The 56,589-nt window shown below is 73.4% G+C and carries 51 protein-coding genes, 1 tRNA gene and 1 other RNA gene (2 of these 53 cut by a window edge); 40 read left to right on the top strand and 13 right to left on the bottom strand.

Annotated elements, in window-relative coordinates; translation table 11 throughout:
- The 4 genes from ftsX to ssrA form a co-directional block, all read left to right on the top strand.
- Nucleotides 1-286, top strand: the final stretch of a protein-coding gene (ftsX, locus tag ACZ6ZN_RS12650; protein WP_369196409.1) for a permease-like cell division protein FtsX. 632 nt of this gene lie to the left of the window's left edge; the window shows 286 of its 918 coding nt (coding positions 633-918); the start codon falls outside the window, past its left edge; its stop codon occupies nt 284-286.
- Nucleotides 287-354: 68 nt separating this feature from the next.
- On the top strand, nt 355-1,527 hold the full coding sequence (locus ACZ6ZN_RS12645; protein ID WP_469645573.1) for a S41 family peptidase: 1,173 nt from the start codon (nt 355-357) through the stop codon (nt 1,525-1,527).
- Nucleotides 1,528-1,573: 46 nt separating this feature from the next.
- A complete protein-coding gene (gene smpB, locus ACZ6ZN_RS12640; protein ID WP_369196411.1) occupies nt 1,574-2,056 on the top strand; it encodes an SsrA-binding protein SmpB in 483 nt (160 codons plus the stop codon).
- A gap of 99 nt (nt 2,057-2,155) precedes the next feature.
- Nucleotides 2,156-2,544, top strand: a transfer-messenger RNA (tmRNA) gene (ssrA, locus tag ACZ6ZN_RS12635).
- A gap of 103 nt (nt 2,545-2,647) precedes the next feature.
- Here the strand turns inward: ssrA and ACZ6ZN_RS12630 are convergent.
- Entirely contained in the window at nt 2,648-3,862 is a 1,215-nt protein-coding gene (locus tag ACZ6ZN_RS12630) for an MFS transporter (protein ID WP_469645570.1), read from the bottom strand.
- A 239-nt stretch (nt 3,863-4,101) separates the two neighbouring features.
- Between ACZ6ZN_RS12630 and ACZ6ZN_RS12625 the strand changes: the two genes are divergently transcribed.
- The 4 genes from ACZ6ZN_RS12625 (at nt 4,102) to ACZ6ZN_RS12610 (ending at nt 7,316) form a co-directional block, all read left to right on the top strand.
- Complete coding sequence (locus ACZ6ZN_RS12625; RefSeq protein ID WP_398109988.1) at nt 4,102-4,347, top strand: hypothetical protein; 246 nt, start codon at nt 4,102-4,104, stop codon at nt 4,345-4,347.
- Nucleotides 4,348-4,359: 12 nt separating this feature from the next.
- Nucleotides 4,360-5,142, top strand: a complete 783-nt coding sequence (locus ACZ6ZN_RS12620; protein ID WP_469645568.1) for a hypothetical protein — start codon at nt 4,360-4,362, stop codon at nt 5,140-5,142.
- A gap of 33 nt (nt 5,143-5,175) precedes the next feature.
- Nucleotides 5,176-6,147, top strand: a complete 972-nt coding sequence (locus tag ACZ6ZN_RS12615) for a LysR family transcriptional regulator (protein ID WP_469645566.1) — start codon at nt 5,176-5,178, stop codon at nt 6,145-6,147.
- 161 nt (nt 6,148-6,308) lie between these two features.
- A complete protein-coding gene (locus tag ACZ6ZN_RS12610; protein WP_469645563.1) occupies nt 6,309-7,316 on the top strand; it encodes a hypothetical protein in 1,008 nt (335 codons plus the stop codon).
- Nucleotides 7,317-7,670: 354 nt separating this feature from the next.
- On the opposite strand, the gene ACZ6ZN_RS12605 is transcribed toward ACZ6ZN_RS12610, so the two are convergent.
- The gene (locus ACZ6ZN_RS12605) at nt 7,671-7,793 is read right to left on the bottom strand and encodes a hypothetical protein (protein WP_451877821.1); all 123 of its coding nucleotides are present in this window, start codon (nt 7,791-7,793) and stop codon (nt 7,671-7,673) included.
- A gap of 443 nt (nt 7,794-8,236) precedes the next feature.
- Here ACZ6ZN_RS12605 and ACZ6ZN_RS12600 point away from each other — a divergent pair, with 443 nt between their 5' ends.
- From ACZ6ZN_RS12600 to ACZ6ZN_RS12550, 11 genes are all read left to right on the top strand, one after another.
- Nucleotides 8,237-10,429 carry a bifunctional polysaccharide deacetylase/glycosyltransferase family 2 protein gene (locus tag ACZ6ZN_RS12600; RefSeq protein ID WP_451877820.1) on the top strand — a complete coding sequence of 731 codons (2,193 nt, stop codon included), beginning with the start codon at nt 8,237-8,239 and terminating at the stop codon, nt 10,427-10,429.
- Nucleotides 10,426-11,649 (top strand): acyltransferase family protein, encoded by a 1,224-nt coding sequence (locus ACZ6ZN_RS12595; protein ID WP_451877819.1) that lies wholly within the window; start codon nt 10,426-10,428, stop codon nt 11,647-11,649. Before ACZ6ZN_RS12600 ends, ACZ6ZN_RS12595 begins: the two co-directional genes overlap by 4 nt.
- A gap of 93 nt (nt 11,650-11,742) precedes the next feature.
- A complete protein-coding gene (locus ACZ6ZN_RS12590; RefSeq protein WP_469645560.1) occupies nt 11,743-12,645 on the top strand; it encodes a hypothetical protein in 903 nt (300 codons plus the stop codon).
- Nucleotides 12,646-12,800: 155 nt separating this feature from the next.
- A complete protein-coding gene (locus ACZ6ZN_RS12585) occupies nt 12,801-14,186 on the top strand; it encodes a nitrate/nitrite transporter (protein WP_469645559.1) in 1,386 nt (461 codons plus the stop codon).
- Nucleotides 14,187-14,330: 144 nt separating this feature from the next.
- On the top strand, nt 14,331-15,482 hold the full coding sequence (locus tag ACZ6ZN_RS12580) for a uroporphyrinogen-III synthase (protein WP_451877816.1): 1,152 nt from the start codon (nt 14,331-14,333) through the stop codon (nt 15,480-15,482).
- Between the two features lie 159 nt (nt 15,483-15,641).
- On the top strand, nt 15,642-16,235 hold the full coding sequence (locus ACZ6ZN_RS12575; protein WP_398109997.1) for a CGNR zinc finger domain-containing protein: 594 nt from the start codon (nt 15,642-15,644) through the stop codon (nt 16,233-16,235).
- 353 nt (nt 16,236-16,588) lie between these two features.
- Complete coding sequence (locus ACZ6ZN_RS12570; RefSeq protein ID WP_010039908.1) at nt 16,589-17,110, top strand: sigma-70 family RNA polymerase sigma factor; 522 nt, start codon at nt 16,589-16,591, stop codon at nt 17,108-17,110.
- A complete protein-coding gene (locus ACZ6ZN_RS12565) occupies nt 17,110-17,940 on the top strand; it encodes an anti-sigma factor family protein (protein ID WP_469645555.1) in 831 nt (276 codons plus the stop codon). Before ACZ6ZN_RS12570 ends, ACZ6ZN_RS12565 begins: the two co-directional genes overlap by 1 nt.
- 60 nt (nt 17,941-18,000) lie before the next feature.
- On the top strand, nt 18,001-20,286 hold the full coding sequence (locus ACZ6ZN_RS12560; protein WP_469645552.1) for a HelD family protein: 2,286 nt from the start codon (nt 18,001-18,003) through the stop codon (nt 20,284-20,286).
- Nucleotides 20,287-20,617: 331 nt separating this feature from the next.
- A complete protein-coding gene (locus ACZ6ZN_RS12555) occupies nt 20,618-22,051 on the top strand; it encodes an NAD-dependent malic enzyme (protein WP_398110000.1) in 1,434 nt (477 codons plus the stop codon).
- Between the two features lie 349 nt (nt 22,052-22,400).
- Complete coding sequence (locus ACZ6ZN_RS12550) at nt 22,401-22,682, top strand: HU family DNA-binding protein (protein ID WP_003990598.1); 282 nt, start codon at nt 22,401-22,403, stop codon at nt 22,680-22,682.
- Nucleotides 22,683-22,848: 166 nt separating this feature from the next.
- Here the strand turns inward: ACZ6ZN_RS12550 and murA are convergent, their stop codons facing one another.
- A complete protein-coding gene (gene murA / locus ACZ6ZN_RS12545) occupies nt 22,849-24,189 on the bottom strand; it encodes a UDP-N-acetylglucosamine 1-carboxyvinyltransferase (RefSeq protein WP_398110001.1) in 1,341 nt (446 codons plus the stop codon).
- A 252-nt stretch (nt 24,190-24,441) separates the two neighbouring features.
- On the opposite strand from murA, the gene ACZ6ZN_RS12540 reads away from it, so the two are divergent.
- The 11 genes from ACZ6ZN_RS12540 to ACZ6ZN_RS12490 all read left to right on the top strand — a co-directional run bounded on the left by ACZ6ZN_RS12540 (nt 24,442) and on the right by ACZ6ZN_RS12490 (nt 38,326).
- Nucleotides 24,442-25,014: a YqgE/AlgH family protein gene (locus ACZ6ZN_RS12540; RefSeq protein WP_469645548.1), complete on the top strand. Its 573-nt coding sequence runs from the start codon at nt 24,442-24,444 to the stop codon at nt 25,012-25,014.
- A gap of 29 nt (nt 25,015-25,043) precedes the next feature.
- The gene (locus ACZ6ZN_RS12535; RefSeq protein WP_369196426.1) at nt 25,044-25,328 is read left to right on the top strand and encodes a DUF3039 domain-containing protein; all 285 of its coding nucleotides are present in this window, start codon (nt 25,044-25,046) and stop codon (nt 25,326-25,328) included.
- A gap of 211 nt (nt 25,329-25,539) precedes the next feature.
- Entirely contained in the window at nt 25,540-26,838 is a 1,299-nt protein-coding gene (locus ACZ6ZN_RS12530; RefSeq protein ID WP_469645545.1) for an extracellular solute-binding protein, read from the top strand.
- A gap of 5 nt (nt 26,839-26,843) precedes the next feature.
- A complete protein-coding gene (locus ACZ6ZN_RS12525; RefSeq protein ID WP_469645542.1) occupies nt 26,844-27,947 on the top strand; it encodes a carbohydrate ABC transporter permease in 1,104 nt (367 codons plus the stop codon).
- Complete coding sequence (locus ACZ6ZN_RS12520) at nt 27,944-28,789, top strand: carbohydrate ABC transporter permease (protein WP_469645539.1); 846 nt, start codon at nt 27,944-27,946, stop codon at nt 28,787-28,789. The genes ACZ6ZN_RS12525 and ACZ6ZN_RS12520 overlap by 4 nt, the downstream gene beginning before the upstream one ends.
- 1 nt (nt 28,790) lies before the next feature.
- On the top strand, nt 28,791-30,413 hold the full coding sequence (locus ACZ6ZN_RS12515; protein ID WP_469645536.1) for a beta-N-acetylhexosaminidase: 1,623 nt from the start codon (nt 28,791-28,793) through the stop codon (nt 30,411-30,413).
- Nucleotides 30,414-30,672: 259 nt separating this feature from the next.
- Nucleotides 30,673-31,566, top strand: a complete 894-nt coding sequence (locus ACZ6ZN_RS12510; RefSeq protein ID WP_398110006.1) for an FAD binding domain-containing protein — start codon at nt 30,673-30,675, stop codon at nt 31,564-31,566.
- On the top strand, nt 31,563-33,947 hold the full coding sequence (locus tag ACZ6ZN_RS12505; protein ID WP_469645533.1) for a 2Fe-2S iron-sulfur cluster-binding protein: 2,385 nt from the start codon (nt 31,563-31,565) through the stop codon (nt 33,945-33,947). The genes ACZ6ZN_RS12510 and ACZ6ZN_RS12505 overlap by 4 nt, the downstream gene beginning before the upstream one ends.
- Nucleotides 33,944-36,253, top strand: a complete 2,310-nt coding sequence (locus ACZ6ZN_RS12500) for a xanthine dehydrogenase family protein molybdopterin-binding subunit (protein WP_451877806.1) — start codon at nt 33,944-33,946, stop codon at nt 36,251-36,253. The genes ACZ6ZN_RS12505 and ACZ6ZN_RS12500 overlap by 4 nt, the downstream gene beginning before the upstream one ends.
- Before the next feature lie 309 nt (nt 36,254-36,562).
- On the top strand, nt 36,563-37,609 hold the full coding sequence (locus tag ACZ6ZN_RS12495) for an SUKH-4 family immunity protein (RefSeq protein ID WP_469645529.1): 1,047 nt from the start codon (nt 36,563-36,565) through the stop codon (nt 37,607-37,609).
- 219 nt (nt 37,610-37,828) lie between these two features.
- A complete protein-coding gene (locus tag ACZ6ZN_RS12490) occupies nt 37,829-38,326 on the top strand; it encodes a DUF6083 domain-containing protein (protein WP_451877804.1) in 498 nt (165 codons plus the stop codon).
- Between the two features lie 25 nt (nt 38,327-38,351).
- Here the strand turns inward: ACZ6ZN_RS12490 and ACZ6ZN_RS12485 are convergent.
- Nucleotides 38,352-38,423, bottom strand: a tRNA-Cys gene (locus ACZ6ZN_RS12485).
- Nucleotides 38,424-38,607: 184 nt separating this feature from the next.
- Between ACZ6ZN_RS12485 and ACZ6ZN_RS12480 the strand changes: the two genes are divergently transcribed.
- The 6 genes from ACZ6ZN_RS12480 (at nt 38,608) to ACZ6ZN_RS12455 (ending at nt 44,577) form a co-directional block, all read left to right on the top strand.
- The gene (locus ACZ6ZN_RS12480) at nt 38,608-40,101 is read left to right on the top strand and encodes an MFS transporter (protein WP_451877803.1); all 1,494 of its coding nucleotides are present in this window, start codon (nt 38,608-38,610) and stop codon (nt 40,099-40,101) included.
- A gap of 107 nt (nt 40,102-40,208) precedes the next feature.
- On the top strand, nt 40,209-40,409 hold the full coding sequence (locus ACZ6ZN_RS12475) for a hypothetical protein (protein WP_469645525.1): 201 nt from the start codon (nt 40,209-40,211) through the stop codon (nt 40,407-40,409).
- Nucleotides 40,406-40,789, top strand: a complete 384-nt coding sequence (locus tag ACZ6ZN_RS12470; RefSeq protein WP_469645522.1) for a type II toxin-antitoxin system death-on-curing family toxin — start codon at nt 40,406-40,408, stop codon at nt 40,787-40,789. Before ACZ6ZN_RS12475 ends, ACZ6ZN_RS12470 begins: the two co-directional genes overlap by 4 nt.
- A 208-nt stretch (nt 40,790-40,997) precedes the next feature.
- Complete coding sequence (locus ACZ6ZN_RS12465; RefSeq protein ID WP_469645520.1) at nt 40,998-42,797, top strand: DEAD/DEAH box helicase; 1,800 nt, start codon at nt 40,998-41,000, stop codon at nt 42,795-42,797.
- A gap of 302 nt (nt 42,798-43,099) precedes the next feature.
- Nucleotides 43,100-43,741 (top strand): IclR family transcriptional regulator, encoded by a 642-nt coding sequence (locus ACZ6ZN_RS12460; protein ID WP_398110018.1) that lies wholly within the window; start codon nt 43,100-43,102, stop codon nt 43,739-43,741.
- Nucleotides 43,742-43,785: 44 nt separating this feature from the next.
- Entirely contained in the window at nt 43,786-44,577 is a 792-nt protein-coding gene (locus tag ACZ6ZN_RS12455; protein ID WP_469645518.1) for a S16 family serine protease, read from the top strand.
- A gap of 31 nt (nt 44,578-44,608) precedes the next feature.
- Here the strand turns inward: ACZ6ZN_RS12455 and ACZ6ZN_RS12450 are convergent, their stop codons facing one another.
- The 7 genes from ACZ6ZN_RS12450 to ACZ6ZN_RS12420 form a co-directional block, all read right to left on the bottom strand.
- Nucleotides 44,609-44,785: a hypothetical protein gene (locus ACZ6ZN_RS12450; RefSeq protein WP_469645515.1), complete on the bottom strand. Its 177-nt coding sequence runs from the start codon at nt 44,783-44,785 to the stop codon at nt 44,609-44,611.
- A 14-nt stretch (nt 44,786-44,799) separates the two neighbouring features.
- Complete coding sequence (locus ACZ6ZN_RS12445; protein WP_469645512.1) at nt 44,800-45,375, bottom strand: ArsR/SmtB family transcription factor; 576 nt, start codon at nt 45,373-45,375, stop codon at nt 44,800-44,802.
- Nucleotides 45,376-45,439: 64 nt separating this feature from the next.
- Nucleotides 45,440-46,405 (bottom strand): glycine betaine ABC transporter substrate-binding protein, encoded by a 966-nt coding sequence (locus tag ACZ6ZN_RS12440; RefSeq protein ID WP_469645509.1) that lies wholly within the window; start codon nt 46,403-46,405, stop codon nt 45,440-45,442.
- Nucleotides 46,402-47,130 carry an ABC transporter permease gene (locus ACZ6ZN_RS12435; RefSeq protein ID WP_398110427.1) on the bottom strand — a complete coding sequence of 243 codons (729 nt, stop codon included), beginning with the start codon at nt 47,128-47,130 and terminating at the stop codon, nt 46,402-46,404. The genes ACZ6ZN_RS12440 and ACZ6ZN_RS12435 overlap by 4 nt, the downstream gene beginning before the upstream one ends.
- A 68-nt stretch (nt 47,131-47,198) precedes the next feature.
- Nucleotides 47,199-48,440, bottom strand: a complete 1,242-nt coding sequence (locus tag ACZ6ZN_RS12430) for a betaine/proline/choline family ABC transporter ATP-binding protein (protein WP_451877796.1) — start codon at nt 48,438-48,440, stop codon at nt 47,199-47,201.
- The gene (locus tag ACZ6ZN_RS12425; RefSeq protein ID WP_376333355.1) at nt 48,433-49,080 is read right to left on the bottom strand and encodes an ABC transporter permease; all 648 of its coding nucleotides are present in this window, start codon (nt 49,078-49,080) and stop codon (nt 48,433-48,435) included. The genes ACZ6ZN_RS12430 and ACZ6ZN_RS12425 overlap by 8 nt, the downstream gene beginning before the upstream one ends.
- A 19-nt stretch (nt 49,081-49,099) precedes the next feature.
- Complete coding sequence (locus ACZ6ZN_RS12420) at nt 49,100-49,570, bottom strand: Lrp/AsnC family transcriptional regulator (protein WP_398110022.1); 471 nt, start codon at nt 49,568-49,570, stop codon at nt 49,100-49,102.
- Between the two features lie 123 nt (nt 49,571-49,693).
- On the opposite strand from ACZ6ZN_RS12420, the gene hppD reads away from it, so the two are divergent.
- A complete protein-coding gene (gene hppD / locus ACZ6ZN_RS12415; protein WP_469645505.1) occupies nt 49,694-50,839 on the top strand; it encodes a 4-hydroxyphenylpyruvate dioxygenase in 1,146 nt (381 codons plus the stop codon).
- Between the two features lie 227 nt (nt 50,840-51,066).
- Here hppD and ACZ6ZN_RS12410 read toward each other — a convergent pair whose 3' ends face one another.
- Nucleotides 51,067-52,494 (bottom strand): tetratricopeptide repeat protein, encoded by a 1,428-nt coding sequence (locus tag ACZ6ZN_RS12410; RefSeq protein WP_469645502.1) that lies wholly within the window; start codon nt 52,492-52,494, stop codon nt 51,067-51,069.
- 92 nt (nt 52,495-52,586) lie between these two features.
- Here ACZ6ZN_RS12410 and ACZ6ZN_RS12405 point away from each other — a divergent pair, with 92 nt between their 5' ends.
- A complete protein-coding gene (locus ACZ6ZN_RS12405; RefSeq protein ID WP_469645499.1) occupies nt 52,587-53,993 on the top strand; it encodes an FAD-binding oxidoreductase in 1,407 nt (468 codons plus the stop codon).
- A gap of 7 nt (nt 53,994-54,000) precedes the next feature.
- Here ACZ6ZN_RS12405 and ACZ6ZN_RS12400 read toward each other — a convergent pair whose 3' ends face one another.
- Nucleotides 54,001-54,411, bottom strand: coding sequence for an SsgA family sporulation/cell division regulator (locus ACZ6ZN_RS12400; RefSeq protein ID WP_398110026.1), 411 nt, complete (start codon nt 54,409-54,411; stop codon nt 54,001-54,003).
- A gap of 245 nt (nt 54,412-54,656) precedes the next feature.
- Between ACZ6ZN_RS12400 and ACZ6ZN_RS12395 the strand changes: the two genes are divergently transcribed.
- Together ACZ6ZN_RS12395 and ACZ6ZN_RS12390 are read left to right on the top strand one after the other, a co-directional pair.
- Nucleotides 54,657-56,342: an RDD family protein gene (locus ACZ6ZN_RS12395; RefSeq protein ID WP_469645494.1), complete on the top strand. Its 1,686-nt coding sequence runs from the start codon at nt 54,657-54,659 to the stop codon at nt 56,340-56,342.
- A gap of 107 nt (nt 56,343-56,449) precedes the next feature.
- A protein-coding gene (locus tag ACZ6ZN_RS12390) for an RDD family protein (protein WP_469645492.1) crosses the window boundary here: on the top strand, nt 56,450-56,589 show its 5' portion. It continues 640 nt past the right edge of the window; only the first 140 of its 780 coding nucleotides appear in the window; the start codon lies at nt 56,450-56,452; the stop codon falls past the right edge of the window.

Genomic DNA, 56,589 nt, shown 5'->3' with positions numbered 1-56,589 from the left:
CGGCATCATGCGCCTGGTCGGCGCCTCCGGCTTCTACATCCAGGCGCCGTTCATCATGGAGGCCGCGGTCGCCGGACTCATCGGCGGCACCCTCGCCTGCGGATTCCTGCTGATCGCCCGGTACTTCCTCATCGACCACGGACTGGCCCTGGCCGACCAGCTGACGCTGATCAACTTCATCGGCTGGGACGCGGTCCTGACGAAGCTGCCGCTCATCCTCGCCACCAGTCTGCTGATGCCCGCTTTGGCCGCGTTCTTCGCGCTGCGCAAGTACTTGAAGGTGTGACGCACGCCAAGAGGGGCCGTACGGTCAACCGGCCGTACGGCCCTTCCCCTTGTCCTAGACTCACCGGCATGTCAGGTCGTGACCCGTTCTGTCAGCCCCGTCGCATCCGCCGCGGGGCCGCCCTGACCTTGGTGTTCACGAGCGTGCTCGTCGCCGGTGCCGCCACCGGGGCGTTGCCCCAGGGGCAGGGGAAGTCCGCGCCGGACGAGGCCCGTTCGGCCGCCGCCCCGCTCGCGCGTCACGCCGAGGTCGCCAGGGCGGCCGAGGAGGCCATGGCCGACGGCAAGTCCCCCCTGGAGGCCGCGCGGCGGGCCGTCAGCCGCAGCGGCGACCGCTGGGCCGCCGTCTACTCCCCGGGCGAGTACGAGGAGTTCGAGGACACCCTCGACGGCCGGTACACCGGGGTCGGGTTGTGGGCCGGCAGCGAGCGGGACGGCCGGGTCGAGGTGACGAAGGTGCGCGCCGGCTCGCCCGCCGCCGACGCCGGGATCCGCCCGGGGGACCTGCTGTGCAGCGTCGACGGGGAGAAGACCGACGGCCGTCCCGTCACGGAGGTCGTCTCCTTACTCCGCGGGGACGCCACCGACGCCCCCGCCGGCACCACCGTCCGCCTGGGCCTGGAGCGCGCGGGCCGCGCCTGGACCGAGACCCTGCGCCGGACCCGGCTGTCCACCGACTCGGTCACCGTCCGCGAGCTCCCGGGCGCCCTCACCCTCATCGACGTGGACACCTTCACCAAGGGGTCCGGCCGCCAGGTGCGCGACGCCGTCCGGCGGGCCCCGCGCGGCGCCGGGGTCGTCCTGGACCTGCGCGGCAACGCGGGAGGCCTCGTCACCGAGGCCGTCACGGCCGCCTCCGCCTTCCTCGACGCCGGCCTCGTGACCACCTATGACGTCGAGGGCGAGCAGCGCGCCCTGCACGCCGAGCCCGGCGGCGACACGACCCGGCCCCTGGTCGCGCTCGTGGACGGCGGCACGATGAGCGCCGCCGAGCTGCTCACCGGCGCCCTTCAGGACCGCGGGCGGGCCCTGGTGGTGGGCTCGCGCACCTTCGGCAAGGGCTCGGTCCAGATGCCGGCCCGGCTGCCCGACGGCTCCGTGGCGGAGCTCACCGTCGGGCACTACCGCACCCCCTCCGGGCGCGCGGTGGACGGCCGGGGCATCACTCCGGACCTGGACGCCGACGAGGGTGCCCTCCAGCGGGCCGAGGCCGTGCTGAGGGGTCTGGCGAGCCCTTCGTAATCCGCTTTCCCCCGGACCCCCGCGTAGTGCGAAAATGGTCGGCACTATGGCTAAGGAAAAAGGGCGCAAGCTGATCGCGCAGAACAAGAAGGCGCGGCACGACTACCTCGTCATCGACACGTACGAGGCCGGCCTGGTCCTCACCGGTACCGAGGTGAAGTCGCTGCGCCAGGGAAGGGCGTCACTGGTCGACGGCTTCGTCCAGCTGACCGACGGCGAGGCGTGGCTGCACAACGTGCACGTGCCGGAGTACAGCCAGGGCACCTGGACCAACCACAGCGCACGGCGCAAGCGCAAGCTGCTGCTGCACCGCTCCGAGATCGACAAGCTGGAGTCGAAGTCGGGGGACACGGGCCACACCATCGTGCCCCTGGCCCTGTACTTCAAGGACGGCCGGGCCAAGGTCGAGATCGCGCTGGCGAAGGGCAAGAAGGAGTACGACAAGCGCCAGGCGCTCCGGGAGAAGCAGGACCGGCGCGAGACCGAGCGGGCGGTCTCCGCGGTGCGGCGCCGGCAGCGCGGGGCGTAGGGAATACGCTGGCACCGACCTGCGTTGGTCACGTACGATGGTGCATGCACCCCACGGCGGGTGCGGGCCCCTCTCCGGAGGGGATTGTCAACACAACATGGGGATGATCGGTTTCGACAGCGGATGTCGAGGCAGGGGAAGCGTGTCGAGGAAGCGGCAATGATCTCGTAAACCATATGTCGCAAAAAATAATCGCCAACACCAAGCGCGATTCCCAGTCCTTCGCCCTCGCTGCCTGATAAGCAGTGACTGAAGGACCCTAAATGGGTGTCAGCCCGGGGACGTTCCCGACCCGGATCCTGGCATAAGCTAGGGAACTAAACCATCGAGCCCGGTCACGGGGTTCGATGGGAAATCACACAGTGACTGGGCCCGTCGGCGACTTGTTCGCGTGATCGCCGGGGCCGAGAAAAGCGCAGCGAACTGCACACGGAGAAGCCCTGGTTCTGCACCGTTGGACGCGGGTTCGATTCCCGCCATCTCCACTCATCCCATGTGGGCGAAGGCCCCGCCACTTCCGAGTGGCGGGGCCTTCGTCATGCGCTGGCGCGGAACCGCCGACGCAGAACCGCCGACGCGGGCCCGCCCCGGTCAGGTCCGGGGGAGAGGGGCCGGCAGGGGGTGGGGGGTCCTGGCCGTGGGGAGGGACAGGACGAGGGCCGTGACGGCGGCCGTCACGGGGATCGTGTAACCCGCGGTCGGTGTCATGTGCTCCACCGTCCAGCCGCCGATCGCGCTGCCGCAGGCGATGCCGCCCAGCAGACCGGTCACGGCCAGGGTCATGCCCTCGTTGAGCCGGCCCTCCGGCGTGCGCTGCTGGACCAGCGTCATGGTGGTCACCATGGCCGGGGCCGTCGCCATCCCGGCGACCAGCAGTGCCACGCCCAGCAGCGGCAGCGAGCCGGTGACCGACGCGGCGAGCAGGGGCAGCGTCAGCAGGGCCGCCATCGCCGCCAGGCACCACGGCAGACGGGAGGAGGCCGGCCCGTCGAGCCGGACCGTCCCGTACAGCAGGCCCGCCGCGCAGGAGCCCGCCGCCTGGAGCCCCAGCACCACGCCCGCCGCCGCCTTGTGTCCCTGCGCGTCGGCGAACGCGAGCGTGACGACCTCCGTCGCGCCGAACACCGCCCCCATCGCCAGGCACACCACGAGCAGCGGGGGAATGCCGGGGGCGCGCAGGGGCGCCCGCGCCGGTACCCGCCCGGCGACCGGCGGCTCCGTCGCGCGCCGGGAGGTGAACAGCGCCATGCCCGCCAGCAGCAGCACCACCGCGGTCAGCGTGCCCGCCTCCGGGAAGAACGTCCCGCACAGGAACGCCGCGAGCACCGGCCCCAGCATGAAGCACAGTTCGTCCGCGGCCTGCTCGAAGGAGTTGGCGGTGTGCAGGGCCTTGGTGTCGCCGGCCAGCAGATGCGCCCAGCGCGCCCGGGACATGCCGCCGGTGTTCGGGGTCGTGGCGGTGGCGGCGTAGGAGGCGAACAGGGTCCAGTCCGGGGCGCCGAGGCGCACGCACAGCAGCAGGGCGACGGAGCCGAGCGCGGCGAACACCGTGGCCGGCAGAGCGACCCGGGCCTGTCCGTACCGGTCCACCAGCCGCGCGGTCCAAGGCGCGGCCACCGCGGTCGCCGCCAGACCCGTCGCCGTGACGGCTCCGGCGAGCGCGTAGGAGTCGCGCGCACCGGCGATCATCACGACCGCGCTGACGCTGAACATGCCCATGGGCAGCCGGGCCAGCAGGTTCCCGGCGGTGAAGGAACGGGTTCCGGGCAGGCCGAACAGGTCGCGGTACGGGGTGAGTCGGGGCATGCGGCCACCGTCCCCCGGCGGTGATCGGCACGTCCAACACCTGTTCCGCCCGGACTCACGCACCCGGGTTGTGAAACGGCCGAACGGGCCGTGGCGAGAAAGAATCGCTCCTTGTTCTTCATACAGCGATATGGAGGGCCCTGATGCTTCTCGTAACGCGCGAATAAGATGCTCATTCACACGGATCCTTCACCCTTTTGCCGCGCATCCGGCGAAGTGAGCCGACGGTTAGTCGGTACATGACCGAGGCGACCAGGAAAGACGGCTGGGCGGTAACGCTCGGGCCGTACACCTACATTCCCGCTCCAGCGCACTCGTCCGCCACCGTCAACGGCACGCTCACCAGAAGCGGTTGCCCGGTCACGTTGCAGGTGACCGAACCGGTGCTGCGCGATTTCATCCGCACCATGAGCACCCTGGAGAAGGATCTCGCCCGCCGCTGGATCAGCGCCACGGAATGGCCCGCCCTGGTTCTCGCGAATTAGCGGGGCCGCGTCATGTACGAGCATGGAATCGAAGGCACCGGCCGGCATCGCGCACCGGCCCGGGATTTCATCACGCCCCTGACGCCCCCGGATCCGACCTGGGATCCGGCCGAGGAACTGGCGTTCATCCTCGAGGAGGCCCTCGGACAGCAGACGAGAATCCCCGCCCCGCGGGACGAACCACCGCGCCCGGCCGCCGGCCCGGCACCCGACACCCACATGCAGCGGCTCCAGGACATCACCGAGGAACTGCCGCCCGTGCGGGAGGTGCCCCGGCGCCACCGCAAGGTCCGCGTGCGCAGGACCCGGGGCCTGTTCCGCACCACCAGCCTGGTCGTCGCCGCGCTCGCGGCCGTCATCGCCGCCGCCGTGGGCCTGCTCGGCGGCATGGTCGCCTACGACCCCCTGCGCCTGGTCGCCGTCTCGCCCGAGACGAGGGGCCTGCGCCACTGGTGGCCGCTGCTGGTGTACGGGCCCTGGCTGGTGGCCTCCCTGTCCGTCCTGCGGGCCGCGCTGCACCAGCGCCGTGCCGCGCACTCCTGGTGCGTGGTGCTGGTCTTCTCGTGCGTCGCCGTACTGCTCTGCGTCGTCCAGGCCCCCAGGACCGTCCTGGGCACCGCCGCGGCCGCCCTGCCCGGCATCGCCGCCCTGGCCTGCTTCCAGCAGGTCGTCCGCCAGATCACCCTGACCCGCCCGCCGCTCCGGTCGGCGCCCAGGCACCGGGGAGGCGCCTCCGCGCCCGCCGGAGCCAAGGCGGCCCCGAACCAGGCCGGGACCCCCCGCAAGGCCGGCTGAACCGGCCGGCCCGGGCCGCTGTAGGTTCGCGGCATGCCGGCCCACCTCGACCCCCGTCTCCTGCGCGCCTTCGCCACCGTCGCCGAGGAACTGCACTTCACCCGTGCCGCCGTCCGGCTGCACGTGGCCCAGCAGGCCCTCAGCCGCGACGTACGGCGGCTGGAGCGGGAGCTGGGGGCCGAGCTGTTCGTACGGACCACCCGGCAGGTGGCGCTCACGCCCGACGGCGAGCGGCTGCTGCCCCACGCCCGGCGGGTGCTCCAGGCGCAGGACGAACTGCTCGCCGCCTTCGGCCAGGCCAGGCCCCTGTTGGTCGACCTCAACTCCCCGGGGCCGACCACCGCCCGCCGGGTGCTGCACCTGGCGCGTGAACTCGCCCCGGGCCAGGAGCTGATGGCCCGCTACGAGAGCGGCCTGACCGGAGCCGCCGGGGAACTGCTCGCGGGGCGGCTGGACGCGTCGTTCGGCCGGTTCGCCGGGCTGGACCCCGCGCTGCGGACCGGTCTCGCCCACCAGCCCGTGCGCTACGAGCCGATGGCGATCGTCCTGCCCGAGGACCACCGGCTGGCCGCCCTGGAGCAGGTGCCCGTCGCCGAAATGGCCGGCGAGACCGTCTACGCCGGTGCCGGCAACGACCGCACCCCGGAGTGGACCGGCCTGGCGCGGCTGCTGTTCGAGGGGTACGGAATAGAGCTGGCACCGCCCGCGCCGCTCGCCGTCGGCGAGGAGGAGTTCCAGCGGATGATGGCCAGGACGCGCACGCCCGTCCTCGCCGTCGTCGACTTCCCGGCCCTGCCGTCCACGGTGTCCCGCCCCCTGGTCGATCCCGTGCCGCTGTCCCCCTTGTCCCTGGTCTGGCGCAGGGGGCTGACCCATCCCGCGCTGGACGCGCTGCGCCGGGCGGCGGCCCGCCTCGCCGCGGAGCAGGACTGGCTGCGGCGACCTGCCGACGGATGGGTGCCGGCCGGTGACGATGTCCTCATGCTGTCTCACGGCTGCCACTAATCGTCACGACAGCCACACGCACAGTCGCCGGGTGCGCTACATTCGACGCCTGAGCACGGTGTGGTAAGAGGGGGCGCTCGGACGGGTGGGGGCCCAGTCCGACGGCGGGTGCTCAGGTCGGAAGCGCACCTGAACCATCCCGTGGGGGGAAGTGCGTGCGCGTGACGAAATGGCGAGAAGACGCCCGACCGGAGTGGCCCGAGGCCGCGTCGGCGACGAGCGAGATCGCGGCCGACGGAAGAGTCCGGGACCGGAGAGCGGCACAGGCCCTCGCCGACGACGACGTCCGTGCGACGGGCGGTGTATTGCCCGGCGGCGCGCAGATCCTGCCGGGCATCCCGCGGCAGAGCGACGGCGGGGCGGAGGCGCTCGGCCCGGGCCGCGGATCCCGTACCGGCGTCCGCGACCCGTGGCAGGAACCCGAGGACGCCGGCCCGGGCGAAGAGACCTCCGGCGCCGCCGGACACGCCCACGACCCGCACGAGGTCACCGTCCAGCTGGACGGGACGCGCGTGGGCGAGGGGTGTGCCCGGGAGGCCGGGGACGGGCCGGGCGCCGGTGCCGCCGGTGCGGGCGACCGGCCCGTCTTCGTCGACGAGTCCGGCCGGCGCAGCCGCCGCCTGCGCCGGGCCGGCGTGGTCGTCGCCCTGGCCTGCGGTGTGTACGCCGTGGTCATCGTCGCCACGCTGCTGTCCGGGAACGCCGACGCGCCCTGGCTCCCCGTGCCCGACAGGAACGAGGGGCAGCCCGCCGAGAAGGTCGACAGCCCGCCCCCGCCCGCGGAGGCCGCACCGACCGAGGAACCCGGCGCCACCCTTCCCGGCGGTGTGCCGGTCACCGGCCCGGCCACGGCTCCCGCGCCCGGCCGCGGCCCCGGCACCGCCGCGCCCGGGACGACGCCCCGGCCCGGTCGTTCAGGGGCCCCGGCCAAGCCCTCGCCGGCCGGGACCCGGGCCACGCCCGAGCCGGGGCCCGGCAGGACCGGCCCGACGCCGAGCAGGCCGGCGGACCCGCCGAGCACGCCGGCCGCCGAGCCGACTCCGACGGGCGAGACCACGCCGTCCCCGACCGCGACGCCCGGCGGCGGTGAGAGCGGCGGCGACACGGGCACGGTGGCGGACGGCCCGGCCACGGCCGAGCCCGTGACCGAGACACCTGCCGCCGCCTGACCCTGCCGGGGTCGAGCGGGCCGTGCCGTCCGCACCACGCTCTCGTGGAGATCCGGCGCCCATGGGCCACCCGGCCGGGCCGATGCCCCTGCTCGATCAGCGGGGGACCTGCCGGGTGCTCTGCCGGAGCGGTGGGGCCTGTCGGGTGCTTCGTCGGAGCGACGGGGGGCCTGCTCGGCACCCCGCTCGACCCGTGGGGGCCTGGTCGGTGCTCCGCTGGATCAGCGGGAGCTTGCCAGGCGAACTGCTGGACCCGTGGGGGCTTGTCCGGTGCTCCGCTGGGTCAGCGGGAGCTGTTCGGCGCTTCGTTGGAGCGGCGGGGGCCTACCCGGCCGGGCCGGGGACTCTGCTCGATCAGCGGGGGACCGGCTCGGGGTTGTCGTTCGAGCCGTGGGAGATGCCCGGCGGGATCGCGGGGCGGCGGCGCAGCACCTGCCCCGGCCGGGCGCCTGCACCGCGCGACACCCCGGCGCTCACGGTCCTGGCTCCCGTCTCCGGCGGACCCGTCCGCCCTCCCGGCGGTCGCGGCCCGCATACCGCCCACCACGGAGGTCGAAGGCCGCCGGCCCAGGCCGCGCGGCGATGGACGGCCGATCGTCCGCCCGCATGGGCGGTCGTAGGCCGACTGTTCGTCTGCGAGGCGATCGAGGGCCGATCGTCCGCCCATCACGGCGCGTGCGGGCCAACTGTTCGACCCGGGTGGCGAGGGAGGGCCGATCGTCCTTCCGGCAGCGCGGTCGTGAGCCGGACCGACCGTCCGCCCCGTCCGGCGGTCGGCGGCCGGGAGCCGCTCGCTCACCCGCCCTGCGTTCCACGGCCGGGGGCCACCCGGTTCCGCCGCCCAGCGTCCGTCGCGACCCGTCCCCGTACCACTCCATCCCGTACCACTCCATCCCGTACCACCCGGAGTACCACCACCCATGGCTTCCCGTACCCGTCGATCCGCGCCCGCTCCCCGTACCCGCGGGGGCCCCGGGCGTCGGCGTCTGCCCATGCGCCTGCTGCTGCCCCTGCTCCTCCTCGTCGCGCTGATGGCGATGCTCATGCTGCGCGGCTACGTGCACAGCGAGGTCCTCGCCGACCACCGGGTCGGGCCGCCCGCCGCCGGTGACCGGGTGCCGCGGGACATCCGCGAGGGCGGGCCCGTGATCGACACCCGCGGGGGCAAGCCCAAGAGCCTCGACCTTCCCGACCGCGAGCTGGTGCTGACCTTCGACGACGGGCCGGACCCCGTCTGGACGCCCAAGGTCCTCGACGTCCTGCGGAAGCACCGCGCCCACGCCGTCTTCTTCATCACCGGCACGATGGCCTCCCGCCACCCCGAGCTGGTCCAGCGCATGGTCGACGAGGGCCACGAGATCGGGCTGCACACCTTCAACCACCCCGACCTGGCACTGCAGGACAAGAGCCGCGTCGACTGGGAGCTGTCGCAGAACCAGCTCGCGCTCGCCGGAGCCGCCGGCATCCGCACCTCGCTGTTCCGGCCGCCCTACTCCTCGTTCGCGCAGAACATGGACAACAACTCCTGGCCGGTCACCGAGTACATCGGGAGCAAGGGCTACCTCACCGTCGTCAACAACAGCGACAGCGAGGACTGGCGCCGGCCCGGGGTCGAGAAGATCATCAGCAACGCCACGCCGAAGGACGGCAAGGGAGCCATCGTGCTGATGCACGACTCCGGCGGTGACCGCTCCCAGACCGTGGCCGCGCTCGGCCCGTACATCTCCGGGTTGCAGGACCGGGGTTACCGCTTCCACACCCTCACCGCCGCCCTCGACGCCCCGAGCGCGCACACCCCCGTCACCGGGCTGGACGCGCTCAAGGGCGAGGCCTGGGTGTTCCTGGTGCAGGCCTCCGAGCACACGACCGATGCCCTCGTCGCCGGGCTGGCCGTGGTCGGTGTCCTGGTCTTCGCCCGCCTCGGGCTGATGCTGATCCTGTCCGTCGCGCACGCGCGCCGGGTCCGGCGGCGCGGCTTCCGCTGGGGCGAGACCGTCACCGAACCGGTCTCCGTGCTCGTGCCCGCCTACAACGAGGCCAAGTGCATCGAGCAGACCGTCCGCTCCCTGGTGGCCAGTGATCACCCCATCGAGGTCCTGGTCGTCGACGACGGCTCCGGCGACGGCACCGCCCGCATCGTCGAGGACCTGGACCTGCCCGGCGTACGGGTGGTCCGGCAGCTCAACGCGGGCAAGCCCGCCGCCCTGAACCGGGGCATCGCCAACGCCACGCACGACCTGATCGTCATGATGGACGGCGACACCGTCTTCGAACCGGCCACCGTCCGCGAACTCGTGCAGCCCTTCGGCGATCCGCGCGTCGGCGCCGTCGCCGGCAACGCCAAGGTCGGCAACCGGGACTCGCTCATCGGCGCCTGGCAGCACATCGAGTACGTCATGGGCTTCAACCTCGACCGGCGCATGTACGACGTGCTGCGCTGCATGCCCACCATCCCCGGCGCGGTCGGCGCGTTCCGCCGCACCGCGCTGGAGCGTGTCGGCGGTATGAGCGACGACACGCTCGCCGAGGACACCGACATCACCATGGCGCTGCACCGCGACGGATGGCACGTCGTCTACGCGGAGAAGGCCGTCGCCTGGACCGAGGCGCCCGAGTCGGTCCAGCAGCTGTGGTCGCAGCGCTACCGCTGGTCGTACGGCACGATGCAGGCGATCTGGAAGCACCGCGGGGCCCTGTTCGACCGCGGTCACTCGGGCCGCTTCGGGCGGGTCGGCCTGCCGCTGGTGTCGCTGTTCATGGTCGTGGCGCCCCTGCTGGCCCCGCTGATCGACGTGTTCCTGCTGTACGGGCTGGTGTTCGGCCCGACCGAGAAGACCATCGGCGCCTGGCTCGGCGTCCTCGCCGTGCAAGGGGTGTGCGCGGCCTACGCGTTCCACCTGGACAAGGAACGCATGATCCACCTCATCTCCCTGCCGCTCCAGCAGCTCCTCTACCGCCAGCTCATGTACGTCGTCCTGCTCCAGTCCTGGATCACCGCCCTGACCGGCGGCCGGCTGCGCTGGCAGAAGCTGCGTCGCACCGGAGCCGTCGGCCTGCCCGGGCCCGGCACCGGCACACCGCAGCCGACGAGGGACAGGAGGCCGGTCGCATGACCACGCACACCACCCCCGCACCCGGCGTCGCGCCCACCGCGCCACCGCCCGCCCGCACGCCCGTGCGCGACCGCTACTTCGACCTGCTGCGCGCCCTGGCGCTGTTCCGGGTCGTGCTGTACCATCTGACCGGCTGGGCCTGGCTGCCGCTGGTGTTCCCGTCCATGGGCGTGATGTTCGCGCTGGCCGGCAGCCTCATGGCCCGCTCGCTCAAGCGCCCGGCCGTGCAGGTCATCCGGGGCCGGATGCGCCGGCTGCTGCCCCCGCTGTGGCTGCTGGGCGTCGTCGGGGTCACCGGCATGGTCGTGCAGGGCTGGGGGCCGGGCGACGAGGGGCACCCCGGCTGGTGGTGGCTGCACCTCACCTTCTGGATCGTCCCGCTCAGCGACCCGCCCTTCGCCGAGGGCCTGCCCGGCGTGCACGGCCTCATCGGCGAGAACTGGGCGGCGGAGCTGGCCGGCCCGCTGTGGTACATCCGCGCCTACCTCTGGTACGTCCTGCTGTCCCCGCTGCTGCTGAAGGCCCTGCGCGCCCTCCCCGTCGTCACGATCCTCATGCCGATCGCCCTGGCGGTGGCCTTCGAGCTGAGCTGGCTCGCGCTGCCGGGCGAACGGTTCCCCTCGGCCCTCACCGACTTCTCCACCTTCGGCGCCTGCTGGATCCTCGGCATGGCCCACCAGGAGGGCATCCTGAGACGGCTGCCGCGCTACGTCGTCCCGTCCGTGGCGCCCGTCGTGGCCCTGACCGGCCTCTGGTACGCCCTGCACCACGACTTCGGCACCGGCAACGACCTGGACAGCATGCCCCTGGCCCAGGCCCTGTGGTCGTTCGGCACGGTGCTGGTGCTGCTGCACGTCAGCCCGTCCTGGTCGCAGTGGCCGCGCCGGCTGCGCCCCTTCGCCGGCACGATCGCCGTCCTCAACTCCCGGGCCGTCACGATCTACCTGTGGCACAACACCTGCATCCTCGTCGCCGCGACGCTCTGGGACCGGCTGTGGGGCTTTCCGGTGCTGGAGCGACACGTGCCGGGGCTGCTGGAGAGCGTCTGGCCGGTGCTGGCCCTGGCGTGGGTGCTGATCGGCTGCTGCGTCCTGGCCTTCGGCTGGGCGGAGGACCTGGCCGCGAAGCAGCGCCCCCGGCTGTGGCCCACCGGTGAGCCGCGGCACGGCGGCCGCGGGCGCGGGCGGCCGGGCCGCAGGCGGGTGGCGGCGGGCGGCTGAGGCGGCGGGCGGCTGAGGCGGCCCGCCGTCACCGGGGTGTGGAACACTGCCCGGGTTGCACAAGGGGAGGAACCGGCCCGGGGGAGCGGTGGGATGAGCAGGCGGCAGACACAGAAGATGCTGCGGTTGCTGGCGAGCGAGGAACCGGTCCAGCTCACCAGCCCCCTGGCCTCCGTGAAGAAGCTCGCCCGACTGGCCTTCGTGGCCCAGCAGTTCGGCTACGAGTACGCCGACGTCCGGCAGGGCAGCGGCCGCAACGGCGCTCTCACCATGCTGCTCCTGCCCGACCACGCCCCGCAGGCCCGGGCCCGGGCCGGGCAGAACTGGGCGCAGTACCCGAACGCCGCGGACGGCGTCTCCCTGCCGCCGCTCGTGCCGGACGCGGTCGAACTCCTCAAGGCCCGGATCAACTTCGACCTCACCGGCAAGCACGCCGAGAAGCGCATGGGCTACGGCGCCCTGGGCGCCACCCTCGGCTGCGCGATCCTCGGCTTCCGGTTCGGCGGCGAGTCCGCCGACTTCGTCCTGGCCGGTGCCATCTGGCTGCTGCTCATGGTGGTCTTCGGCGTCGGCCTGGTGGTGACGCGCAAGCGCAACGCCAGGTTCGCGGCCCGGCTGCGGGCGGCCGGGTTCGTGCCGGTGCACGACGAGACCGGACGGCTGCGGTACCTGCCGCCGGGTGCGCAACCGCCCGGCCAGGGCAACCCTTTCGCGGCCGGCCCGCATCCGCGGCACGCCCCGGGGCCGTTCCCCCAGCAGTCCGCCCCCGGGTCGTACGGGCAGCAGGCCCCCTCCGCGTACGCCCAGCCCGCCCCGGGTCTCCACGCCGGTCAGCCCGCCCCCGGACCGTACGCCGGTCAGCCCGCCCCGGGCCCGTACGCCCAGCCCGTCCCGGGCCCGTACGCCGCCCAGCCGTACCAGCAGCAGCCCCCGCAGCAGGTCCCGCCTCAGCCTCCCCTCCAGCAGAACCCGTACTGGCAGCCGCCGCAGCAGTGAGCCGGGACGCGGGGCACCTCTCATCCCGCCCCCGCGCGGGGTGAGAGCAACGTTCCCTGCCGGTCACCGGGTGCCACAGACAGGAAACGCGTCCTCCCTACCTTCGGGACCAGTCACTCGAGCACGAGCGAGCCCCGGAGCACAGTGGAGGCGTCATGACAGGCCCTGGCACGGCACCCGCACCCCCGAACAGGGGCGGCCGCTGGATCCGGCACTGGGATCCGGAGAACGAGACGTTCTGGAAGGAGACGGGGGAGAAGGTCGCCCGCCGCAACCTCCTCCTCTCGGTGCTCTCCGAGCACATCGGCTTCTCGGTCTGGACCCTGTGGTCCGTGCTGGTGCTGTTCATGGGCCCGGAGTACGGACTGACCCCGGCGGACAAGTTCCTGCTGACCTCGATGGTCACCCTGGTCGGCGCCGTCGTCCGCGTCCCCTACACCTTCGCCGTCGCCCTCTTCGGCGGACGGAACTGGACGATCGTCTCCGCGGCCCTGCTGCTGATCCCGACCGTCGCCGCGTTCACGGTGATGGAACCGGGCACGTCCTTCACCACGTTCCTGCTCGTCGGTCTGCTCGCGGGGATCGGCGGCGGCAACTTCGCGTCCTCCATGACCAACATCAACGCCTTCTTCCCGCTGCGGAAGAAGGGCTGGGCGCTCGGGCTGAACGCGGGCGGCGGCAACATCGGCGTGCCGGTGGCACAGCTGATCGCGCTGGGCATCATCGGCGCCGGCGGCGGCCCGCGGGTGCTGCTCGGCATCTACATCCCGCTGATCGTCCTGGCCGCCGTCCTGGCCGCGCTGTTCATGGACAACCTGGAGCACGTCAGGAACGACACCGGCGCCGCCCGGGACGCCGCCCGGGACGGCCACACCTGGATCATGTCCGTCCTGTACATCGGCACGTTCGGCTCCTTCATCGGCTACAGCTTCGCCTTCGGGCAGGTCCTGACAAACCAGTTCGGCCGCACTCCGTTGCAGGCCGCCTACGTCACCTTCCTCGGGCCGCTGCTCGGGTCCCTGATCCGGCCCGTGGGCGGGCGGCTCGCGGACCGGTTCGGCGGGGCCCGGATCAGCCTGTACAACTACGTCGCGATGGCCGCCGCCACGGCGGTCCTCGTCGGGGCCTCCATGGCGAAGTCGCTCGCGCTGTTCACCGGGGCGTTCGTGGTGCTGTTCGTGCTCAGCGGGCTCGGCAACGGCTCGACGTTCAAGATGATCCCGGGCATCTTCCAGAACAAGGCGCTGGCCCAGGGGCTGACCGGCGAGGAGGCGGCGGCGTACGGGCGGCGGCTGTCCGGGGCGTCGATGGGGCTGATCGGCGCGGTCGGCGCACTCGGCGGCGTCGGCATCAACCTCGCCTTCCGCCAGTCCTTCCTCTCCTACGGCTCCGGCACCGGCGCGTTCGTCGCCTTCCTGGCCTTCTACGCCGTCTGCTTCCTGATCACCTGGGCCGTATACCTTCGCCGCCCGGCTCCCCGGGTACCCGTCACCGCGGCCTCCCCGGAGGCGAAGCCGCAGCTCAGCTACGCGGACGTGTGAGGCGCCGACCCGGACGACGACGGGATCGGTAACACTGACGACATCACGCCGAACCGGGCCTGTCACGAGCCGTTGACAGGCTCGACCGGCACGCAGGTACGCCGTACCGACGCAAGTCGACGACTCGAGTGCGGGACGAGAGCCATGTACGAGGAAGAACAGCGACCGGACCACGGGCCCCTGGCGGGATTCACCGTCGGCGTGACGGCCGCGCGCCGGGCCGACGAGCTCGGGACGCTGCTGCGGCGTCGCGGTGCCGCCGTCGTGCACGCCCCGGCCCTGCGGATCGTGCCGCTCGCCGACGACAGCGAACTGCTGGACGCGACCAAGGACATCGTCCGGCAGCCGCCCGACATCGCCGTCGCCACGACCGCGATCGGCTTCCGCGGCTGGGTGGAGGCGGCGGACGGCTGGGGTCTGGGCGAGGACCTGCTCGCCCGGCTGGGCGGCGTGCGGATCCTGGCGCGCGGCCCGAAGGTCAAGGGCGCGGTGCGGGCGGCCGGGCTGACCGAGGAGTGGTCACCCGCGTCGGAGTCCATGGCCGAGGTGCTGGACCGGCTGCTGGAGGAGGGCGTCGACGGCCTGCGCATCGCCGTCCAGCTGCACGGCGAGCCGCTGCCCGGGTTCGTGGAGGCGCTGCGGGAGGGCGGGGCCGAGGTCGTCGGCGTGCCGGTCTACCGCTGGATGCCGCCGGAGGACATCGCGCCGGTGGACCGCCTCCTGGACGCGGCCGTGACCCGGGCCCTGGACGCCGTGACGTTCACCAGCGCCCCGGCCGCGGCCTCCCTGCTGTCGCGGGCGGAGGAACGCGGACTGCTGACCGAGGTCCTCGCGGCCCTGGGCCACGACGTCCTGCCCGCCTGCGTCGGACCGGTCACGGCCCTGCCGTTGCAGGCCCGCGGCATCGACACGGTCCAGCCCGAGCGGTTCCGGCTCGGTCCGCTGGTGCAGCTGCTGTGCCAGGAACTCCCCGGGCGGGCGCGCTCGTTGCCCGTCGCCGGGCACCGGGTGGAGATCCGCGGGCACGCCGTCGTGGTCGACGGCGACCTCCGGCCCGTACCGCCCGCCGGCATGTCCCTGCTGCGCGCCCTGGCCCGCCGTCCCGGCTGGGTCGTGTCCCGCTCCGACCTGCTGCGCGCACTGCCCGGCTCCGGCCGCGACGAACACGCGGTGGAGACGGCCATGGCCCGCCTGCGCACCGCCCTCGGCACGCCGAAGCTGATCCAGACGGTGGTCAAGCGCGGCTACCGCCTGGCCCTGGACCCGGCGGCGGACACGAAGTACGCGGACGGGTGAGGGCCCGGGCTCCCCGTGCGTGCGGGCAGCCCGGGCCACGGGCCGGACGCCGCCCGAGCCGGAGGTCTTTCCGGCGCGGTCCGGGGCAGGCACTGTAGGAGGGACCGGTTCCCCGGCCCTCTCACTGGCGTCTCACCGACCCTAGGCGGTGACAGGCACATGGCACTGGGTACGGCCGCGGCCCCTTACGAGCTGCGCTTCGACGCCGGGCGGATCTGCCTCGATCTGCTCGCCACCACACACCCGGACGAACGGCTGCACTCCGTGGACGTCCTGCGCGCCTGGGTCACCGGCTCCGGCCTCGTCCCGGCCGGCACCCCGCTGGACCACGCCGACTCCACCTGGCCCCCGGCCTTCCGTGAACTGCGCGACCAGATCGACCGGCTGGTCCGCGGCCGCCCCGGCTCGGGCGTCAGCACGTACGACTTCGCGCTCGCCCGCGTCAACGACCTGGCCCGCACCGCGCCCCCGGCCCCGCGTGCGGTGCGCGACCCGGAGGACGGGCTCGTCCGGCGGCTGGAGGCGCCGCCCGGCTGCGCCGCCCTGCTCGCGGTGGTGGCCCGGGACGCCGTCGACCTGCTGACCGATCCGGCCGCCCGCGCGGCGCTGCGCCAGTGCGAGGGGGACAACTGCCCCATCGTGTACCTCGACACGTCACGGGGGCGGCGCAGGCGGTGGTGCTCCAGCGAGATCTGCGGCAACCGCGAGCGCGTCGCCCGGCACCGCCGGCGCGCGGCACTGGCCCGCCCCTGAAACGGAATTGAGTGGTCCGTGCACTCAATTCCCGCGCCCCAAATGCCACTTCTGCGCATGCGGAGCCGAAGTGATTCGGGACACATACCGTTTACCTACGCTTCCGTAGGGATAAGCGGGGCCGATCTTGTCCGTGTGGTGGAAATGTAAAGAACGAGGGGTGGGAATGTGCGCCCATGTCCCCCTCCGTCACGACACCCGGAAGAAAACTGTCACCTCTCTTTGAACACCCAACGCCTCCTCTGCGTACGGCTTGTCGAGCGACCGACTGGGGGAACCCCCGGACATCGGAGGTGGGCGTGCGCAAGGATTCCGTCGTGGCCAATGAACGAGCACCGAGGGCCCGACATCGCATGTCCCAGCCCTCGGAACCCGACGAGGAGCTGATGCGTGCGCTCTACCGCGAACACGCCGGACCCCTGCTGGCCTACGTCCTGCGCCTGGTCGCCGGAGACCGGCAGCGCGCCGAGGACGTGGTGCAGGAGACGCTCATCCGTGCCTGGAAGAACGCCGGTCAGCTCAATCGGGCGACCGGTTCGGTACGCCCCTGGCTGGTGACGGTCGCCCGGCGCATCGTCATCGACGGCCACCGCAGCCGGCAGGCCCGGCCGCAGGAGGTCGACCCGTCGCCGCTGGAGGTCATCCCCGCGGAGGACGAGATCGACAAGGCGCTGTGGCTGATGACTCTGTCGGACGCACTCGACGACCTGACCCCCGCCCACCGGGAGGTGCTCGTCGAGACGTACTTCAAGGGGCGTACCGTCAACGAGGCGGCCGAGACCCTGGGCATACCCAGCGGCACGGTCCGCTCCAGGGTGTTCTACGCCCTGCGTTCGATGAAGCTGGCACTGGAGGAGCGGGGGGTGACGGCGTGATGAGTGTTTACGGGGGTAACCAAGGGTTCGGTACGGGAGGCATGGGTATGTCTGGCCCCATGCAGGAATCTCCGGTGCCGAACGAGCACGAGACCGTGGGCGCGTACGCCCTCGGCATCCTCGACGACGCCGAAGCAACCGCTTTCGAGGCTCATCTCGCCACCTGCGAGTGGTGCGCCCAGCAGCTCGACGAGCTGGCCGGCATGGAACCGATGCTCGCCGCCCTCGCCGACCTGCCCGGCTCCGGGAGCACCCCCGCGATCGGCGACTCGCTGTCCGCCAAGCCCCGCCCGCGCGTGGTGGAGAAGCTGGTCGACGAGGTCGCCGAGCGCCGCGCCCGCAAGCGCCGGCGCAGCTTCTACATGGTGGCCGCGGCCGGTGCGCTGATCGTCGGCGGTCCCTTCGTCGCGGTCGCGACCAGCGGCGGTGACGGCGGAGGCGGCGCGGAGAACCGCCCGCTCGCGGCGAGCCCCGCCAAGGCGGCCTTCGACGGCATCTCCGACAAGATCACGGCCACCGACCCGACCACCAAGGTCACCGCGACGGTCGCCCTCCAGAAGAAGGACTGGGGCACCGGGACGGTCACGGAGCTGAAGAACGTCAAGGGCCCGCTCAAGTGCGCCCTGGTCGCCGTCGGCAAGAACGGCGAGCGGGAGACGCTGGCCTCCTGGTCCGTGCCGGAGTGGGGCTACGGCCTGCCCGACGCCTCGACCGAGAAGGCCAAGCAGCCCCTGTACGTCCAGGGCGGTGCCGCCTTCCAGCCGAACGACATCGACCACTTCGAGGTCGTGACCTTCGACGGCAAGCGCCTCGTCGAGGTGGACGCGTAGCATTGCCGGGTCCCCCTGGCGTACGGTGGACGGCTGCCCAGCACGTCAGAAGGGGACCCGGTGGCCGCTCAGGCTCAGCAGGAATCCGCGCTCGACTCCCTCAGAGACAGGGAGATCGACGTCGAACAGCAACACCTGGACCGGGTGTACCGGCGCCTCGAGGAGAAGATCCACGAGGCGGAGTTCCTCATGCACGACGCCGCCCGGCGCGGCCAGGTCGGCACACCCGGCGCCCTGGCCGAGCGGGACGCACAGGTCTTCCGCGCCGGCATCCATCTCAACCGGCTCAACAACGAGTTCGAGGACTTCCTCTTCGGCCGCATCGACCTGCTGCGCGGCAAGGACGGCAAGAAGGGCCCCGACGGCGCCTACACCGCCGTCGAGCCCGCCGACGGAGCGGTCCGCGAGGACGGCACCGCCGACATCGCCGAGACCCTGCACATCGGCCGCATCGGCGTCCTCGACGCCGACTACGCCCCGCTGGTCATCGACTGGCGCGCCCCGGCCGCCGCCCCCTTCTACCGCTCGACGCCCGTGGACCCGGGCCGGGTCGTGCGCCGCCGGGTCATCCGCTCCAAGGGCCGCAGGGTCCTCGGCGTCGAGGACGACCTGATGCGCCCCGAACTGACGGCGCGCCTGGACGGCGAGGAGCTGTCCGTCATCGGCGACGGCGCCCTGATGGCCGCGCTCGGCCAGGCCCGCAGCCACACCATGCGCGACATCGTCGCCTCCATCCAGGCCGAGCAGGACCTGGTCATCCGCGCCCCCGCCGCCTCCGTGACCTACGTGGAGGGCGGCCCCGGCACCGGCAAGACCGCCGTCGCGCTGCACCGCGCGGCCTACCTCCTCTACCAGGACCGGCGCCGCTACGCGGGCGGCATCCTCATCGTCTCGCCCACCCCGCTGCTCGTCGCCTACACCGAGGGCGTGCTGCCCTCCCTCGGCGAGGAGGGCCAGGTCGCCATCCGGGCCATCGGCTCCCTGGTCGAGGGCGCCGAGGCGACGCTCTACGACTCCCCGGCCGTGGCCCGCGCCAAGGGCTCCTCGCGCATGCTCAAGGTCCTGCGCAAGGCCGCCCGCGGCGCCCTGGAGCTCGGCGACTGCCCGGACCGGCTGCGCGTGGTCGCCTTCGGCCGCCGCCTGGAGCTGGAGGCCGGGGAGCTCGCGGACATCCGCCGGGCCGCCCTGGGCGGCACCGCCCCCGTGAACCTGCTGCGTCCCCGCGCCCGCAAGCTGCTGCTCGACGCGCTGTGGGAGCGCTCCGGCGCGGCCGGCCGGCACACCGACCCCGAGCTCGCCGCCGAGCTGCGCTCCTCCTTCGACGAGGACATCACCTCCGAGGACGCCTTCCTCGCCTTCCTCGACGCCTGGTGGCCGGAGCTGACCCCGGCGGCCGTGCTGGACGCCATGGCCGACGAGCGGCGTCTCGGCCGCTGGGCCCGGCGGATCCTCAACCCCGGCGAGGTCCGCAAGGTCGCCCGCTCCCTCAGGCGCGAGGGCCGGTCCGTGCACGACATCGCCCTGCTCGACGAGCTCCAGGCGATCCTCGGCGCCCCCGCCCGCCCCCGCAGGCGACGCGAACTGGACCCGCTGGACCAGCTCACCGGCCTGGAGGAGCTGATGCCGGTGCGCGAGGAGTCGCAGCGCGAGCGCGCCGAGCGCCTCGCGCAGGAGCGCACCGAGTACGCCCACGTCATCGTCGACGAGGCGCAGGACCTCACGCCGATGCAGTGGCGCATGGTGGGCCGCCGCGGCCGGCACGCCACCTGGACGGTCGTCGGCGACCCGGCCCAGTCCTCCTGGTCCGACCCCGACGAGGCCGCCGAGGCCCGCGACGAGGCGCTCGGCAGCCGCCCGCGCCGCCGTTTCGAGCTCACCGTCAACTACCGCAACCCGGCCGAGATCGCCGAGCTGGCCGCGAAGGTCCTGGCCCTCGCCATGCCCGGCTCCGTCTCCCCGAGGGCGGTGCGCTCCACCGGCGTCGAACCGCGCTTCGCGCTCGCCGGTCCCGCCCTCGGCGACACGGTCCGCGCCGAGGCCGCGCGGCTGCTGGAGCGGGTCGACGGCACGGTCGGCGTGGTCGTGGCGATGAACCGCCGCGAGGAGGCCCGCCGCTGGCTGGCCGGACTCGGCGACCGGGTGGTGGCGCTCGGCAGCCTGGAGGCCAAGGGCCTGGAGTACGACGCGACGGTCGTGGTCTCCCCGGCGGAGATCGCCGACGAGTCCCCGGCCGGCCTGCGCGTGCTGTACGTCGCACTGACCCGTGCCACCCAGCAGCTCACGGTCGTCTCGGCCGAACGGGACGAGCCCGACGCGGCCGGAACCCCGGATCTGCTCCGGGACTGAGCGGGGTTACCCATGTATCCGCGAAATGAACTCCCGAGACGGAATGGCCTTACGGGATCTGTTTGTTAGCCTGGACGTGGCACCGGCTCGATCCAAGCCCCCGGGCCCAACCTTCGTCGCTACGAGCGACCACTTGCCGCGAGGCGAGCATGGCGGGTCGGTGCCACTGACGAGAGAAAGAGACCCACGTCCACGTGACGTGGGTCTCTTTCTGCCTGCCGATTCCGCGAACAAAACGTTCGCAATACGGCCCGGCTACCCGCTACTCAGCGGTAGGTGCGACGATCGGACGGCACAAAACAGCGTCAGGTGAAAGCAGAGGAAGTCGGCCATGGCAACGGCGCCCAGCGTCTCCTACTCGATGACGGTCCGGCTGGAGGTGCCCGCGAGCGGAACGGCCGTCTCGCAGCTCACCACCGCCGTGGAGTCCTCCGGAGGCTCGGTGACCGGCCTCGACGTCACCGCTTCCGGCCACGAGAAGCTCCGGATCGACGTCACCATCGCGGCGTCCTCCACGTCCCACGCGGACGAGATCGTGGAGGAGCTGCGCGGCATCGAGGGCGTCACGCTCGGCAAGGTCTCCGACCGGACCTTCCTCATGCACCTCGGCGGCAAGATCGAGATGGCGTCCAAGCACCCCATCCGCAACCGCGACGACCTGTCCATGGTCTACACCCCCGGTGTGGCCCGCGTCTGCATGGCGATCGCCGAGAACCCCGAGGACGCCCGCCGCCTCACCATCAAGCGCAACTCCGTTGCGGTCGTGACGGACGGCTCGGCCGTGCTGGGCCTGGGCAACATCGGCCCCAAGGCCGCACTGCCCGTCATGGAGGGCAAGGCCGCCCTCTTCAAGCGGTTCGCCGGCATCGACGCCTGGCCGATCTGCCTCGACACGCAGGACACCGACGCCATCGTCGAGATCGTCAAGGCCATCGCCCCGGGCTTCGCGGGCATCAACCTGGAGGACATCTCGGCGCCCCGCTGCTTCGAGATCGAGGCCCGGCTGCGCGAGGCCCTCGACATCCCCGTCTTCCACGACGACCAGCACGGCACCGCGATCGTCGTCCTCGCCGCGCTGACCAACGCCCTGCGTGTCACCGGCAAGGCGATCGAGAACATCCGCGTCGTCATGTCCGGCGCGGGCGCCGCCGGTACGGCCATCCTGAAGCTGCTGCTCGCCGCGGGCGTCAAGAACGCCGTCGTGGCGGACATCCACGGCGTGGTGCACGCGGGCCGCGAGGACCTGGTGGACGCCGCCCCGGACTCGGCGCTGCGCTGGATCGCCGACAACACCAACCCCGAGGGCCTCACGGGCACGCTCAAGGAGGCCGTGCGCGGCGCGGACGTCTTCATCGGCGTCTCCGCCCCGAACGTCCTGGACGGCGCCGACGTGGCCGCCATGGCCGAAGGGGCCATCGTGTTCGCGCTCGCGAACCCGGACCCGGAGGTCGACCCGGCGATCGCCCGCCAGACGGCCGCCGTCGTCGCCACGGGGCGCTCCGACTTCCCGAACCAGATCAACAACGTGCTGGTCTTCCCGGGCGTCTTCCGCGGCCTGCTGGACGCGCAGTCCCGCACCGTCAACACGGAGATGATGCTCGCCGCCGCGAAGGCCCTGGCCGACGTGGTGACCGAGGACGAGCTGAACCCGAACTACATCATTCCGAGCGTCTTCAACGACAAGGTCGCCGGCGCGGTCGCCGGGGCCGTGCGCGAGGCCGCCAAGGCCGTGGGCGCGACGGCGGGCAGCACGTCCGGCGTTTGACGGAGCGCCGCCGGGGTACTCCTCGGTGCGCTGTCGCGGTCCGGGGGCGGGGCGCCCCCGGACTGTGAGTAACCCCACGGCCGCCGGGAGCGCGGCGCGTCGCACGATCCCCGTCAGCGGCGGAGTTATCGTGGCGCCAGGCTCAGGCCCTCTTTTCGTGTGACTCCCAAGGGTGTTCCCACGACTCCTGCGGGTGCCGGATTGGCTTTCCCGCCGCAGGTAGAGGCAGGATGCGTCTCTGGGCGCGAGGGTCTGACGACGGACCCGGGTCCGGGGACTCATGGAGGACCCTGGCAGCATCGGCTTCGATCTGACGCCTCAACGGCAAGATGAACACGGGAGTAACAACATGAACCGCAGTGAGCTGGTGGCCGCGCTGGCCGACCGCGCCGAGGTGACCCGCAAGGACGCCGACGCCGTGCTGGCCGCGTTCGCCGACGTCGTCGGCGACATCGTCTCCAAGGGCGACGAGAAGGTCACCATCCCCGGCTTCCTGACCTTCGAGCGCACCCACCGTGCCGCTCGCACCGCCCGCAACCCGCAGACCGGCGAGCCCATCCAGATCCCCGCCGGCTACAGCGTGAAGGTCTCCGCGGGCTCGAAGCTCAAGGAAGCGGCCAAGGGCAAGTAGGCGTTCCGTCGCGAGCGCCGTGGGCGACTGCGGGCCGGCCGTGGCCGGTCGCGCAGTTCCCGCGCCCCCTGAGGGCACGGGCCCACCGAGAGCCGCATGACAACGCCGAGGGGCGGTCACCTGGACTCCAGGTGACCGCCCCTCGGCGTTGCGGCGGTCGTGGGACCTAGCCGAGCGCCTTGCCCGGCAGCTCGACCTTCGCGCCCAGCTCGACGAGCTTCTCCATGAAGTTCTCGTAGCCGCGGTTGATCAGGCCGATGCCGTGGACCCGGGAGGTGCCCTGGGCCGCGAGGGCCGCGATGAGGTACGAGAAACCGCCGCGCAGGTCGGGGATGACCAGGTCGGCGCCCTGCAGCCTGGTCGGGCCGGAGACGACCGCCGAGTGCAGGAAGTTGCGCTGGCCGAAGCGGCAGTCCGAGCCGCCCAGGCACTCGCGGTAGAGCTGGATGTGCGCGCCCATCTGGTTCAGCGCGGACGTGAAGCCGAGGCGGGACTCGTAGACCGTCTCGTGGATGATGGACAGGCCCGTGGCCTGGGTCAGCGCGACCACCAGCGGCTGCTGCCAGTCGGTCTGGAAGCCCGGGTGGACGTCCGTCTCCAGCGCGATGGACTTGAGCTGCCCGCCGGGGTGCCAGAAGCGGATGCCCTCGTCGTCGATCTCGAAGGCGCCACCCACCTTCCGGTAGGTGTTCAGGAACGTCATCATCGAGCGCTGCTGCGCGCCGCGGACGTAGATGTTGCCCTCGGTCGCCAGGGCCGCCGACGCCCAGGACGCGGCCTCCAGGCGGTCCGGCAGGGCGCGGTGGTTGTAGCCGCCGAGCTGGTCCACACCGGTGATGCGGATCGTCCGGTCGGTGTCCATCGCGATGATGGCGCCCATCTTCTGCAGGACGCAGATGAGGTCCTCGATCTCCGGCTCGACGGCCGCGTTCGAGAGCTCGGTGACGCCCTCGGCGAGGACGGCCGTCAGCAGCACCTGCTCGGTCGCGCCGACGGACGGGTAGGGCAGCTGGATCTTGGTGCCGCGCAGCCGCCGCGGAGCCTCCAGGTACTGGCCGTCCGCCCGCTTCTCGATCTTCGCGCCGAACTGCCGCAGCACCTCGAAGTGGAAGTCGATGGGCCGGCCGCCGATGTCGCAGCCGCCGAGGCCCGGGATGAAGGCGTGGCCGAGGCGGTGCAGCAGCGGACCGCAGAACAGGATCGGGATACGGCTCGAACCGGCGTGGGCATCGATGTCGGCGACGTTGGCGCTCTCCACGCGCGTCGGGTCCATCACCAGTTCGCCGGGCTCCTCACCCGGACGGACCGTCACACCGTGCAGCTGCAGCAGACCCCGAACCACCCGCACGTCGCGGATGTCCGGGACATTGCGCAGCCGGCTCGGAGCGCTGCCCAGCAGCGCTGCGACCATGGCCTTCGGTACGAGATTCTTCGCACCGCGGACACGGATCTCGCCCTCCAGCGGGGTTCCGCCGTGGACAAGCAGGACATCGTCGTTGACGGTCATGAATCTCGCGTTCCATGGAGTCGGGCAGGGGCCAGGAGGGAAAGGGTAATCGCCCTTGACCCCCCTTCTGTAAGCCCGAGGAGGACCCAGCCGCGTCATAGGTCTGTCACAACACGAACCGTTCCGTGCCGACCACACCTGGTCACGATCACATCCGTGCGCGCGGGGTGCACCGGTGCGCCCTGAGCTGCGCTGCCTCCCGGTGCCGCATTGCCTCCCCACGGAAAGGCAAGATGCGGGATCATGTCTGGCATGACCGAGGTGTCCTCGCTCACAGGGCGGTTGCTCGTGGCCACCCCCGCCCTGGCGGACCCGAACTTCGACCGTGCGGTGGTGCTGCTCCTCGACCACGACGAGGAGGGCTCCCTCGGCGTCGTCCTCAACCGCCCCACCCCGGTGGACGTGGGCGACATCCTGGACGGCTGGGGGGACCTCGCGGTCGAGCCCGGGGTCGTCTTCCAGGGCGGCCCGGTGTCCCTGGACTCGGCGCTCGGGGTCGCCGTCGTCCCGGGCGGCGCCTCCGGCGAGGCCGCCCCGCTCGGGTGGCGCCGGGTGCACGGCGCGATCGGGCTGGTCGACCTGGAGGCGCCGCCCGAACTGCTGGCCTCGGCGCTCGGCTCCCTGCGGATCTTCGCCGGGTATGCCGGCTGGGGCCCGGGCCAGCTGGAGGACGAGCTGGGCGAGGGGGCCTGGTACGTGGTCGAGTCGGAGCCCGGCGACGTCTCCAGCCCGTCCCCCGAGCGGCTGTGGCGCGAGGTGCTGCGGCGCCAGCGCAGCGACCTGGCGATGGTGGCCACGTACCCGGACGACCCTTCGCTCAACTGATGCGTGTGACCTTCAGTACCCTTGGGCCTATGAGCACTCTCGAGCCCGAGCGCGGGACTGGTACGGGGACCCTCGTAGAGCCGACGCCGCAGACCTCCTCCGGTGACGGTGACCACGAGCGCTTCGCCCACTACGTCCAGAAGGACAAGATCATGGCGAGCGCGCTCGACGGCACCCCCGTCGTGGCGCTGTGCGGCAAGGTCTGGGTGCCGGGCCGCGATCCGAAGAAGTACCCGGTGTGCCCCATGTGCAAGGAGATCTACGAGTCCATGGGCTCCGGCGGTGGCGACGACAAGGGCAAGGGCGACAAGTAGTCCCGCTCTTCCCGGCCTCAGGCCCCCAGGGTGCGTTTTGCGCGCCCTGGGGGCCTTTGTGCTGACCGGGCGTTGCACGGGGTGCGTCCGCCGGTCACAGAGTGGTTGAGACCTCTTGTGGGCGTGTTCATGAAGTCCCTAGCCTCCGTGGTGTTGTGCACAGCGAAACCATCATTGCGCATGTTGCAACACTCCCGCGGAGGAGCACTCCATGAAGCTGTCCGTCCGTATCGCCGGTCTCACCGCGCTCGTCGCCCTCGCGGCCGCTGCCTGCGCGCCCCAGACCTCAGACAACGCCTCCTCCGACAAGGACGAGAAGAGCGGCACGCTGCGTGTGTGGCTCTTCCAGGAGGTCGGCAACGCCCCCAAGGAGAAGGTCGTCGACGCGCTCGTCGCCGACTTCGAGAAGAAGCACGAGGGCACGCAGGTCGACGTGGAGTACATCCCCGTCGAGACCCGCGCCCAGCGCGTCAAGGCCGCCTTCAACGACCCGTCCTCCGCGCCCGACGTGATGGAGTTCGGCAACACCGACACGGCCGGCTACGTGAAGGACGGCGGACTCCTCGACGTCACCGGGGAGTTCGGCGCGTGGGCCGAGACCAAGGACACCGACCCCACCGCGAAGCAGTCCGTCACGGTGGACGGCAAGATCTACGGCGCCCCCCTCTACGTCGGCGTACGCGCCCTGTACTACCGCACGGACGTCTTCGGCGAACTCGGCCTGGAGCCGCCGACCTCGATGGCCGAACTGGCCACCACCGCCCGCGCAATCCGCGCCGCGAAACCCCGGCTGTACGGCCTGGCCGTCGGCGGCGCCTACACCTACGGCGCGATGCCCTTCGTCTGGGCCCACGGCGGTGAACTCGCCACCGGCAAGGCCGGTTCGTACGCCTCCGGCATCGACAGTGCCGCGGCGCGCAAGGGCATCAAGGCGTACACGTCCCTGTTCGGCGACGACAACTGCCCGGCGGCCAAGTGCGCGGGCATGGGCGGCAACGACACGGTCACCGCGTTCGCCGCGGGCAAGGCGGGCATGGCCATCGGCGGCGACTTCAGCCACGCCGCCGTCGAGGCGGGCAAGGTCAAGGGCAAGTACGCCGTCGTCCCGCTGCCCGGGGTGGAGCCGGGCTCGATCGCCCCGGCCTTCGCGGGCGGCAACAACATCGGTGTCCTGAAGAGCACCTCCCACCGCACGCTCGCCGTCGACCTGATGAAGCGGCTCGCCGGCAAGAAGACCCAGACCGAACTCTTCGACGCGATGGGCTTCCTGCCCACCTTCACGGACGTCCGCCGGCGGGCCGCCGCCGAGGAGCCCTTCGTCAAGCCGTTCGTGCGGACCCTCTCGGCCGGCACCAGGTTCGTGCCCGCCTCGCCCGCCTGGGCGCAGATCGACTCCTCGCTCGTCCTGCCGACGATGTTCCAGGAGGTCGTCAGCGGCAGGAAGGACGTGGCCAAGGCCTCCGCCGACGCCGCGAAGAAGATGAACACCGCGTTCGGCTCCGCGGGGTGAGCCGCATGGACGACCGCACGGAAACGGCGGAGCCCGGCAGCACGAACCCGCCGAGCGGGCCCGCAGGTGTGGTGGGCGGGGTCGCCGGGGTGCGGCGGCAGCCCGGCGTGGCGCGACCCGGGGCCGCCCTCGGCTCCGGGCAGGCACCCCCGGGCGTGCCCGCCGCCCGCAAGGCCGGCGGCCCGCCCGGACGGCCCGGCGCGCACCGCGGCGGGGCCGGTGGCACCGGGCGGGTCTCCGGCGGCTGGACCCCGTGGCTCTACCTCGCGCCCGCGCTCGTCGTACTGGGCGGGCTGCTGGTCTACCCGATCTACCAACTCGGCCTGATCTCCGTCTTCGAGTACACCCAGGCACAGGTCAGCGGCGGGGAGCCGGCCACCTTCCAGGGCCTCGGGAACTACACCGAGCTGTTCGGCGACCCGCAGTTCTGGCAGGTGCTGCTCGCCACCGTGCTGTTCGCGGCGGCCTGCGTCGTCTCCACCCTCGCCGTCGGCTGCGCCCTCGCCGTGCTCCTCACCCGGGTGCGGGCCGTGCCCCGGCTCGCGCTGATGCTGGCCGCCATGGGCGCCTGGGCGACCCCGGCCGTGACCGGCTCCACGGTCTGGCTGTTCCTGTTCGACCCGGACTTCGGCCCGGTGAACCGGCTGCTGGGCCTCGGCGACCACTCCTGGACCTACGGCCGCCTCAGCGCCTTCTTCCTGGTGCTGCTCGAAGTGGTGTGGTGCTCCTTCCCGTTCGTGATGGTGACCGTCTACGCGGGCATCCGCGCGGTCCCCGGCGAGGTGCTGGAGGCCGCCTCCCTGGACGGGGCCTCGCAGTGGCGCATCTGGCGGTCCGTGCTCGCCCCGATGCTGCGCCCGATCCTGGTCGTCGTCACCATCCAGTCGGTCATCTGGGACTTCAAGGTCTTCACCCAGATCTACGTCATGACGGGCGGGGGAGGCATCGCCGGCCAGAACCTCGTCCTCAACGTCTACGCCTACCAGCAGGCGTTCGCGTCCTCGCAGTACGGCCTCGGCTCCGCGATCGGGGTCGTGATGCTGCTGATCCTGCTCGCCGTCACGCTCGTGTACCTGCGGCTGCTGCGCCGGCAGGGGGAGGAACTGTGAACCGTGCACGCGCCCTGGTGCGCCGGCCCGGACGGCTGGCCGCCGAGGCCTCGGCCCTGCTGATCGCCGTCGTCGTCGCGTTCCCGCTGTACTGGATGGTGCTCAGCGCCTTCAAACCGGCCGGGGAGATCGAGTCGAGCGAGCCCCGGCCCTGGACCCTCGCGCCCTCCGCGGACTCCTTCCGCAGGGTCCTCGGGCAGCAGGAATTCGGCCGCTACTTCCTCAACAGCCTGCTCGTCGCGGTCTGCGTGGTGCTGGCCTCAGCGCTCATCGCCTTCCTCGCCGCGACCGCCGTGACGCGCTTCCGGTTCCGGATGCGCACCACGTTGCTGATCATGTTCCTGGTGGCGCAGATGGTGCCCGTGGAGGCCCTCACCATCCCCCTGTTCTTCCTCATGCGGGACGCCGGCCAGCTCAACACCCTCGGGGCGCTGATCCTGCCGCACATCGCCTTCTCGCTGCCCTTCGCGATCTGGATGCTGCGCGGGTTCGTGAAGGCCGTCCCCGAGGCGCTGGAGGAGGCCGCGTACCTCGACGGCGCGAGCCGGGCGCGGTTCCTCTGGCAGATCCTCTTCCCGCTCGTCCTGCCCGGCCTCGTGGCCACCAGCGTGTTCTCGTTCATCTCCGCGTGGAACGACTTCCTCTTCGCCAAGTCGTTCATCATCAGCGACACGTCGCAGTCGACCCTGCCGATGGCCCTGCTGGTGTTCTACAAGCCCGACGATCCCGACTGGGGCGGTGTCATGGCCGCCTCCACGGTGATGACGATCCCCGTGCTGGTCTTCTTCGTACTCGTACAGCGGCGCCTGGTCTCCGGACTGGGCGGCGCGGTGAAGGACTGACATGAGCGACCTGATCCCGGCCCCCCGCGCCCTCACCCCGGGTGGCGGCGAGGTGCGGCTGACGCCGGACTCCCGCCTGCACGCCGAAGCGCCCGTCGAGGGCGTCGCACGCCTGCTGGGCGGCGCCCTCCGGCAGGCCACCGGCCTGCCGCTGCGCGAGGGGGACGGCACCGCGGCGACCGGCGACGACATCCGGCTGCGGCTGCGGTCCGGGCTCGGCCCCGAGGAGTACCGCCTCGTCAGCGACGGCGACGGCGTCCTCGTCGAGGGCGGCGGCCCGGCCGGTGTCCTCTGGGGCGCCCAGACGCTGCGTCAGCTCCTCGGCCCCGACGCCTACCGCCGGGCCCCCGTCGACCGCGACCGCGTCTGGGCCGTCCCGCACGTGACGGTCGAGGACGCGCCGCGCTTCGCCTGGCGCGGCCTGATGCTCGACGTCGCCCGGCACTTCCTGCCCAAGGAAGGCGTCCTGCGCTACCTCGACCTGATGGCGGCGCACAAACTCAACGTCTTCCACTTCCATCTGACGGACGACCAGGGCTGGCGCGTCGAGATCCGGCGCCACCCGCGGCTCACCGAGGTCGGCTCCTGGCGGGCGCGCACCAAAACCGGCCACCGGGCCTCGCCGCTGTGGGAGGACAAGCCGCACGGCGGCTACTACACCCAGGACGACATCCGCGAGATCGTCGCCTACGCCGCCGAGCGGCACATCACCGTCGTCCCCGAGATCGACGTGCCCGGACACTCCCAGGCGGCCATCGCCGCCTATCCGGAGCTGGGCAACACCGACGTCGTCGACACCGCCGCCCTCTCCGTCTGGGACACCTGGGGCGTCAACCCGAACGTACTCGCCCCCACCGACACCACCCTGCGCTTCTACGAGGGCGTCCTCGAGGAGGTGCTGGAGCTGTTCCCCTCGCGGTTCGTCCACATCGGCGGCGACGAGTGCCCCAAGGAGCAGTGGCGGCGCTCGGCCACCGCCCAGGCGCGCATCAGGGACCTCGGGCTCGCGGACGAGGACGCGCTCCAGTCCTGGTTCGTCGGGCACTTCGACGCGTGGCTCACCGCGCGCGGGCGGCGGCTGATCGGCTGGGACGAGATCCTGCAGGGCGGCCTGGCGAAGGGCGCGGCCGTGTCCTCCTGGCGGGGCTACGCCGGGGGCATCGCCGCCGCCCGCGCGGGCCACGACGTCGTCATGTGCCCCGAGCAGCAGGTGTATCTGGACCACCGTCAGGACCCGGGCCCCGAGGAGCCGGTACCGATCGGGTGGGTGCGCACCCTCGAGGACGTCTACCGGTTCGAGCCCGTTCCCCCGGAGCTGACGCCCGAGGAGGCCCGGCACGTGCTGGGCACCCAGGCCAACCTGTGGACGGAGGTGATGGAGGACCAGGGACGCGTCGACTACCAGGCGTTCCCCCGGCTCGCGGCCTTCGCCGAGGTCGCCTGGAGTGACCTGCCGGCCCCGGCGGAACGGGACTTCGCCGCCTTCGACCGCCGGATGGCCGCCCACTACCGGCGGCTGGACGCCCTGGGCGTCGCCTACCGGCCGCCCTCCGGTCCGCTGCCCTGGCAGCGGCGCCCCGGGGTGCTCGGCCGTCCGGCCGACGGCCCTCCGCCGAACCGGTAACAGCCCGTCACGGCGACCGAACAGGTCGAACAGGCCCCGGAAAAAGCGCACAAGGGTCACCGAAAGTGCCAATCGTCACGCACTGGCGAACCTGTGCGAAAACGGACCATGTCGCCGGTGAGGTGGGCGAATGCCTCCTACTGGACCCGTGTCTTCGGCGCTCGCCAAGATGTGCCAGAGTTGCCACGTCCGCCCTGTCAGCACGTACCGTACGGCAGCACAGGTGGGACCAGTGGGGCAGCGGGAAGGGGCAGCCGGTTTGACCACGCACGCACCGCAGGCGGCGCAGGCCGTCACGCTGCCCACGACGCTGGACGAGGCCGTGGCGGCGCTCACCGCCGTGCCCGCAGCCGTGCCCGTGGCCGGCGGCACCGACCTGATGGCCGCCGTCAACTCCGGGCAGCTCAGGCCCGCCGCGCTCGTGGGCCTCGGCCGGATCAGCGAGATCCGCGGCTGGCAGTACCTGGACGGCCACGCGCTGCTCGGCGCGGGCCTCACGCACGCGCGCATGGGCCGCCCCGACTTCGCGGCGCTCATCCCGGCGCTCGCCGCCGCCGCGCGCGCCGCCGGACCGCCGCACATCCGCAACGCGGGCACCCTCGGCGGCAACATCGCCTCGGCCGCCCCCACGGGCGACGCCCTGCCGGTGCTGGCCGCCCTGGAGGCGACCCTGATCATCGCGGGCCCGGCCGGCGCCCGCCGGGAGATCCCCGTCTCCCACCTGCTCGCCGGGGTGGACATGCTGCGCGCCGGTGAACTCATCGGCTACGTGCGCGTGCCGCTGCTGCACGCCCCCCAGGTCTTCCTGAAGGCCACCGGCCGCACCGGCCCGGGCCGCGCGGTCGCGTCGGTGGCCGTGGTCCTGGACCCCGCGCGCCGGGGCGTGCGCTGCGCGGTGGGTGCCATAGCGCCGATGCCGCTGCGGCCCCTGGAGGCCGAGCAGTGGGTCGGCTCCCTCATCGACTGGGACAACAACCGCGCACTCGTCCCGGAGGCCCTGAACGCCTTCGGGGAGTACGTCGCCGCGGCCTGCATCCCCGACGCGGCCCCGGGCGAGGACGGTTCCGTGCCGCAGCTCCCGCCCGCCGTACTGCACCTGCGGCGCACCGTCGCCGCGCTGGCCCGACGAGCACTGGGGAGGGCGCTGTCGTGAGCGACGACCGGCACGGAGAGGGCACGCCCCGCGGCGGAGGCCGCTGGGACCCGCTGCCCCAGGGCGAGTACGACGACGGCGCCACTGCCTTCGTCGAGCTCCCCGAGGGGGGCGTCGACGCCCTGCTGGCCGCCGACAGCCCGCTCGCCGCGCCCGGCCACGGGTACGTGCCGCCGCAGATAACGGTCAGCCCCGCGACGACGGCCGGCACCGACCCGGCGGCCACCGGCAGCTGGCCGGTGCCGGGCGCGCCCGCCGACGGGGCGCAGTGGCACGAGCCCCACGCGGCCCACGGGCAGCAGGGCCACGACGTACCGGAGCCGCCCTACGGCCCCGACCCGTCCTACGGCACGCAGACGCCCTACGGGTCCCCGGCGCCGTACGCCTCCGCGGCGCCCTACGACCCCGGCGCGGGACAGCACGGCACCGGGCAGCACGGCGACGACCGGTTCACCTACGAGCCGGGAAGCACCGGCCAGTGGGCCTACGAGGAGCCCGGCACGGACGGGCCGGCGCCCGGCCACGACGTGACCGGGCAATGGTCCATCCCCGTCGCCCAGGGCGACCTGCCGGACGAATCGGGCGAGTTCACGACCTCCTCGCTGGTCGAGCAGTGGGGAGCCGAACCGCCGGCGACCCTGCCGGGCGGCGCGCCCGCCCCCTGGGCGACCCAGGCCGCGGGACAGCCGTGGGGACAGCAGGCCCTGGCCGGACCGGGACAGCCGGGAGCGGACCACGGCACCGCGCCGGAGCACGGCGTCGCGCCGGACCACACCCCGGAAGAGCGGCCCGACGCGAACCTGCCGGGACCGGCGGGGCATCGCGGGGACGACGGCGGCCACGCGGACCCCTCCGGTGGCACCCACGGCGATCACGCGGGCGCGCGCGGAGGCCACGCGCGGCTGCCGCAGGACCTTGCCGCGCCGCACGGGACGCACACTGCCCCGGACGAGGACCTCACCGGCTCCCCGGACCCGCACGCGGCCCTCCACGGAGGTCGCACGGCTCCCGTGGAGCACCGGGACAGCGGCGCCGCCGCGCCCCACGGGACGCAGACCGCCGAGGACGGGCACGGGCACCCCGGCGACCCGCACGGCCCCTCCGGGTACGCGCCGCGGACCCGGGACGCCGGGCACGCCGACGGCACCGGCCACGCGCCGGACGAGCCGGGCGCCGAAGCCCCGGGCCCCGGGCACGGGCCCGGGCCCGCAGGGCAGCCGTCCGGTCCCGACGGCCACGGCACGGACGCGGCGGCCCACGGGCCGTCCGGACCGCACGCCCACGCGCCGGACGACGCCGCACCCGGGACATTTCCCGATGCCGATGCCGATGCCGATGCCGATGCCAGTGCCGCTGCCCATGTCGCTGCCGAGACCGGGACGGCCGGGCAGGATCGGCCCGGTCACTCCCCCGAGACGTCGGACGGCCCCGGCCCGGCCCCGGACCCGGAGAGCCCGCAGGACGCCGAGGGGCCCCAGGGCGCCCAGGAGGCCGCGGAGCGCGCTCCCGGCACCGCGGAACCCCCCGCCCGCGCCGAGGACGCCTCGGAGGCCCCCGAGAGCGCCGACGGCACCGCGGAGCCGGCCGCCGGAGACTCTCCCGCGCAGGACGGCGCACCCGACCCCGCCGGGGACGGCGCCCCGGACGGCCCGGCCCCCGAAGAGGCCGGCCCCACGGAAGCGCACGAGCCCGGTACGCCGGGCGAGTCCGCCACCGCCCCGCAGGAGGAACACCCCCTCGCCTCGTTCGTCCTGCGTGTCAACGGCGCCGACCGCCCCGTCACCGAGGCCTGGATCGGCGAGTCCCTGCTGTACGTGCTGCGCGAGCGGCTCGGACTCGCGGGTGCCAAGGACGGCTGCTCGCAGGGCGAGTGCGGGGCGTGCAACGTCCAGGTGGACGGGCGTCTCGTCGCCTCCTGCCTGGTCCCCGCCGTGACCGCCGCCGGCAGCGAGGTCCGCACCGTCGAGGGGCTGGCCGAGGACGGGCAGCCGTCGGACGTGCAGCGGGCGCTCGCGCGCTGCGGCGCCGTGCAGTGCGGCTTCTGCATCCCCGGCATGGCGATGACCGTGCACGACCTGCTGGAGGGCAACCCGGCCCCGACCGAGCTGGAGACCCGCCAGGCGCTGTGCGGCAACCTGTGCCGCTGCTCCGGCTACCGGGGCGTGGTGGAGGCCGTCAAGGAGGTCGTCGCCGAACGCGAGGCGCTCGCCGCGCCCGCCGAGGCGGACGGCGACCAGGCCCGCATCCCGCACCAGGCCGGCCCCGGCGCCGGTGGCGTGAACGCCTCCGCCTTCGGAGCGCCCCCGCAACCGCACGCGCCCGGACCGCACCCCTCGGAACCGCACGACCAGCCCTACGGTCAGGACGGAGGCCCCGCGTGAGCAACGAAGCAGGCACCGCGCAGGCCGCGGAGGCGCCCCCCGCCCCCGAGCCCCTGCCGCACGGCCTGGGCGCCTCCCTCCCGGCCGCCGACGCCCGCGCCAAGACCGAGGGCACCTTCCCGTACGCCGCCGACCTGTGGGCCGAGGGCCTGCTGTGGGCGGCCGTGCTGCGCTCACCGCACCCGCACGCGCGCATCGTGTCCGTCGACACCACCCACGCGCGCGAGATGCCCGGCGTGCGCGCCGTCGTCACCCACGAGGACGTCCCCGGCAGGCCGCTGCACGGCCGCGGCACGGCCGACCGCCCGGTCTTCGCCTCCGAGGTGGTGCGCCACCACGGCGAGCCCATCGCCGCCGTCGCCGCCGACCACCCCGACACCGCGCGCATGGCGGCCGCCGCCGTCATCGTCGAGTACGAGGTGCTCGACCCGGTCACCGACCCGGAGCAGGCCTTCGAGGCCGAGCCGCTGCACCCCGACGGCAACCTGATCCGGCACATCCCGCTGCACCACGGCGACCCCGAGGCGGCCGGCGAGGTCGTCGTCGAGGGCCTGTACCGCATCGGCCGCCAGGACCCGGCCCCCATCGGCGCCGAGGCGGGCCTGGCCGTACCGCGCCCGGACGGCGGTGTGGAGTTGTACCTGGCCTCCACCGACCCGCACGCCGACCGCGACGCGGCCGCCGCCGCGTTCGGCCTGGAACCCGAGCGCGTCAAGGTCGTCGTCACCGGCGTCCCCGGCGCCACGGCCGACCGCGAGGACCGCGGCTTCCAGCTCCCGCTCGGCCTGCTCGCGCTGCGCACCGGCTGCCCGGTGAAGCTCACCGCCACGCGCGAGGAGTCCTTCCTCGGGCACACCCACCGCCACCCCACGCTCCTGCGCTACCGCCACCACGCCGACGGCGAGGGCCGGCTCGTCAAGGTCGAGGCGCAGATCCTCCTCGACGCGGGCGCCTACGCCGACACCTCCGCCGACGCCCTGGCCGCCGCGGTCGCCTTCGCCTGCGGCCCGTACGTCGTGCCGAACGCCTTCATCGAGGGCTGGGCCGTCCGCACGAACAACCCCCCGTCCGGGCATGTGCGCGGCGAGGGCGCCATGCAGGTCTGCGCCGCCTACGAGGCGCAGATGGACAAGATCGCCAAGAAGCTGGGCCTCGACCCGGCCGAGGTGCGCCTGCGCAACGCCCTGGCCACCGGCGACGTCCTGCCCACCGGCCAGACGGTCACCTGCCCGGCCCCGGTCGCCGAACTCCTCCAGGCCGTGCGGGACTTCCCGCTGCCGGCGCTGCCCAAGGACACCCCCGAGGACGAGTGGCTGCTGCCCGGCGGCCCCGAGGGCGCGGGCGAACCGGGCGCCGTGCGCCGGGGCGTGGGCTACGGCGTGGGCATGGTGCACATGCTCGGCGCGGAGGGCGCGGACGAGGTCTCCACGGCGACCGTGAAGGTCCACGACGGCGTGGCGACGGTGCTGTGCGCCGCCGTCGAGACGGGGCAGGGCTTCACCACCCTGGCCCGGCAGATCGTCCAGGAGACCCTCGGCGTCGACGAGGTGCACGTGGCGCCCGTCGACACCGACCAGCCCCCGGCGGGCGCGGGCTGCCGCGGCCGGCACACCTGGGTGTCGGGCGGGGCGGTGGAGCGCGCGGCCAAGATGGTCCGCACCCAGCTCCTCCAGCCGCTCGCCCACAAGTTCGGCATGTCGACGGAGCTGCTGCAGATCACCGACGGCAAGATCACCTCGTACGACGGTGTGCTGTCCACGACCGTCACCGAGGCGCTGGACGGCAAGGAACTGTGGGCCACCGCCCAGTGCCGCCCGCACCCCACCGAGCCGCTGAACGAGGCCGGGCAGGGCGACGCGTTCGTCGGCATGGCCTTCTGCGCGATCCGCGCGGTGGTCGACGTCGACATCGAGATCGGCTCCGTACGGGTCGTCGAACTGGCCGTCGCCCAGGACGTGGGCCGGGTCCTCAACCCCGCGCAGCTTGCCGCCCGGATCGAGGCGGGCGTCACCCAGGGCGTGGGCATCGCGCTCACCGAGAACCTGCGCACCCCCCGCGGCCTGATCCGCCACCCCGACCTGACCGGGTACGCCCTGCCCACGGCACTGGACGCGCCCGACATCCGCATCGTCCGGCTGGTCGAGGAGCGGGACGTGGTGGCGCCGTTCGGCGCGAAGGCGGTCAGCGCGGTGCCGGTGGTGGCGTCCCCGGCCGCCGTCGCCTCCGCCGTGCGCGCAGCGACCGGCCGCCCGGTCAACCGCCTGCCGATCCGCCCGCAGGCCGCGGTGGTCACGGACCGCACCTGAGTCCGCCGGCACCCCCGGCCGTCACCCCGGGCATTCCCCGCCCCCGGCGGGACCGGTGCACCGGCCGTGCCGGCAGCCGCCGCCCCGTGATCGTGGCGGGGAGGCAACGTGCGCGGGTGTTTCGTGCGTCCTGAGAGGTGACGGGTCGTACGTGCCGCGCGCCCGGCTCGCGGGCGCGTCGCTGTTCCGGGGCGTTGTCAGTGGTGACGCGTAGTGTTCCGGTCAGTGGGGGGCGGCTGCGGGACCGGGCCGGGGCGGTTCGCCGTGCCTCCTGCGGGGGACGGCGGGCGAGCGCATGCGGGGGACATCATGAGGACGACGGACGCCGGTTCCGTGACGATCACGCTCACCGGGGCCGGAATGGATCCGTGGGTGGCGCACCCACCGGCGCGGCACTGGCTCGGCCTGGTCGCCGACCCGGCGGGGGACCTCGGCGGACTCCTGCCGCCCGGGCCGCGCGAGCACGTGCCGACAGGACGACTGCCGGTCCCCGGTGGTCCGGTGACGGAGTCCGTGCTCCCGGCCGGAGTGACGGGCGGGGCCTCCGCGCACTTCCTGCACGACCACCCCGCCCTGCCGGACAGCCGCCCCCTGGCCCCGTCGCTGCGGACGCTGGTGCGCTTCGCCGAGGCCACGGACGAACTGGCGGGTCTGCGCGCCCAGTTCGCCTCCTGCGTCGGCCGCCACGGCCCGGCGGCGGTGGCCGAGGCGTCCCGGCTCCTGCTGTCCGCCTTCCGCGACGGGGACGACGGCGCGCCTGGTCCCTTCCAGGCGATGGCGCCGCTGATCCGCCCGCTGTCCCTGACCGCCGGCCGGGACGGCCGTTCGGGGCTGTCCCTGGACCTCCCGCACCGCCTGCTGGACCAGGCGTTCGGCCCCCGTCGCGTGGTCCGCTTCGAGGACGTCGACCTCCCCGCGGCCCTCACCCACGAGCCGACCCGCCGCTTCCTGCGCGAGGTCGGCCTGCCGGAGGAGGCGCACGCCTTCTCCCTCGACACCGGCACCCCGCCGGCGACACCGGCCGAGTACCACGCCGACTGCCCGGACCCGGCCTGCCCGCCCGCCGGGGCCGCCCGCCTGATACGGCTCGGTCACCTGCCCGGCGGCCACGGCCTGCTCCTCGACGGCGGGACGGGCGCGGTCCTGCACGCGGACGGGACGCAGTCCGCGCTGCGCCCGCTGAGCACGGACGTCTCCACGCTCGCGTTCACCCTGTGGCTCCTGCACCGCGAGCGGACACCGGACGGCCGCGCGCGGCCCGAGCCGGACACCGGCGTCCAGGACCAGCTGGCCATGACGATGCTCCAGGTCCTGGCCGCGGCCGACCCCGCGAGTGGCACGGCCGGTGTGCTGTGAGGACGCCGTAGCGACCGCCCGCCCGCGCCGGGGCGCTCGCCGGGCCGGGGCGTGGACGCACGGGCCGCACGGCCGACGGAGGCGGGCGGTGCGAGCGCGGTGGTGCGGGCCGTGTGCCTCCCGCCGCCGCGAACGGCGTGCCGCTCCCTCCTGGTTGCGCCCGTTGCGCCCCGAATGCGCCCTGGTGGCTCCCCGGACACCGGCCGCACGCTCGAACCCATGGGGGATACACGCGAGTCGAGCATCATCCCGTTGCCCGGACCCGACAGTCAGCGGCAGGCGCCCTGGGGCGTGCCACGGCCGTGGGAGAGAACCGACCGGGCCCAGGCGGCGCTGGAGGGCGCCACCGGCCCGGAGCCGCCCGCACCGCCCGTCTGCCCCGCCTGCGGCCTGGTGGGCGACCGCTGCGTCACCTACTACGGCCGCCACGTCCTGCTCGAACCCGACCTGCCGGTACCCGCGCACATGGTGCCGGCCTGGCACCGCTGGTATGTCGACTCCGACGGCACGGCGTGGAACAGCCGCGAGAGCGAACCGGAACCGGGCGCGGTGTGCCGCATCCCGCACCGCATCACCTGCCCGGCCCTGCGGCTGGAGGAGGCCGGCCTGTGGCGCTGGCTGGACGCGGTGCGAGCGGAGAACGCGCGCGCCGCCCTGCGCCGGGCCGCCGTCGGCCCCGCCCCGGAACCCCCGGGAGCCCTCCCGAACGCCGGCTGACCACGCGGGCGTCCGGCAGCGAAAGAGGCCGTGGCGGGATTCGAACCCACGTAACTCGCTTTGCAGGCGAGCCCCTGAACCACTCGGGCACACGGCCGTGTTCGTACCTGGTGCAGTGAACGTAGGGGGCGGCGAGCGGGGGGTTCAAGGGGCGTGGGCGGGGTGCAACGGGACTGCCATACGCCGTTCACGAAACGGCGCGGGACGTACGACCGAGGTCGCAGGACGAGGGCGACTTGCGACAGGGGTCAAACGCGGGCACGGGCCTTACGCTGGCGGGCATGAGTGTCCCGAAGCCGCGTGACGCGGAAGTCGTAGGTGCCGGCGGTCCGCTCCCCGTCGCCGAGGCGGAGGAGACCGTACTGGGGCGGAGCCACCGCGCCCTGAGCTTCGGCATCGTCTCCGTCGTCCTGCTCATCGCCTTCGAGGCCACGGCCGTCGGGACCGCGATGCCCGTCGCCGCGCGGGAGCTCGACGGGGTGTCGCTGTACGCGTTCGCGTTCTCCGGGTACTTCACGACCAGCCTGTTCGGGATGGTGCTCTCGGGCCAGTGGTCCGACCGGCGCGGTCCCCTCGGGCCGCTCACCACCGGTATCGCCGCGTTCGGGGCCGGGCTGTTGCTGTCGGGCACGGCCGGGACGATGTGGGTGTTCATCCTGGGCCGGGCCGTGCAGGGACTCGGCGGAGGACTGGTGATCGTCGCCCTGTACGTCGTCGTCGGGCGGGCCTACCCCGAGCGGCTGCGGCCCGCCATCATGGCCGCGTTCGCCGCGAGCTGGGTGCTGCCCTCCATCGTCGGCCCCCTCGCCGCCGGCACGGTGACCGAGCAGCTGGGCTGGCGGTGGGTGTTCACCGGCATCCCCGTGCTGGTCGTCCTCCCGCTGGCGCTCGCCCTGCCGCAGATACGGCGCCGGGCGTCCGGGCCGGTGGAGGAGCCCGCCCCGGCGGATCCGTCCGCCCCCGCCGGGCCGTCCGGCGCCTCCTTCGACCTGCGCCGCATCCGCCTCGCCCTCGCCATCTCCCTCGGCGCCGGTCTGCTCCAGTACGCCGCGCAGGACCTGCGGCCCCTGTCGCTGCTGCCCGCGGCCGCCGGGGTGGCGCTGCTCGTGCCCGCCGTGCTCGGGCTGCTGCCGCGCGGCACCTACCGGGCCGCCCGCGGGCTGCCGTCCGTCGTGCTGCTGCGCGGTGTCGCGGCGGGGTCGTTCATCGCCGCCGAGTCGTTCGTGCCGCTGATGCTGGTCACCCAGCGCGGGCTCAGCCCGACCCTGGCCGGGTTCTCGCTCGCCGCGGGCGGCGGGACCTGGGCGCTGGGCTCCTGGGTGCAGTCGCGGCCCCGGGTGGAGCCGCACCGGGAGCGGCTCGTCACGGTCGGGATGCTGCTCGTGGCCGCGGCCGTCGCCACCGCGCCGAGCGTGCTGATCGACTCGGTGCCGGTGTGGACCGTGGCCGTCGCCTGGGCCTTCGGGTGCTTCGGCATGGGCCTGGTCATCTCCTCCACGAGCGTGCTCCTGCTGAAGCTCTCCGCGCCGGAGGAGGCCGGCAGCAACTCCGCCGCCCTGCAGATCTCCGACGGCCTGTCGAACGTCGTCCTGCTGTCCGCCGGCGGGGCCGCGTTCGCCGCCCTGGGCGGAGGCACGGTGTCCCACACGGCCGGCCAGGCCACCGGCTCCCACCCCGCGGCCTTCGCCGCGGTGTTCCTGCCGATGGCCGTGGTGGCCCTGGCCGGGGCGTGGGTGTCGACCCGGCTGCGCGAACCCGGGCCCGGGTCCGGCTGAGCCGCCGCGGCGCCCGCACGCCGGGTCCGCCACGCCGGGCCCGCACGCCGGGTCCGCACGCCGGAAAAGCCCTCGCCGCGCCCCGGAGCCGGCCGTAGCCTCGGTGCATGTCCGAACTCCGCCTGCCCCTCGACCCCGGTCTGCGCCGGGCCCTCGACGACCTCGCCGACGCGCAGGGCCGCACGCCCGAAGAGGTCGCGCTCGACGCCGCACGCGCCCACCTGCGGCAGGAGGAGGCGCACGTGGCCGGCGTCGCCGAGGAGCTGGCCCGCGACCACGCCGACCTGCTGCGGAGGCTCGGCGAATGACCCGGCGCACCCGCTTCCTGACCGTCGCCGAGGTCACCGGCATCGCCGCGATCGCCTTCGGCGGGCGCCCGCCCGAGGCACGGGCCCCCGGACTGCTGGCCTCCGCCGTGCACCGGCCCCGCGCCCGCATGTTCGGCACGCCCGCCTACCCGGACCTGCACGAGCAGGCCGCCGCGCTCCTGCACGCGCTCGCCACCAACCACCCGCTCGTCGACGGGAACAAGCGCACGGCCTGGCTGGCCACCGCCGTCTTCCTCGCCCTCAACGGCGTCGACCTGGCGAAGGCGGACCAGGACGTGGCGTACGTGCTGGTCGTCGATGTGGCGTCGGGGGCGGAGACGGACGTCGGGCGGATCGCGCAGCGCCTGCGGGCGCTGTGACGGCAGGGCCGCACCGGCCGTGACGCGGCCCGCGGGGCAGGGGCCGGGGTGCAGCGGACCGGGTGCTGTGACGTGAGTCCCACCCGTCCGCGGCGCGGCCCGGTCCGGGCGTGGCGCGGCTCGGGGCGCCGGTAGGGTGGCCCGGTTGTCATACGTAGCCGAGCCGTCAGGCTCCCTCGCACGAGCCGCCCGACCCCCAACGGAGACCGTGACTACCACCGCCGGCACCAGCACTGCCTCGCACCACCTCTCCCCGGCGTTCCCCGGCCGCGCCCCGTGGGGCACCGCCGGCAAACTGCGCGCCTGGCAGCAGGGTGCGATGGAGAAGTACATCCAGCAGCAGCCGCGGGACTTCCTGGCGGTCGCCACCCCCGGCGCCGGCAAGACGACCTTCGCACTGACGCTGGCGTCCTGGCTGCTGCACCACCATGTCGTGCAGCAGGTCACCGTGGTGGCCCCGACCGAGCACCTGAAGAAGCAGTGGGCGGAGGCCGCCGCCCGCATAGGGATCAAGCTCGACCCGGAGTACAGCGCCGGGCCCCTCGGCCGGGAGTACCACGGCGTGGCCGTCACGTACGCCGGTGTCGGCGTGCGGCCCATGCTGCACCGCAACCGCGTCGAGCAGCGCAAGACCCTCGTCATCCTCGACGAGATCCACCACGCCGGTGACAGCAAGTCCTGGGGCGAGGCCTGCCTGGAGGCGTTCGAGCCCGCCACCCGGCGGCTGGCCCTGACCGGTACGCCCTTCCGGTCGGACACCAACCCCATCCCCTTCGTCACGTACGAGGAGGGCGACGACGGCATCCGGCGCTCCGCCGCCGACTACACCTACGGCTACGGCAACGCCCTCGCCGACAACGTCGTCCGGCCCGTCATCTTCCTCTCCTACAGCGGCAACATGCGCTGGCGCACCAAGGCCGGTGACGAGGTCGCCGCCCGCCTCGGCGAGCCCATGACCAAGGACGCGATCAGCCAGGCCTGGCGGACGGCGCTGGACCCGCGCGGCGAGTGGATGCCGTCGGTGCTGCGCGCCGCCGACCAGCGGCTGACCGAGGTCAGGAAGGCCATCCCGGACGCGGGCGCGCTCGTCATCGCCTCCGACCAGGACTCGGCGCGCGCCTACGCCAAGCTCATCCGGGAGATCACCGGCACCGGTGCGACCCTCGTGCTGTCCGACGACTCCGGGGCCTCCGCGCGGATCGACGAGTTCAGCGGCAGCACCGACCGCTGGATGGTCGCGGTGCGCATGGTGTCCGAGGGCGTCGACGTGCCGCGCCTCGCGGTCGGGGTCTACGCCACCACCATCTCCACGCCGCTGTTCTTCGCCCAGGCCGTGGGGCGTTTCGTGCGGTCCCGGCGGCGCGGCGAGACCGCCTCGGTCTTCCTGCCGACCGTGCCCGACCTGCTCTCCTTCGCCAACGAGATGGAGCGCGAGCGCGACCACGTCCTCGACAAGCCGAAGAAGGCCGGCGAGGAGGACCCGTACGCCGAGTCCGAGAAGGAGATGGACGAGGCGAACCGGGAGCAGGACGAGGACACCGGCGAGCAGGACATGCTGCCCTTCGAGGCGCTGGAGTCCGACGCCGTCTTCGACCGGGTCATGTACAACGGCGCCGAGTTCGGCATGCAGGCGCACCCGGGCAGCGAGGAGGAGCAGGACTACCTCGGCATCCCGGGGCTCCTGGAGCCCGACCAGGTGCAGCTGCTGCTGCAGAAGCGGCAGGCCCGGCAGATCGCGCACAGCCGCAAGAAGCCGGACGAGGAGGCCGACCTGCTCGAACTGCCCGCCGAGCGCCGGCCGGTGGTCTCCCACAAGGAGATGATGGAGCTGCGGCGCCGGCTCAACACCATGGTCGGTGCGTACGTCCACCAGAGCGGCAAGCCGCACGGGGTCGTCCACACCGAGCTGCGGCGGGTGTGCGGGGGGCCTCCGGCGGCGGAGGCGACGGCGGGGCAGCTGCGGCAGCGCATCGCCAAGGTGCAGGAGTGGGCCACGCGCATGAAGTGACGGCCGCAAGGGGCCTTCACCATCCTGGGGGGCGTGCATACCGGGCCAAACGACAGCAGTACACCCCGGGCCGTGACCGGATTCTGGACGGAGCCTTCCGCTCAGCGAACCGGCTTCGCTACTGTCCCGCTACGCACACGCCCCGTGGCAGCGCCGCCGCGGAGCGCAGCCGTGAAGCGACGCGGCCCGGACAGGCCGGGCCGCCGGCCGATCGGCGGCCTCTGTAGCGCGTCGCCGACGGGACCCGGTGACGCATCCGCCGACCGGAGGGCCGCCGACCTCACCACTAAGGAGTGGGCGTCGTGACCGCGGAGACCTCTCAGACGCTCGACCGGGGACTGCGCGTCCTCAAGCTGCTCGCCGACACGGACCACGGACTGACCGTGACCGAGCTCTCCCTGCGCCTGGGCGTGAACCGGACCGTCGTGTACCGGTTGCTCGCGACCCTCGAACAGCACGCGCTGATACGCCGTGACCTGGGCGGACGGGCCCGGGTGGGGCTCGGGGTGCTGCGGCTCGGGCGGCAGGTGCATCCCCTGGTGCGGGAGGCCGCGATGCCGGCGCTGCGGTCGCTGGCCGAGGACATCGGCGCGACGGCGCACCTGACGCTGGTCGACGGGGCGGACGCGCTCGCCGTGGCCGTGGTCGAGCCGACCTGGACGGACTACCACGTCGCCTACCGGGCCGGGTTCCGCCACCCCCTGGACCGGGGCGCCGCCGGCAAGGCGATCCTCTCGGCCCGGCAGCACCCGGCGGCCGGCCCGGGCTACACCCTGACCCACGGGGAGCTGGAGGCCGGTGCCTGCGGTGCGGCGGCCCCGCTGCTGGGCGTGACGGGCGTCGAGGGCAGCGTGGGCGTGGTGATGCTGGCGGACGTGGTCCCGGAACGGGTGGGCCCGAGGGTGATGGAAGCGGCGCGCGAGGTCGCCGAGGCCCTGCGCTGACGCCCGCCCCGGGCGGACGGGGCGCCGCGCGTTAGATTGACCCCGTGCTCTCTCGCCTCACACGCCCCCGGGCCCTCGCCCTCTGCGCCCTGCCCGTCGCCGGCCTGCTCGCCACGGCGGTCTTCGCGCCGCTGCCGTTCTCGGTGGCGCAGCCGGGCATGACGGCGAACGTGCTCGGCGAGAACAAGGGCGCCGAGGTCATCACCATCTCGGGAGCGCCCGTCCGCACGACCAGCGGGCAGCTGCGTATGACCACCATCGAGGCCACCTCCCCGGACACCCGCGTGTCGCTCCCCGACGTCGTCGACAGCTGGTTCCGCACCGACCAGGCGGTCATGCCGCGCGACTCGGTCTACCCGGGCGGCGGCGACGTGCGGGAGATCGAGCGGCACAACGAGGAGCAGATGAAGCAGTCCCAGGACGCGGCGACCGAGGCCGCGCTGGACTACCTGGGCCTCGACGACGAGGACGTACGCGTCACCCTGAAGCTCGCGGACGTCGGCGGGCCGAGCGCGGGGCTGCTGTTCTCCCTCGGCATCATCGACAAGCTCGACGGCGACGGCACGGGCGGGGACCTCACCGGCGGCCGGGTCATCGCCGGCACGGGCACGATCGACGCGTCCGGCAAGGTCGGTGCGGTGGGGGGCGTCGCCCTCAAGACGCAGGCCGCCCGGCGGGACGGTGCGACGGTGTTCCTGGTGCCGAAGGCGGAGTGCGGGGACGCCCGCGCCGAGCTGCCCGAGGGCCTGCGGCTGATCCCGGTGACCACGCTGAAGGGCACGGTGTCCGCCCTGGAGGCCCTGGAAACGGGCAAGGGAACCGTCCCCACCTGCTAGCCGCACCGCCCGGCGGGGCGGATCGGGCGGCCTAGTGGGCGGGGATCGCCCGGGGACGCAGGGCAAGCTTCAGCCCGACCTCGACCAGGGCCCAGCCGAGCCGGGTGCGCAGGGCGTCGCTGCCGGCGGTGGTGCGGGGAGCCCCGGCTTCGGCACGGAGTTCGGCTGCGCGGACGTGGTGCAGGGCGAGGTGGATGTCCGGGTGCATCGGATGGTCGCCTTTCATGGCGTCGTCTGACTGGGGAAGAGGTGCGTGTGGACCCGCACGGTCTCCGCGCCCGGGGTGTCCTCCGGCACGGTGCGGTAGCTCTGCACCAGGTCGTGCATCCGCGCGACCAGCTCACGGGCCAGTTCCGGGGTGAGCTGCAGGGTGAAGTCGCTCAGGTCGGTCGCGCCGTCCCACTCCTCGGCCCAGTCGTGCGCGGTGCCGAGCCAGGTGGCGACCTCCTGGGTGTGCACGTTCGCCAGTTCGTAGCGGAACAGCGCGACGGCGCCCCGCACGGCCGGGTCCGGGTTGCTGATCAGGGTCTCGTCGAGCTGGACGCCCTGGTCCACCGCCTTCCACCAGCGCTCCCGGCCCTTGCCGCGCTCCGGGTCGTCCGCGACGAAGCCGTGAGCGGCGAGCTGGCGCAGGTGGTAGCTGGTGGCGCCGCTCGACTCGTCGAGTTTCTCGGCGAGCTGGGAGGCGGTGGCGGGCCCGCCGCGCCGCAGTGCGATCAGCAGGCGCATCCGCAGGGGGTGAGCCAGACCGCGCAGGGAGCGGGCGTCGAGAAGCCGTGCGGAGTGTTCGTCGGGCATGCATGCAAAGGTAGCGTTGCAAAGAGCCCTTTGCAACGGGTTCTTTGTAAGTCCTCCCCGGCTGTCACCCCTCCTTGACGAACCCCTCCTTCACCAGCCAGTCCAGAGCCACCTGGTGGGGGTCCTCGCCGTCGACGTCGACCTTCGCGTTCAGCTCCTGCGCCACCGCGTTGTTCAGCTTCGCCGTCACCGGGTTCAGGACCTCGGCGATCGCCGGCCACTCCTTGAGCGTCTTGGCGTTGACCATCGGCGCGGCGTTGTAGTTGGGGAAGAACTTCTTGTCGTCGTCCATCACCACCAGGTTCATCGACTTGATGCGCCCGTCCGTGGTGAACACCTCCCCGTACGTGCAGCTCCCCTTCGCCGTCTGGGTGTAGATGATCCCGGTGTCCATCTGCGTGATGTCGCGCGCCGGTACGGCCATCCCGTACCGCTTCTGCATGCCCGGCAGGCCGTCCGCCCGGTTGGCGAACTCCACCTCCACGCACAGCTTCACCGCGCCCGGGTCGGACTTCGCCAGCTTCGCCACCTCCGACATGGTCCTCGTGCCGTACTTCTTGGCGTTCTGCTGGTTCATGGCGAGCGCGTACGTGTTGTCGAGCTTCGACGGCGGCAGCCACACCAGGCCGTTCCCGGCGTCCTCCTTCTTCACCGCCTCCCACTGCTCGGTCGGGTCGGTGATCGGCCGGTTGTGCCCGAGGTAGGTGATCCACGCGGTCCCCGTGTACTCGTACCCGGCGTCCGCGTCGCCCTTGCGGACCGCCTCGCGGCTGCCGATGGAGCCCTGGATGCCCGTGCGGTCGATGACGTCCGCGCCCGCCGCCTCGAACGCGATGCCCATGATCGAGCCCAGGATCAGCTGCTCGGTGAACGACTTCGACGTCACCGTCAGCTGTGCGCCCTTCAGCGGTTCGCCCTTGCCGATCGACCCGGGCTCCACGTCGTCGGTCAGGGGCGAGCCGCTGGTCAGGCCGCAGCCGGCCGCCGCCGTCAGCAGGCCCGCCGCCAGCAGGCACCCGCGCCGGCTCACGGCTGGAGCCCCTTCGGCCGCAGCAGCAGTTCGGCCAGGGAGGCCAGCCAGTCGACCAGCAGCGCCAGCACCACCGTGAGGACCGAGCCCAGCACCAGGACCGGCATCCGCTGGTTGGTGATGCCGGTGGTGATCAGCACGCCCAGGCCGCCGCCCCCGCCGAACACCGCCAGCGTCGCCGTGCCCACGTTGAGGACGAGGGCCGTCCGCACGCCCGCCAGGATCAGCGGGACGGCCAGCGGGAGTTCGACCCGGGTCAGCACGCCCGTCGGGGACATCCCGATGCCGCGGGCCGCCTCCAGCAGGGTCGGGTCGTTGGCCTTCAGCCCGGCGATGGTGTTCGACAGCACGGGCAGGATGGCGTAGATGATCATGCCGATCAGGGCGGCCCTGCGGCCGATGCCCAGCCAGATGACCAGCAGGGCCAGCAGGCCGATCGCCGGGGTCGCCTGGCCCGTGTTGGCGAACGCCATCGCCACCGGCGTGGCCCGGCGGGCCGGACCCCGGGTGAGCAGGATGCCCAGCGGGATCGCGATGATCAGTACGAAGAACGTGGAGATCGCGGTGAGCTGGATGTGCTGCCACAGCGCCTTGGTGACCTGGCCGCCGGAGAGCGCGTTGCGGGTCAGCGCGTCCAGGTCGGCCTGCTGGAACCACAGCCAGGTGGCCAGCAGCACGGCGATCAGGGCCACGGGCAGGAACGTCAGCTTCTGCCAGGTGACCAGGGACGGCCGGTGCGGCGGCGGCGGCGACTGCCCGGCCGTCCCGGAGGTCTCCTCGGCCTCGGTGACCGTCACCGCACCGCTCCCGGGCCGCCCGCGCCCTCTTGCTCGGCCTGGGTCTGCGAGGCCCGCGACGACTCCAGTTCGTGCTGGTGCTCCATCGCCTCCAGGCGGTCGGCCTCCAGCATCTCGTGCACGGAGTTCATCAGCGTCTCCATGTCGACGACGCCGGTGTACTCTCCGCGCCGCCCGGTGACCGCCACCCGCCCGGCGTTGTCGGTGAGCACCGCCTCCAGCGCGTCCCGCAGGGTGGCGTCCCGGGTGACCGTGTCGTGCACCAGCGTCCCGGCCCGGGCCAGCGAGCCCTTCGCCCGCATCAGGTCCCCGCGCCGCAGCCACTTGTAGGGGCGGCCCCGCCGGTCGAGCAGCAGGATCTCGTTGGTGCCGCTGCCGCGCAGCCGGTTGAAGATCTGCTGGAGCGGGTCGTCCAGCGTGACCGTCGGGTAGTCGGTGATCTCCACGTCCCGCACCCGGGTCAGGTTCAGCCGCTTCAGTGCCGCCCCGGCGCCCACGAACCCCGAGACGAAGTCGTCGGCCGGGTTGGTCAGGATCGCCTCGGGGGTGTCGAACTGGGCGATGTGCGAACGCTCGCGCAGCACCGCGATGCGGTCGCCGATCTTGATGGCCTCGTCGAAGTCGTGGGTGACGAAGACGATCGTCTTGTGCAGCTCGTGCTGGAGCCGGATCAGCTCGTCCTGGAGGTGGTCCCGGGTGATCGGGTCGACCGCCCCGAACGGCTCGTCCATCAGCAGCACCGGGGGATCGGCCGCCAGCGCCCGGGCCACGCCTACGCGCTGCTGCTGACCGCCGGAGAGCTGGCGCGGGTAGCGGCCGTGGAACTCGCCCGGGTCCAGGCCGACCAGGTCGAGCAGTTCCTCCGTCCGCTCCTTGATGCGGGCCTTCGGCCAGCCGATCATCCTGGGCACCAGGGCGATGTTCTGCGCGACCGTCATGTGCGGGAAGAGGCCGGCGGACTGGATCGCGTACCCGACCTTGCGGCGCAGCTTCACCGGGTCGATGTCGGTGACGTCCTCGCCGCCCATGCGGATCCGGCCGCCGGTCGGCTCGATCAGCCGGTTGATCATCTTGAGCGTGGTCGACTTGCCGCAGCCCGAGGGCCCGACGAACACCACGACCTCGCCCGCCTTGATCTCCATGCTCACGTTGTCCACGGCGGGCTGCGCACTGCCCGGGAAGCGCTTGGTCAGGCTCTCCAGCTCGATCGAGGCACCGTGGTCGCCGGTCTCAGGCACGGATCCCCCTGGGAATGGTCAGCCGTCCGATCAGGACGTACGCGGCGTCGAAGAGCAGGGCGAGGACGATGATGCCGAGCGTGCCGGCCAGGACCTGGTTGAGCGCGTTGGCGCTGCCCAGGGAGGCCAGCCCGCGGAAGATGACGTTGCCCAGGCCCGGCCCCGAGGCGTACGCGGCGATGGCGGCGATGCCCATCAGCATCTGCGTCGAGACCCGGATGCCGGTCAGGATCGGCGGCCAGGCCAGCGGCAGCTCGATCCGCAGCAGCCGGGCCGGACGGGACATGCCGATCCCGGTGGCCGCGTCCACCAGGGACGGGTCGACCCCGCGCAGCCCCACGATGGCGTTGCGCACCACCGGCAGCAGCCCGTACAGGGTCAGCGCCACCACCGTCGGCGGCACGCCCAGCCCCACGACGGGGATGAGCAGACCGATCAGCGCGAGCGCCGGCACGGTCAGGATGGTGGCGGTGGTGGTGGTCGCGAGGTTGCCGGCCCACTCGCTGCGGTAGGTCGCGACGGCGATCAGCACCCCGAGCGCCGTGGCGACGACCATGCACTGGAAGACGGCGCTCGCGTGCTGGTAGGCGTCCGTGAGCAACTGCTGGTGCCGGTTGACCAGGTACTCCCAGAAGTTCACACGTGCTCACCCCTCCACGTCAGGTCTCCTCCGCGGCCTGCTCCACGAGCGGGATGATCCGCGGCGGAACGGGGTTCTCCATGACGATCGCCGTGGAGGCCCGGACGATGCCATCAAAACCGACGACCCGGTCGATCACACGCTGGAGATCGGCGTTGGAGCGCGCCACCAGCCGGCACAGCATGTCCCCGCTGCCGGTCGTGGTGTGCAGCTCCAGCACCTCCGGCACCCCGGTCAAATGGGCGCGCACGTCCGCGCCTTGGCCCTGGCGGATCTGCAGCGTGGCGAACGCCGTGACCGGGTAGCCGAGGGCCGCCGGATCCACCTCGGGGCCGAAGCCGCGGATGACTCCGTTCGACTGAAGCCGGTCCAGCCGGGCCTGCGCCGTGCCCCGGGCCACGCCGAGGCGCCGGGACATCTCCAGCACCCCGATGCGCGGCTCGCGCGCCAGCAGCAGCAGGATCCGGCCGTCCAGATGATCGATCGCCACAGCAGCCTCCCGGCATGGTCATCCTGTACAGAAATGCCGTCGGTACGCCCGTATTGCTGAACAGATTGCCCAGCCGAAACGCAAACTATTGCGCACCTTGCCGACTGGGGAGACCCTGCGCCTATGACGCAGACCACACACCACACTCCCGACACCGCCCGGCAGGCCGACCCCTTCCCGGTCAAGGGAATGGACGCGGTCGTCTTCGCCGTGGGCAACGCCAAGCAGGCCGCGCACTACTACTCCACCGCCTTCGGCATGAAGCTCGTCGCCTACTCCGGACCGGAGAACGGCAGCCGCGAGACCGCGAGTTACGTCCTGGAGAACGGCTCCGCCCGGTTCGTCCTCACCTCGGTCGTCAAGCCCACCACCGACTGGGGCCACTTCCTCGCCCGGCACGTGGCCGAGCACGGCGACGGCGTGGTCGACCTCGCCATCGAGGTCCCGGACGCCCGCGCCGCGTACGCCTACGCCCTGGAGCACGGCGCCCGCTCCGTGGCCGAGCCGTACGAGCAGAAGGACGAGAACGGCACGGTCGTGCTGGCCGCCATCGCCACCTACGGCGAGACCCGCCACACCCTCGTCGAGCGCTCCGGCTACGACGGCCCCTACCTGCCCGGCTACGTCGAGGCCAAGCCGATCGTCGAGCCGCCCGCGCAGCGCACCTTCCAGGCGATCGACCACTGCGTCGGCAACGTCGAGCTCGGCCGCATGAACGAGTGGGTCGGGTTCTACAACAAGGTCATGGGCTTCACGAACATGAAGGAGTTCGTGGGCGACGACATCGCCACCGAGTACAGCGCGCTGATGTCGAAGGTCGTCGCGGACGGGACCCTCAAGGTCAAGTTCCCGATCAACGAGCCGGCCATCGCCAAGAAGAAGTCCCAGATCGACGAGTACCTGGAGTTCTACGGCGGCGCCGGTGTGCAGCACATCGCGCTCAACACCAACGACATCGTGCAGACGGTCCGCACGATGCGCGCCGCCGGCGTGGAGTTCCTCAACACGCCCGACTCCTACTACGACACGCTGGGGGAGTGGGTCGGCGAGACGCGCGTGCCGATCGACACCCTGCGCGAGCTGAAGATCCTCGCCGACCGCGACGAGGACGGCTACCTGCTGCAGATCTTCACCAAGCCGGTCCAGGACCGGCCGACGGTCTTCTTCGAGATCATCGAACGCCACGGCTCGATGGGCTTCGGCAAGGGCAACTTCAAGGCCCTGTTCGAGGCGATCGAGCGCGAGCAGGCGCGCCGCGGCAACCTGTAGCCCCCGGCGGCTCACGGACCGTGCGGGTGTCACGGGGCACCCGCACGGCCCAGCCGGCTCCGCCACCGCCACCTGCGCCGGGCGCCGGCTCCGCCACCTGCGCCGGGCGCCGGCTCCGCCACCTGCGCCGGGCGCCGGCTCCGCCACCTGCGCCGGGCGCCAGCTCTGCCACCGCCACCTGCGCCTGGCGCCGGCTCCCCGGTGGGCCCCGGCGCGGATCCCGCTCCTCAGCCGGACAGCTCCGGCGGCCGCACGTCCGGTGGATCGCCCAGGGCCCGTGCCGCCGCGCGGGCCCTCGGCGCGTGCAGCGGGGAGAAGTGCGGGTTGACGCGCAGCGCCTCCGCCAGATGCCGGCGGGCGGCGCCGTACCGCTTCAGCTCCCGCTCGATCATGCCCCGGTGGTACATGAACACCGCGCTGCGCACCCCGCCCCCGCGCTCCCCGTCCGTCGCCCGCACCGCGTACCGCAGGCCCTCACCGGAGCGCCCGGCCCGGTGCAGCGCCCAGCCGAGCGCGTCGGCGACCTCGGTGCCCGGCTGCCGGGCGAACTCCGCCCGCAACCGCCGCACCGCGTCCTCGGGATCGCCGTGGTCGGCCTCGTACCGCCCGAGGACCAGGTCCTCGTCCGCCCCGGCCGCGGCGGCGGCCCGCACCCGCTCGCGCAGCAGGTCGTACTGCTCCTTCGCCGCCTCGGGCATCCCCAGCGACTCGTACAACTCGCCCAGCTCCAGCGCGTGACCAGGCAGCGGCTGCCGGGCGAGCGCCGCCCGGTAGGCGTTCAGCGCCTCCGTCGTCCGGCCCAGCGCGGCGAGGGTCCGGCCCTGACCGATCTGCGCGGACCGCAGGTCCGCATCCAGGCGCAGCGCCTCCCGGAAGTGCCGCAGCGCCACCCGAAGATCCCCGCGCTCCCAGGCCAGCTGCCCGGCCCGCTCCACGTAGGCCGCCCGCTCGGCCGGCTCCCGCGCGCCCGCCGCCGCGTCCGCCAGCGAGGCCGCCGCGTCCTCGCGCCAGCCGCGGTCCCGGTAGACCCCCGCGGCCCGCGCCAGCACCGCGGGCCCGGAGCGCAACTCGCCGAGCCGGTCCAGCATCCGCTTCGCCGCCGCGTGCTCGCCCAGCCCGGTGCAGGCGTCGATGAGCAGCGGGTACGTCGTCCACCGCCGCGGCTCCAGCCTGCGCGCCTGCTCGGCCCAGCGCCGCGCGGCGGGGAAGTCCCGCCGGGCGTTGGCCAGCGCGGCCAGCCCGGTCAGCGCCCGCACGTTGCCCTGCGGCCGCACGGACAGCGACGTGCGCAGGGCCCGCTCGGCCCGCGGGTAGAACGCCGGGTCGCCCAGCCGCCGCGCCTGCTCCACGTACGCCGTCCCCAGCACCGCCCAGGACGTCGCGTCCCGCGGACGCGCCCGTAGGTGCCTCTCCCGCTCGTCGATCAGCTCCGCCAGGCCCGCCGCGTCGGCCGGCACCCCGGCGCCGACCGCCGCCATCGCCAGCGCCCCGGGCGACGGCCCGGCCGGCTCGGCGGGCCGCCCCCACGGCAGCGCCCACAGCACCCCGCCGAGCACGGCGCACCCCGCCGCGGAGCCGATCAGCACCCGCCGCGTGCGGGCGCGGCGCCAGAGGCCGCGCTCCCGCCGCCGGGGACCCTCCTCCTGGTTCTCCATGGCGCTCACTGTGCGTCACCCCGGCGAGCGCGGCCGGGCAGGTGAAGGCTGCCGCCGACGGGGTTCACACCGATGGCCCCGGGTGCGAACCTGTGATCATGAGCCGTATCGAAGCGCCTCGCGACGACAGGACCGGCAACCTCGTCGACCTGCTGCTCGGCGGCCTGCCCGCCGAGGCGGTCCTCACCGACTCCGACGTCACGGCCTCCTACGCCCACGACATGGCCAGTTTCTGCCCGGCCGGCACCCCGGCCGTGGTCGTCCTGCCGCGCACGGTCGAAGAGGTCCAGCACGTGATGCGCACCGCCACCGCCCTGCGCGTCCCCGTCGTGCCGCAGGGCGCCCGCACCGGGCTGTCCGGCGCCGCCAACGCCTCCGAGGGCTGCATCGTGCTGTCCCTCGTGAAGATGGACCGGATCCTGGAGATCAGCCCGGTCGACCGGATCGCCGTCGTCGAGCCCGGGGTGGTCAACGCCGCCCTGTCCCGGGCCGTCGGCGAACACGGCCTCTCCTATCCGCCGGACCCCTCCAGCTGGGAGATGTGCACCATCGGCGGCAACATCGGCACCGCGTCCGGCGGCCTGTGCTGCGTGAAGTACGGCGTCACCGCCGAGTACGTCCTCGGCCTCGATGTGGTCCTCGCCGACGGCCGCCTGATGTCCACCGGCCGCCGCACCGCCAAGGGCGTCGCCGGCTACGACCTGACCCGCCTGTTCGTCGGCTCCGAGGGCTCCCTCGGCATCGTCGTCCGCGCCGTCCTCGCCCTGCGCCCCGCACCGCCCGCCCAGCTGGTGCTGGCCGCCGAGTTCGCCTCCGGCGCCGCCGCCTGCGACGCCGTCTGCCGGATCATGGAGGGCGGCCACGTGCCGTCCCTGCTCGAACTCATGGACCGCACGACGGTCAAGGCCGTCAACGACCTGGCGCGGATGGGCCTGCCCGAGTCCACCGAGGCCCTGCTCCTGGCCGCCTTCGACACCACCGACCCGGCGGCCGACCTGGGCGCCGTCGCCGCGCTGTGCCAGGCGGCCGGGGCCACGCAGGTGGTGCCCGCCGAGGACGCCGCCGAGTCCGAACTGCTCCTCCAGGCACGCCGGCTGTCCCTCACCGCCCTGGAGGCGGTCAAGGGCGTCACGATGATCGACGACGTGTGCGTGCCCCGGTCCCGGCTCGCCGAGATGCTCGCCGGGGTCGACCGGATCTCGGCGAAGTACGGTCTCACCATCGGCGTCGTGGCCCACGCGGGAGACGGCAACACCCACCCGACGGTCTGCTTCGACCCCGCCGACCCCGAGGAGTCCCGGCGGGCCCGCGAGTCCTTCGACGAGATCATGGCGCTCGGTCTCGAACTCGGCGGCACCATCACCGGCGAACACGGCGTCGGCGTCCTGAAGAAGGAGTGGCTCGCCCGCGAGATCGGCCCCGTGGGGCTGGAGATGCAGCGGGCCGTCAAGCAGGCCTTCGACCCGCTGAACATCCTGAACCCCGGCAAGCTGTTCTGACCTGGCCTCACTGCGCGAGCAGTTCGGCCAGTTCGTCGTCGAGGCCGAGCCGCTCCGCCTCGGTCCCGGGCGGGACCACGCGCAGCGTGCGCTCCAGCCAGGCCGACACCTGCGCCGCCGGGGCCTCCAGCAGGGCGTCCCCGTCGGGTGAGCTCAGCGCCATCAGCACGACGCCGCGCCCCTCGGTCTTGGTCGGCCACACCCGCACGTCCCCCTGGCCGCAGGGCCGGAACACGCCCTCCACCAGCAGGTCCCGGGCGAACGTCCAGTGCACCGGCTGCTCGCAGTCGACGTGGAAGGTGACGTGGACGGCGTAGGGATCGCCGGTCAGGTAGCCCAGCCGGGCCGGCACCGCGATCCGGTGTTCCGGCGACAGGACGAGGTTCAGTTCGAGTTCCCGCTCCACCACGCTGTGCATGACGTGTTCCCTTCCGTCCGACGGCCGGCCGCGAGGGCCGTTCACCCGGTGGAGAGCGGGGAGGGGGCGCGGCATTACGCGGGTTGCGGAAGTTTTTTCGCCGGGGGATCAGCCGGAGTGGCGGGCGGCGTAGCACATCGGTGCTCGAAAGGGGCGGGTCCGGTGGGAGCGGCCGTGGGGGTGGCGCGGGTCTGATAGATGTGGAGGCCCCCCTTTGGCCCCCGAGCAGATACGGGACGACGGACATGAGCGCCCCAACCCCGGCCCCCGGTGACGACAGGCCCCGCGAAGGGTTCTACCCGGACCCGTCCATCCCCGGATACGTCCGGTACTGGAACGGAGCGTCCTGGGTGCCCGGCACCAGCCGCCCGGCGCCGCGGGACGGCGAGTCGCTCGCGCCGCCGCCCGGTGCGGGGGCGGCCCCCGCCGCCTCGGTCGAGGAGACCGGCCCGCACTTCTTCGACGAGGACCCGGTCGACGAGCCGTCCCCCGCCGACGCCCAGCACGGCAGCCGGCCCGAACCGGCCTCCGCCTGGGGCGCGGACCGTGCGCGCCAGTCCGGCTTCGGGGGCGAGCAGGACCGCCGGGTGTCATGGGGGGCACCGCAGGGCGCGCAGGCCGCGGGGCAGCAGGGCGGGACCCCGCCCGGTGCGGCCGCCCGGCCGGGGGCCGATCCGAGGGTGGCGCGGGCCGAGGGCGGTTCCGCGGGTGACGCGACCGCCCCGGCCGACGGCACGGCGTCCGCCGCGGATCGGAACGCCGCCGGTGACGGCACGTTCGTCTTCCGCCGCCCGGCGGCCGAGCCGGGCGCGCCCTCCGCCGCCGGCGCGCCCGACGACGGAACGATGACGTTCCGCGCGGTCGGACCCCGGGCAGCCGGGTCCGCCGCCCCCGCCCCGGGCACGCCGTCCGCCGGGCAGTCCCCGTCCACACCCCCGGGTGGCGCCCCGTCAGGCCCCGCCTTCCGCGGGCAGGCCGGCTCCTCGCCCGCGCTGGCCTTCGGTGGCGCCCCGGGCGGTTCTGCGGCGCCGGGTGGCGCTGTGTCAGGGCCTGCGTTCGGCGGGCAGGGCGGTGTTCCGGCGCCCGGCGACCACGCCGGGGCGGCCGGGGGCGGCGTGCCCGGCAACGGGCCCGGTTTCACCGCCGGGAAGGCCGCCGCCGCCCGGGCCGCCGCCGCGCAGGCCGGTGCCCAGGCCGGGGCCGCCGCTCCCGCTCCCACCGCCCTGTCCGGACCCCAGGCGAGCCCCACCGTGCCACCGCAGTCCGCCGGCCCCGCCGGCACCCCGCCCGCCGCCGCCCCGCTCAGCCCGGGCCCCGGCGGCGGCCAGTCCTCCTGGGCGCAGCAGGTGCACCGGCTCGCCGGCGGCGCGGCCGGGGACGAACAGCCCGTCGCCCCCTGGAAGCCCCCGGTCGAGGACGTGTTCCAGGCGGCCGCCCGGCGCCAGGCCTCCGCCCGCCCCGCGGGACTGGGCAAGCGGCTGGCCGCCCGGCTGCTGGACACCGTCGTCCTCGCCGCGCTCACCGCGGTCGCCGCCGTCCCGCTCGGCACGAGAGCCGTCGACCACGTCACCGGGAAGATCGACGCCGCCAGGCTCTCCGGCGAGACCGTCACGGTCTGGCTGCTCGACGGCACCACCTCCGTCTACCTCGGCATCGTCCTGGCCGTCCTGCTGCTCGCCGGCGTCGTGTGCGAGGTGCTGCCCACCGCCAAGTGGGGCCGCACGCTCGGCAAGAGACTGATGGGCCTGGAGGTGCGGGACATCGAGGGCCACGAGCCACCCGCGTTCGGCGCGGCCCTGCGGCGCTGGCTGGTCTACAGCGTGCCCGGGCTGCTGGGCATCGGCATCGTCGGGGTCGCCTGGTGCCTGTTCGACCGGCCCTGGCACCAGTGCTGGCACGACAAGGCGGCCCACACCTTCGTGGCGGGCTGACCGGCGGGACCCGGCGGCAGGCCCGCTCCCACCAGCGGGGTGGAGCGGGTACCCCGGACGGCCGTCCGCCGGGTGCGGAGCGGGGACGTTCGCGGTCGACTCGGGCCATGAGCAGCGAACCGCCTCCCGGCTCCGGTCAGCAGCCCCCGGAAGACGACCCGTTCAGGAAGCGCCCGCCGGGCGAGCAGCCCGGCGGGGGGACGGGCTCGCCCTACGGCAGCGAGCCCCCGCCGTCCTACCCGGGTGG

It is taken from the genome of Streptomyces sp. NPDC053665, from assembly GCF_055585285.1.
This window is presented reverse-complemented; position numbering and strand designations above follow the sequence as displayed.

Bases quoted from the DNA above. Each gene is read 5' to 3' on its own strand.
- ACZ6ZN_RS12630 (WP_469645570.1), bottom strand. From the start codon at position 3,862: ATGCCCCGACTCACCCCGTACCGCGACCTGTTCGGCCTGCCCGGAACC.
- ACZ6ZN_RS12600 (WP_451877820.1), top strand. From the start codon at position 8,237: ATGGCTTCCCGTACCCGTCGATCCGCGCCCGCTCCCCGTACCCGCGGG.
- ACZ6ZN_RS12470 (WP_469645522.1), top strand. From the start codon at position 40,406: ATGACCCGGCGCACCCGCTTCCTGACCGTCGCCGAGGTCACCGGCATC.
- ACZ6ZN_RS12615 (WP_469645566.1), top strand. From the start codon at position 5,176: ATGCCGGCCCACCTCGACCCCCGTCTCCTGCGCGCCTTCGCCACCGTC.
- ACZ6ZN_RS12525 (WP_469645542.1), top strand. From the start codon at position 26,844: ATGGACGACCGCACGGAAACGGCGGAGCCCGGCAGCACGAACCCGCCG.
- ACZ6ZN_RS12550 (WP_003990598.1), top strand. From the start codon at position 22,401: ATGAACCGCAGTGAGCTGGTGGCCGCGCTGGCCGACCGCGCCGAGGTG.
- ACZ6ZN_RS12490 (WP_451877804.1), top strand. From the start codon at position 37,829: ATGGGGGATACACGCGAGTCGAGCATCATCCCGTTGCCCGGACCCGAC.
- ACZ6ZN_RS12625 (WP_398109988.1), top strand. From the start codon at position 4,102: ATGACCGAGGCGACCAGGAAAGACGGCTGGGCGGTAACGCTCGGGCCG.
- ACZ6ZN_RS12450 (WP_469645515.1), bottom strand. From the start codon at position 44,785: ATGCACCCGGACATCCACCTCGCCCTGCACCACGTCCGCGCAGCCGAA.
- ACZ6ZN_RS12575 (WP_398109997.1), top strand. From the start codon at position 15,642: ATGGCACTGGGTACGGCCGCGGCCCCTTACGAGCTGCGCTTCGACGCC.
- ACZ6ZN_RS12585 (WP_469645559.1), top strand. From the start codon at position 12,801: ATGACAGGCCCTGGCACGGCACCCGCACCCCCGAACAGGGGCGGCCGC.
- ACZ6ZN_RS12565 (WP_469645555.1), top strand. From the start codon at position 17,110: ATGAGTGTTTACGGGGGTAACCAAGGGTTCGGTACGGGAGGCATGGGT.
- ACZ6ZN_RS12590 (WP_469645560.1), top strand. From the start codon at position 11,743: ATGAGCAGGCGGCAGACACAGAAGATGCTGCGGTTGCTGGCGAGCGAG.
- ACZ6ZN_RS12515 (WP_469645536.1), top strand. From the start codon at position 28,791: ATGAGCGACCTGATCCCGGCCCCCCGCGCCCTCACCCCGGGTGGCGGC.
- ACZ6ZN_RS12475 (WP_469645525.1), top strand. From the start codon at position 40,209: ATGTCCGAACTCCGCCTGCCCCTCGACCCCGGTCTGCGCCGGGCCCTC.
- ACZ6ZN_RS12480 (WP_451877803.1), top strand. From the start codon at position 38,608: ATGAGTGTCCCGAAGCCGCGTGACGCGGAAGTCGTAGGTGCCGGCGGT.
- ACZ6ZN_RS12540 (WP_469645548.1), top strand. From the start codon at position 24,442: ATGACCGAGGTGTCCTCGCTCACAGGGCGGTTGCTCGTGGCCACCCCC.
- ACZ6ZN_RS12395 (WP_469645494.1), top strand. From the start codon at position 54,657: ATGAGCGCCCCAACCCCGGCCCCCGGTGACGACAGGCCCCGCGAAGGG.
- ACZ6ZN_RS12530 (WP_469645545.1), top strand. From the start codon at position 25,540: ATGAAGCTGTCCGTCCGTATCGCCGGTCTCACCGCGCTCGTCGCCCTC.
- smpB (WP_369196411.1), top strand. From the start codon at position 1,574: ATGGCTAAGGAAAAAGGGCGCAAGCTGATCGCGCAGAACAAGAAGGCG.
- murA (WP_398110001.1), bottom strand. From the start codon at position 24,189: ATGACCGTCAACGACGATGTCCTGCTTGTCCACGGCGGAACCCCGCTG.
- ACZ6ZN_RS12620 (WP_469645568.1), top strand. From the start codon at position 4,360: ATGTACGAGCATGGAATCGAAGGCACCGGCCGGCATCGCGCACCGGCC.
- ACZ6ZN_RS12570 (WP_010039908.1), top strand. From the start codon at position 16,589: ATGTCCCAGCCCTCGGAACCCGACGAGGAGCTGATGCGTGCGCTCTAC.
- ACZ6ZN_RS12410 (WP_469645502.1), bottom strand. From the start codon at position 52,494: ATGGAGAACCAGGAGGAGGGTCCCCGGCGGCGGGAGCGCGGCCTCTGG.
- ACZ6ZN_RS12400 (WP_398110026.1), bottom strand. From the start codon at position 54,411: ATGCACAGCGTGGTGGAGCGGGAACTCGAACTGAACCTCGTCCTGTCG.
- ACZ6ZN_RS12555 (WP_398110000.1), top strand. From the start codon at position 20,618: ATGGCAACGGCGCCCAGCGTCTCCTACTCGATGACGGTCCGGCTGGAG.
- ACZ6ZN_RS12445 (WP_469645512.1), bottom strand. From the start codon at position 45,375: ATGCCCGACGAACACTCCGCACGGCTTCTCGACGCCCGCTCCCTGCGC.
- ACZ6ZN_RS12580 (WP_451877816.1), top strand. From the start codon at position 14,331: ATGTACGAGGAAGAACAGCGACCGGACCACGGGCCCCTGGCGGGATTC.
- ACZ6ZN_RS12645 (WP_469645573.1), top strand. From the start codon at position 355: ATGTCAGGTCGTGACCCGTTCTGTCAGCCCCGTCGCATCCGCCGCGGG.
- ACZ6ZN_RS12495 (WP_469645529.1), top strand. From the start codon at position 36,563: ATGAGGACGACGGACGCCGGTTCCGTGACGATCACGCTCACCGGGGCC.
- ACZ6ZN_RS12595 (WP_451877819.1), top strand. From the start codon at position 10,426: ATGACCACGCACACCACCCCCGCACCCGGCGTCGCGCCCACCGCGCCA.
- hppD (WP_469645505.1), top strand. From the start codon at position 49,694: ATGACGCAGACCACACACCACACTCCCGACACCGCCCGGCAGGCCGAC.
- ACZ6ZN_RS12535 (WP_369196426.1), top strand. From the start codon at position 25,044: ATGAGCACTCTCGAGCCCGAGCGCGGGACTGGTACGGGGACCCTCGTA.